Source organism: Neisseria sp. N95_16 (assembly GCF_002551535.2).
Taxonomy (GTDB): Bacteria; Pseudomonadota; Gammaproteobacteria; order Burkholderiales; family Neisseriaceae; genus Neisseria; species Neisseria brasiliensis.
The window spans coordinates 1-53720 of record NZ_PDBT02000004.1 but is presented as its reverse complement, the minus strand read 5'-3'; the positions used below and the strand labels follow the sequence as shown (position 1 = coordinate 53720).

General features: G+C 48.6%; 51 protein-coding genes and 2 pseudogenes. 19 read left to right on the top strand and 34 right to left on the bottom strand.

From position 1 onward, the window contains the following. Positions 1-182: 182 nt before the first annotated feature. The 5 genes from CRG49_RS01450 to CRG49_RS01430 all read right to left on the bottom strand — a co-directional run bounded on the left by CRG49_RS01450 (position 183) and on the right by CRG49_RS01430 (position 6497). Positions 183-2507: a DNA translocase FtsK gene (locus tag CRG49_RS01450; RefSeq protein WP_369832010.1), complete on the bottom strand. Its 2325-nt coding sequence runs from the start codon at positions 2505-2507 to the stop codon at positions 183-185. A gap of 256 nt (positions 2508-2763) precedes the next feature. Beyond that, the gene (locus CRG49_RS01445; protein ID WP_095503416.1) at positions 2764-4128 is read right to left on the bottom strand and encodes a sodium-dependent transporter; all 1365 of its coding nucleotides are present in this window, start codon (positions 4126-4128) and stop codon (positions 2764-2766) included. A gap of 307 nt (positions 4129-4435) precedes the next feature. Continuing rightward, on the bottom strand, positions 4436-4633 hold the full coding sequence (locus CRG49_RS01440; RefSeq protein ID WP_095503371.1) for a CsbD family protein: 198 nt from the start codon (positions 4631-4633) through the stop codon (positions 4436-4438). Positions 4634-5149: 516 nt separating this feature from the next. After that, the gene (locus CRG49_RS01435; protein WP_095503372.1) at positions 5150-5875 is read right to left on the bottom strand and encodes a 16S rRNA pseudouridine(516) synthase; all 726 of its coding nucleotides are present in this window, start codon (positions 5873-5875) and stop codon (positions 5150-5152) included. A gap of 145 nt (positions 5876-6020) precedes the next feature. After that, positions 6021-6497, bottom strand: coding sequence for a hypothetical protein (locus CRG49_RS01430; protein WP_095503373.1), 477 nt, complete (start codon positions 6495-6497; stop codon positions 6021-6023). Positions 6498-6833: 336 nt separating this feature from the next. On the opposite strand from CRG49_RS01430, the gene dnaQ reads away from it, so the two are divergent. The 9 genes and pseudogenes from dnaQ to hemE all read left to right on the top strand — a co-directional run bounded on the left by dnaQ (position 6834) and on the right by hemE (position 15076). Next, entirely contained in the window at positions 6834-7559 is a 726-nt protein-coding gene (dnaQ, locus tag CRG49_RS01425; RefSeq protein WP_095503374.1) for a DNA polymerase III subunit epsilon, read from the top strand. Next, entirely contained in the window at positions 7556-8233 is a 678-nt protein-coding gene (ispD, locus tag CRG49_RS01420; protein ID WP_095503375.1) for a 2-C-methyl-D-erythritol 4-phosphate cytidylyltransferase, read from the top strand. The genes dnaQ and ispD overlap by 4 nt, the downstream gene beginning before the upstream one ends. 73 nt (positions 8234-8306) lie before the next feature. Then, positions 8307-8795 carry a 2-C-methyl-D-erythritol 2,4-cyclodiphosphate synthase gene (ispF, locus tag CRG49_RS01415; protein WP_095503376.1) on the top strand — a complete coding sequence of 163 codons (489 nt, stop codon included), beginning with the start codon at positions 8307-8309 and terminating at the stop codon, positions 8793-8795. 96 nt (positions 8796-8891) lie between these two features. Continuing rightward, positions 8892-9563: a ribose-5-phosphate isomerase RpiA gene (rpiA, locus tag CRG49_RS01410; protein ID WP_095503377.1), complete on the top strand. Its 672-nt coding sequence runs from the start codon at positions 8892-8894 to the stop codon at positions 9561-9563. A gap of 68 nt (positions 9564-9631) precedes the next feature. Next, positions 9632-10300 (top strand): thermonuclease family protein, encoded by a 669-nt coding sequence (locus CRG49_RS01405; RefSeq protein ID WP_095503378.1) that lies wholly within the window; start codon positions 9632-9634, stop codon positions 10298-10300. A gap of 136 nt (positions 10301-10436) precedes the next feature. Beyond that, positions 10437-11156 (top strand): annotated as a pseudogene (locus CRG49_RS13455) (uroporphyrinogen-III synthase); the annotation flags it as partial. A 177-nt stretch (positions 11157-11333) separates the two neighbouring features. Next, positions 11334-12632: a uroporphyrinogen-III C-methyltransferase gene (locus tag CRG49_RS13450; RefSeq protein WP_229437032.1), complete on the top strand. Its 1299-nt coding sequence runs from the start codon at positions 11334-11336 to the stop codon at positions 12630-12632. Beyond that, the gene (locus tag CRG49_RS01395; RefSeq protein WP_095503380.1) at positions 12629-13852 is read left to right on the top strand and encodes a heme biosynthesis HemY N-terminal domain-containing protein; all 1224 of its coding nucleotides are present in this window, start codon (positions 12629-12631) and stop codon (positions 13850-13852) included. Before CRG49_RS13450 ends, CRG49_RS01395 begins: the two co-directional genes overlap by 4 nt. Positions 13853-14014: 162 nt before the next feature. Continuing rightward, positions 14015-15076, top strand: coding sequence for a uroporphyrinogen decarboxylase (gene hemE, locus CRG49_RS01390; RefSeq protein ID WP_095503381.1), 1062 nt, complete (start codon positions 14015-14017; stop codon positions 15074-15076). Positions 15077-15137: 61 nt separating this feature from the next. Here the strand turns inward: hemE and ptrA are convergent, their stop codons facing one another. Beyond that, entirely contained in the window at positions 15138-18080 is a 2943-nt protein-coding gene (ptrA, locus tag CRG49_RS01385) for a pitrilysin (RefSeq protein ID WP_095503417.1), read from the bottom strand. A gap of 221 nt (positions 18081-18301) precedes the next feature. Here ptrA and cls point away from each other — a divergent pair, with 221 nt between their 5' ends. After that, positions 18302-19795, top strand: coding sequence for a cardiolipin synthase (gene cls / locus CRG49_RS01380; protein WP_095503418.1), 1494 nt, complete (start codon positions 18302-18304; stop codon positions 19793-19795). A gap of 67 nt (positions 19796-19862) precedes the next feature. Here the strand turns inward: cls and CRG49_RS01375 are convergent, their stop codons facing one another. The 15 genes from CRG49_RS01375 to iscR form a co-directional block, all read right to left on the bottom strand. Beyond that, positions 19863-20837: a class 1 fructose-bisphosphatase gene (locus CRG49_RS01375; protein WP_095503382.1), complete on the bottom strand. Its 975-nt coding sequence runs from the start codon at positions 20835-20837 to the stop codon at positions 19863-19865. A gap of 61 nt (positions 20838-20898) precedes the next feature. Beyond that, positions 20899-21288, bottom strand: a complete 390-nt coding sequence (locus tag CRG49_RS01370; RefSeq protein WP_095503383.1) for a hypothetical protein — start codon at positions 21286-21288, stop codon at positions 20899-20901. Between the two features lie 105 nt (positions 21289-21393). Beyond that, positions 21394-21594 (bottom strand): hypothetical protein, encoded by a 201-nt coding sequence (locus tag CRG49_RS01365; protein ID WP_095503384.1) that lies wholly within the window; start codon positions 21592-21594, stop codon positions 21394-21396. A 143-nt stretch (positions 21595-21737) separates the two neighbouring features. After that, positions 21738-22583, bottom strand: a complete 846-nt coding sequence (locus CRG49_RS01360) for a 23S rRNA (adenine(2030)-N(6))-methyltransferase RlmJ (protein WP_095503385.1) — start codon at positions 22581-22583, stop codon at positions 21738-21740. 112 nt (positions 22584-22695) lie between these two features. Then, complete coding sequence (locus CRG49_RS01355; protein ID WP_095503386.1) at positions 22696-23532, bottom strand: neutral zinc metallopeptidase; 837 nt, start codon at positions 23530-23532, stop codon at positions 22696-22698. A 175-nt stretch (positions 23533-23707) separates the two neighbouring features. Continuing rightward, entirely contained in the window at positions 23708-24217 is a 510-nt protein-coding gene (locus CRG49_RS01350) for a peptidylprolyl isomerase (protein WP_095503387.1), read from the bottom strand. 112 nt (positions 24218-24329) lie between these two features. Then, the gene (locus CRG49_RS01345) at positions 24330-25745 is read right to left on the bottom strand and encodes a DASS family sodium-coupled anion symporter (RefSeq protein WP_095503388.1); all 1416 of its coding nucleotides are present in this window, start codon (positions 25743-25745) and stop codon (positions 24330-24332) included. Positions 25746-26159: 414 nt separating this feature from the next. Further along, positions 26160-27164, bottom strand: a complete 1005-nt coding sequence (gene hemB, locus CRG49_RS01340; RefSeq protein ID WP_095503389.1) for a porphobilinogen synthase — start codon at positions 27162-27164, stop codon at positions 26160-26162. Positions 27165-27386: 222 nt separating this feature from the next. Next, a complete protein-coding gene (locus CRG49_RS01335; protein WP_095503390.1) occupies positions 27387-28103 on the bottom strand; it encodes a hypothetical protein in 717 nt (238 codons plus the stop codon). 102 nt (positions 28104-28205) lie between these two features. Continuing rightward, positions 28206-28706, bottom strand: a complete 501-nt coding sequence (gene hscB, locus CRG49_RS01330; protein WP_095503419.1) for a Fe-S protein assembly co-chaperone HscB — start codon at positions 28704-28706, stop codon at positions 28206-28208. Between the two features lie 20 nt (positions 28707-28726). After that, complete coding sequence (locus CRG49_RS01325) at positions 28727-29137, bottom strand: hypothetical protein (protein WP_095503391.1); 411 nt, start codon at positions 29135-29137, stop codon at positions 28727-28729. Between the two features lie 112 nt (positions 29138-29249). After that, a complete protein-coding gene (gene iscA, locus CRG49_RS01320) occupies positions 29250-29570 on the bottom strand; it encodes an iron-sulfur cluster assembly protein IscA (protein ID WP_095503392.1) in 321 nt (106 codons plus the stop codon). A gap of 68 nt (positions 29571-29638) precedes the next feature. After that, positions 29639-30022, bottom strand: a complete 384-nt coding sequence (iscU, locus tag CRG49_RS01315; RefSeq protein WP_095503393.1) for a Fe-S cluster assembly scaffold IscU — start codon at positions 30020-30022, stop codon at positions 29639-29641. A gap of 107 nt (positions 30023-30129) precedes the next feature. After that, positions 30130-31344 (bottom strand): IscS subfamily cysteine desulfurase, encoded by a 1215-nt coding sequence (locus CRG49_RS01310; RefSeq protein WP_095503394.1) that lies wholly within the window; start codon positions 31342-31344, stop codon positions 30130-30132. 32 nt (positions 31345-31376) lie between these two features. Next, a complete protein-coding gene (gene iscR, locus CRG49_RS01305) occupies positions 31377-31823 on the bottom strand; it encodes a Fe-S cluster assembly transcriptional regulator IscR (protein WP_095503395.1) in 447 nt (148 codons plus the stop codon). Between the two features lie 362 nt (positions 31824-32185). On the opposite strand from iscR, the gene CRG49_RS01295 reads away from it, so the two are divergent. The 4 genes from CRG49_RS01295 (at position 32186) to pflA (ending at position 38163) form a co-directional block, all read left to right on the top strand. Further along, positions 32186-33340, top strand: a complete 1155-nt coding sequence (locus tag CRG49_RS01295; RefSeq protein WP_095503397.1) for an ATP phosphoribosyltransferase regulatory subunit — start codon at positions 32186-32188, stop codon at positions 33338-33340. A 23-nt stretch (positions 33341-33363) separates the two neighbouring features. Beyond that, positions 33364-34662, top strand: coding sequence for an adenylosuccinate synthase (locus CRG49_RS01290; RefSeq protein ID WP_095503398.1), 1299 nt, complete (start codon positions 33364-33366; stop codon positions 34660-34662). Positions 34663-34927: 265 nt separating this feature from the next. Then, positions 34928-37213 carry a formate C-acetyltransferase gene (gene pflB, locus CRG49_RS01285; protein WP_095503399.1) on the top strand — a complete coding sequence of 762 codons (2286 nt, stop codon included), beginning with the start codon at positions 34928-34930 and terminating at the stop codon, positions 37211-37213. A 107-nt stretch (positions 37214-37320) separates the two neighbouring features. Next, positions 37321-38163, top strand: a complete 843-nt coding sequence (gene pflA / locus CRG49_RS01280) for a pyruvate formate lyase 1-activating protein (protein ID WP_369832009.1) — start codon at positions 37321-37323, stop codon at positions 38161-38163. A 70-nt stretch (positions 38164-38233) separates the two neighbouring features. On the opposite strand, the gene CRG49_RS01275 is transcribed toward pflA, so the two are convergent. Next, entirely contained in the window at positions 38234-38890 is a 657-nt protein-coding gene (locus tag CRG49_RS01275) for a response regulator transcription factor (protein ID WP_095503400.1), read from the bottom strand. Next, positions 38887-40773 (bottom strand): histidine kinase, encoded by a 1887-nt coding sequence (locus CRG49_RS01270; protein ID WP_095503421.1) that lies wholly within the window; start codon positions 40771-40773, stop codon positions 38887-38889. Before CRG49_RS01270 ends, CRG49_RS01275 begins: the two co-directional genes overlap by 4 nt. Before the next feature lie 204 nt (positions 40774-40977). Between CRG49_RS01270 and CRG49_RS01265 the strand changes: the two genes are divergently transcribed. Genes CRG49_RS01265 through glp form a run of 4 tightly spaced genes read left to right on the top strand, consistent with a single transcriptional unit; the run spans position 40978 to position 43466 of the window. Beyond that, positions 40978-41226: a MoaD/ThiS family protein gene (locus CRG49_RS01265; protein ID WP_095503401.1), complete on the top strand. Its 249-nt coding sequence runs from the start codon at positions 40978-40980 to the stop codon at positions 41224-41226. A gap of 1 nt (position 41227) precedes the next feature. Beyond that, positions 41228-41692: a molybdenum cofactor biosynthesis protein MoaE gene (locus CRG49_RS01260; RefSeq protein ID WP_095503402.1), complete on the top strand. Its 465-nt coding sequence runs from the start codon at positions 41228-41230 to the stop codon at positions 41690-41692. Beyond that, entirely contained in the window at positions 41689-42267 is a 579-nt protein-coding gene (gene mobA, locus CRG49_RS01255) for a molybdenum cofactor guanylyltransferase MobA (RefSeq protein ID WP_095503403.1), read from the top strand. The genes CRG49_RS01260 and mobA overlap by 4 nt, the downstream gene beginning before the upstream one ends. After that, positions 42267-43466 carry a gephyrin-like molybdotransferase Glp gene (glp, locus tag CRG49_RS01250; protein ID WP_095503404.1) on the top strand — a complete coding sequence of 400 codons (1200 nt, stop codon included), beginning with the start codon at positions 42267-42269 and terminating at the stop codon, positions 43464-43466. The genes mobA and glp overlap by 1 nt, the downstream gene beginning before the upstream one ends. Before the next feature lie 48 nt (positions 43467-43514). Here the strand turns inward: glp and CRG49_RS01245 are convergent, their stop codons facing one another. From CRG49_RS01245 to leuC, 10 genes are all read right to left on the bottom strand, one after another. After that, positions 43515-44081: a peptidylprolyl isomerase gene (locus tag CRG49_RS01245; RefSeq protein WP_095503405.1), complete on the bottom strand. Its 567-nt coding sequence runs from the start codon at positions 44079-44081 to the stop codon at positions 43515-43517. 146 nt (positions 44082-44227) lie between these two features. Further along, entirely contained in the window at positions 44228-44791 is a 564-nt protein-coding gene (locus CRG49_RS01240; RefSeq protein ID WP_095503406.1) for a YceI family protein, read from the bottom strand. 190 nt (positions 44792-44981) lie between these two features. Beyond that, complete coding sequence (gene leuB, locus CRG49_RS01235) at positions 44982-46052, bottom strand: 3-isopropylmalate dehydrogenase (RefSeq protein ID WP_095503407.1); 1071 nt, start codon at positions 46050-46052, stop codon at positions 44982-44984. Between the two features lie 64 nt (positions 46053-46116). Beyond that, positions 46117-46422: a hypothetical protein gene (locus CRG49_RS01230; protein WP_095503408.1), complete on the bottom strand. Its 306-nt coding sequence runs from the start codon at positions 46420-46422 to the stop codon at positions 46117-46119. A gap of 37 nt (positions 46423-46459) precedes the next feature. Beyond that, on the bottom strand, positions 46460-46924 hold the full coding sequence (locus tag CRG49_RS01225) for a YhcH/YjgK/YiaL family protein (protein ID WP_095503409.1): 465 nt from the start codon (positions 46922-46924) through the stop codon (positions 46460-46462). Between the two features lie 49 nt (positions 46925-46973). Further along, positions 46974-47774, bottom strand: coding sequence for a cation transporter (locus tag CRG49_RS01220; protein ID WP_095503410.1), 801 nt, complete (start codon positions 47772-47774; stop codon positions 46974-46976). A gap of 139 nt (positions 47775-47913) precedes the next feature. Further along, positions 47914-48552, bottom strand: a complete 639-nt coding sequence (leuD, locus tag CRG49_RS01215; protein ID WP_095503411.1) for a 3-isopropylmalate dehydratase small subunit — start codon at positions 48550-48552, stop codon at positions 47914-47916. 80 nt (positions 48553-48632) lie between these two features. Next, positions 48633-48770 carry an entericidin A/B family lipoprotein gene (locus CRG49_RS01210; RefSeq protein ID WP_095503412.1) on the bottom strand — a complete coding sequence of 46 codons (138 nt, stop codon included), beginning with the start codon at positions 48768-48770 and terminating at the stop codon, positions 48633-48635. A 34-nt stretch (positions 48771-48804) separates the two neighbouring features. After that, positions 48805-48942 (bottom strand): entericidin A/B family lipoprotein, encoded by a 138-nt coding sequence (locus CRG49_RS01205; RefSeq protein WP_095503413.1) that lies wholly within the window; start codon positions 48940-48942, stop codon positions 48805-48807. Between the two features lie 134 nt (positions 48943-49076). Continuing rightward, positions 49077-50483 carry a 3-isopropylmalate dehydratase large subunit gene (leuC, locus tag CRG49_RS01200; RefSeq protein WP_095503414.1) on the bottom strand — a complete coding sequence of 469 codons (1407 nt, stop codon included), beginning with the start codon at positions 50481-50483 and terminating at the stop codon, positions 49077-49079. 334 nt (positions 50484-50817) lie between these two features. Between leuC and gyrA the strand changes: the two genes are divergently transcribed. Continuing rightward, complete coding sequence (gene gyrA / locus CRG49_RS01195) at positions 50818-53604, top strand: DNA gyrase subunit A (RefSeq protein ID WP_095503415.1); 2787 nt, start codon at positions 50818-50820, stop codon at positions 53602-53604. Positions 53605-53642: 38 nt separating this feature from the next. On the opposite strand, the pseudogene CRG49_RS13800 reads toward gyrA, so the two are convergent. After that, positions 53643-53720 (bottom strand): annotated as a pseudogene (locus CRG49_RS13800) (IS481 family transposase); the annotation flags it as partial.

Sequence of the window (53720 nt, the reverse complement as noted above, 5' to 3'; positions counted from 1 at the left end):
CGGTTCTCGCCATTGTTTGTGTTTGCCTATATTTCGTTGGAATATAGGGTTAAAATAGGGCTCTTTTGGGCTTATTCAAATTAGGGACACGCCCTAATACGCTGATTTATTTTTTATCCTTGTATATCTAAAAAGGCCGTCTGAAAACTAAAATTTTCAGACGGCCTTTGCCATGTTTAAAATCAAAGCTGGTCTTTTTGCGCCAAAATGCGGCGGCTGCCGCTGATGTCGGCAGGGGTGACCACTCCTGCGTTTTCCAATGCTTCCATCAAATTAGCCGCACGGTTGTAGCCGATGCGTAATTGGCGTTGCAAAGCGGAAATTGAGGTTTTTTTGCTGTCTAACACAAATGCAACGGCTTGGTCGAATAATTCGTCGCTGTCGGCATTTGGGTTGACGATGTTTGTGGTTTCCAAAGCTGCTTCACCGCTGAGCAAGCCTTCGATGTAGCGGGTTGGGGCTTGTTCTTTGACATGGGCAACGACTTTATGCACTTCATCATCCGAGACAAACGCACCTTGCACGCGGGTTGGCTCGGCGCTGCCCGGTTGCAGGAATAAAGAGTCACCGTATTTCAGCAATTCGTCTGCGCCCATTTGGTCGAGAATGGTGCGGCTGTCGATTTTACTTTGCACGGTAAAGGCCATGCGCGTCGGGATGTTGGCTTTGATTAAACCGGTTACCACATCGACACTCGGGCGTTGTGTGGCAACAATCATGTGAATGCCAGCGGCACGCGCTTTTTGCGCCAAGCGGGCGATTTGCTGCTCGACGGCTTTGCGTTCGGTCATCATCAAATCGGCCAATTCATCAATCACCAACACAATCAGCGGCAGTTTTTCCAATGGCTCGGGGTCATCAGGATTTAAGCTGAAAGGGTTCAGCAACGGCTTGCCTGCTGCTTTGGCATCTTCGACTTTCTTATTGAAGCCGTCTAAATTGCGCACGCCGGCATGGGAAAGCAGGCGGTAGCGTTTTTCCATTTCGGCCACACACCAGTTCAGCGCCTGACCGGCTTCACGCATATCGGTGACCACCGGGCAGAGCAGGTGCGGGATGCCGTCGTAAATGCTCAATTCCAGCATTTTGGGGTCAATCATGATGAAGCGCACTTCATCCGGCGTGGCTTTATACAGCATGGACATAATCATGCCGTTGACGCCGACGGATTTGCCCGAACCGGTCATACCGGCTACCAATAAATGGGGCATTTTGGCCAAATCGCCGACTACCGGATTGCCGGAAATGTCTTTGCCCAAGGCGACAGTCAGCTTCGATTTCGCTTCGTTAAACACTTCTGAAGACAAGATTTCACTCAACATCACGTCTTGGCGGTGTTCGTTTGGCAATTCAATGCCCATGGTGTTTTTACCGGCAATGGTTTCCACCACGCGCACGGCCTGCACCGACATCGAACGCGCCAAGTCTTTGGCCAAACCAACAATCTGGCTGCCTTTCACGCCTTGCGCCGGTTCAATTTCAAAACGGGTAATCACAGGGCCTGCGGTGGCCGACACTACTTGCACGCCAATGCCAAATTCGGCCAGCTTGGATTCGATGCGTTCGGCAGTTTGCTGCAACACATCGGGATCAACGGCTACCGGTTCACCTTCAGGTATGCGCAGCAAATTCATGCTCGGTTTGTGGTATTCGCCCACGGCTTGCGGCTCTTTATGGTCGTCAAACAAAGACGTTTGAATTTTAGGCGGCGGCGCTACGGATACGGTCACGGCTTTGCGGTTGCTGCTGCTGCCTTCGATTTTCTGCATAGGCTCAGCAGTGATGGTCTTGGCTTCTTTCAATAGGCGGCGAGCCGGTTTGGTGTCGCGCAAATCGGTGGTGTCGTCGGCTTTTTGCTGCTTTTTATCGGCGATTTTTTGTTTGAGGTTTTGCAGGTTTTTTTCGGCATTGTGGCCGGTTTTAGCCAATACTTCCAGCCACGAAACTTGCGCCAGCAGTGAAATAGCCAACAGTAACACAACAAACATAATCAACAGGCTGCCGGATTTGCCCAGCAGCCAACCCAATCCCGAACCGGCAAACGCACCGATTAAACCACCGGCACCCACGGGCAGCGAGTCATTCAATGCGGCATCGAATGCGAAGTGCTCCAAAATCGGGCTGCACACCAGCAGCAAAAATAAGGCCAAAGCCGCTACGCCGTGATTGTAGGGTTTATGGTTTTCTTGCTTTTGCAGCGGACGGAAGTTTTTATAGAGAAACATACCCGAGGCGATAATCCACCACCAAAACGACAGGCCGAATAGGTAATAGCCAATGTCTGATACATACGCGCCGAACAAGCCGCCGAAGTTTTGCACTTTGCTGGTGTTGGCCACGCTGCGCGACCACGCCGGATCGCTCATGTCAAAGCTCAATAAAGAAATCGCCAGATAAATGGTCATCACCAAGCCGAACAGCCACATGGTGTCGTTGATGAGGTTCACTACATGCTCGGGGCGGGCTTTTTTTTCTTCGTCTTTTTGTAAGGCTTTGGCTGCTTTCAGGCTTTCCGACAACTTATTGGGCTGGGCAGCAGCTTGTGCTTTGGCTGAGCGGCGCACAGCAGGCTTGGCGGCTTCCGTTTTGGCTTTGACTTTGGGAGGTGTTTTCGTAGATTTTGTGGCCATAGAATTCTGTTGCAGAGGCCGTCTGAAACGGCGTCTAAAAGTAATGTGCGTAATGTCGAATTATACAATAAACCGCTGTCGTAATATACACAAAGGCCGTCTGAAATGTTTCAGACGGCCTAAATGATTGGTCTTAAATCAGGTTGCTGATAAAAATCAGTAGAATCACCAACGGCACCAAATATTTGACATAGTTGAACCAAATATTCACAGTGGTGTCGTTGCCTTGATGACGCAATTCGTCTTTCGCTTCATCTTTCATCATAAAGCCGACAAACAATGCCGAGCCCAAAGCCGTGAGCATAAACAGAATATTGCCGCTGATGAAATCGAAAGCATCAAAAATATTGCGGCCGAAAATTGAAATATCCCGCCAAGGGCCATAAGCTAAAATCGATGGAATATTGCCCAATACATAAATACCGCCCAATACAATGGTAATCGCTGCAGCACGACGGATTTTGGTTTTTTCCTGTAGCGCCGTAATCAACACTTCGTAAATGGTTAAAGAAGTGGTGAGCGCGGCAATCAGCAGCAGCGAGAAGAAAATCACCGCAAACACAGAGCCTGCCCACATATTGGAAAACACGATCGGCAGGCTTTGAAACACCAATGTCGGGCCGGAATTTGGCGCTACACCAAAGCTGAAGAGTGAAGGAAAAATCATAAAGCCCGCCAATACTGCAATCAAGGTATTGGTAACGGCGGTGATGACGGCCGTCTGAACCAGATTTTCGTTTTTATCCAAATAGCTCGACAAGGTAATCATCACGCCGAAGCCTAAACTCAAGGCGAAAAATACTTGTCCGAGCACGAAGACAAACAATTGCGCCGTGATTTTGCTGAAATCGGGTTTCAGATAAAACGTGATGCCTTCCATCGCGCCGGGTAGGGTAACGTTGCGCACCACCATCGCAATCAGGAATAAAAACAGCAGCGGCATTAAGTATTTGGCTGCTTTTTCAATGCCGCCAATCACGCCTTTGACCAAAATAAAATAGTTCGCCAACACAAACAGCAGGGTGTAAAGCGCAATCGACCATGGGCTATTTTCAATATGTTCGCTAAAAAATGCTTTGGTGACTTCTCCGTGAATCGGTTGCGACACATCCAAGCCGCCATCGATTAAGTTCATGATATAGCTGATAACCCAGCCGCCAAGCACCATATAATAAGCCATGATGCCGAATGCGCCGAGTAAGCCCATCCAGCCGACAAGTTTCCAGATTTTTGGTACCGGTTTGCCGTTGAGTTCGCCGCCAAAGGCATCCAGCGCGTTGACGCCTTTACGCCGACCAATCACGTTTTCCACCAAAATCATCGGAATACCGATCACAATCATGGCAATACAAAATAAAAACACATACGCGCCGCCACCGTTTTCACCGACTAAATAGGGGAAACGCCAAGTAGCGCCGAAGCCGACCGTCGCGCCGGCAACAGTCAGAATATAGGTCAATCGGTTTGACCAGGTTTGACGGGGTTGGGAAGAATTCATATTAATATATTCATAACAAGCAAAACTAAACGGCAATATTATACGCCTGATAAAGTATGCAATTTAGCTGAATATCAAAAAGTCTGATAGCGAATAATGCTGGAAAAGATAATTTTTATAGTGAAAAATAGTCATAATTAAGGCCGTCTGAAAGCAAAACAGGCGAAAAGACTGGTTTGAGATTGGGTTAACGATTCAGATTTGAGAGAGAGCTTGTGCTGTTACTGCGCAAACCTGTAGATAATCAAAACGAAAAAACCTGCCATAGGCAGGTTTTTTAATGTTCATCTAGAAAATAGATGTCGGATTAGCGGTCGTTAACCCAATCGTCCAATTCTTTTTCAACTTGTTCTTTGGTGTAGCCGTAACGCTCTTGAATGCGTCCTGCCAACTGATCGCGTTGGCCTTCTACGACTGCCCAATCATCATCGGTTAATTGGCCCCATTTCACTTTGGCTTTACCTTTTAATTGATCCCATTTACCTTCTACTTGATCCCAGTTCATACCAGTTCCTTTCGTTATGTTTTAAGGGGTACACACTTTGTGTCTTGTGTGAAACCATCGTAACCAAACGCGCTTGGCTGTGCAAGTAGGGAAATCACTGCCTTTACAATTAAATATTTTATCTCATTGTTTTCTAGAAAAATATTTAAAATGAATGAAATAGCATTTACTTAAACAATTAAATTTTAAAGAAAACAGACAAAATCATGGTTTGGTAAAACTTGAATGACGATTTAGATAGCAGGCTAAATTGGCTAGAGTAGTAAAATAAATTAATCAAAAGCTATTTGTTAATTGATGATAAATTTGGGATAAAAAAAAACCATCTATACTAAGGGGAAAAGTATAGATGGCCAAACACATTACGGGGAAAACGTCTTACTCACTTACTTACTTCTCTCGAAGCAAGTGTTACTCAGACAGGCGAATTATATAATAGTTCAGCGATATTTGTGTTAAGTTTTGTTAATTATAAAAGATGCTAAATAATTAATTGATTTTATTGAATTTAAAAATTCAAAATGTGTAATGATTTTTTGCAAAAACACAATTCAATAATCCATTTTGGATAAATTTCCATTCGCCCGCGGCTAAATTTTGCGTGTCCCAATCGCCGAATTTATCGCGATGTAGCTGTGCGACCCGGTTGCCGGCAGCGGCCACCATGCGTTTGACTTGGTGGTATTTGCCTTCGGTAATCGTCATGATCAGCGTGTTGGCATCTTCCAAATAAGCTTCGGCTGCGCGAACGGTTTCGTTGTCGTCATGTAATAGCACGCCGTTTTTCAAGGTTTCGCACAAGCTGTCATCAGCGGCGTGTTTGAGTGTCACGCGGTAAATTTTCGCCACTTTATGCTTGGGTGAGGTCACGCGGTGGTTGAACTGGCCGTCGTTGGTAATCAGCAAAACGCCTGTGGTGTCGGCATCCAAGCGGCCAACTGCCTGCATATCGATATTGCGCATGTGGTCGGGAAACAGGCTGAATACACTCGGGTATTGCTGCGGTTTGTGCGAGGTTTCGTAATTGGCAGGTTTGTTGAGCAGAATATAGAAGTGGGGCATGGGTACGACCACCACGTCATCGCCGTCAATGCTGAGCGTGTTGACATCGGCAGGTTCGATGGTGCTTTTGGCGTTGTTCCAAATGTCGCCGTTAATCACGACGCAATCGTTGTCGATCAGCCATTGGCATTGCTTGCGGCTACCGAGGCCTTGTGATTGCAGGTATTTGAGAAGTTGCATAATAGTATAGGGAATCAAGGTTCAGACGGCCTATTGTACTGTAATTTAGGCCGTCTGAAAGGTCTCAGGATTTGGACAGCAAAAAAAATCGCCCCTTTAAAATAATTAAGGGGCGCAAAAGGAACACAAACCACTACCAAAACTGTTACAGGGCAAATTCTCCTAATTTATGTGTTGCCGGATAAAGTGCTTTCATCAAATCATGCGGTGAGAGCGATAAATCTTTGCTGCCTGTGGTCAGGCGGCCTTGTTGCGGGGTAAGCTCCAATAGGCAGGTGGGGGCTGCTTGGATATGCTTACCTTTGCTGCGTTCCAAGCGACGCTGTAGGGCGCTGCTGACGCGCTGGTATAAATTGTCTTTCTGTTTCACTTCGCGGGTGTGGGCAACCCAACTTAACCGCGCTTGTGAAACTTCGTCTTCAATCAGCAAAATACCGGTATCAGATGGATTTTCAGACGGCATACACGGTAATCCAACATAATATCGACCATCTAAAGTCACATACACTGCGTCGTGTATTTCACAATCGCCGCAGCCTTGTGTGGCCAAAAGCGAGCGGATGGTGTGTTGGTGCAGTCTCAGAATGTCGAGAGAGACTTGCTTAAAAATACTTTCTGGCATGTGCTTCTCCTTTCTTTCTGTGTGTTGCGTTGTGTGTTTCGATGAGTTGAATTATACGGATTTCTCTCTAATTTGCAAATGATAATTGTTATTATTTTTTAATAATGAGATAAGATTTTGATTTTTATTAAAATTAATTTGAGATAAATTTTCAAAGCTTGAGTGATTTAGTAGGGAAATAGTAAAAATCAGCTTTTGCGGCATATTTTAATTGTTGTCTAAAAGTTTTCAGACGGCCTGAGTATTTGGGTGAATGAAAATCCGACTAAACTTTTGCAAACTATACTTTCACGCATTGATTTAGTATGATTCGGGCAACGAAAAAAGGACAGCCTCATGAGCAAACGCCAGATTATATTCGATACCGAGACCACCGGTTTTCTTGACGACCCGACCAACCGCATGATTGAGTTTGCCGGTGTTGAGATGATCAACCGTCAATTGACCGGCAATTATCTGCATCTTTATATCCATCCCGAACGCGATATTCCGGAAGACGCAGTTAAAGTGCATGGTTTGACATTGGAAGTGTTGGAAGAAAAAAACGCGCCGGTTTTTGCGGCGGTGGGGAATCAAATCGCCGATTTTATCCGCGATGCCGAAATCATTGCCCACAATGCGCCGTTTGATGAAGGCTTTTTAAACCGCGAATTTTCCAAAATCGGTTTGCCCAATGTGCGCGAGCTCGGCTGCCAAGTGACCGACACCTTGGCAATGGCACGTGAAATGTTCCCCGGCCAGAAAAACAGCTTGGATGTATTGTGTAACCGTTTTTCCGTCGACCGCAGTAAGCGTGTGTTGCACGGCGCATTGATCGACTGCGAATTATTGGCCGATGTGTATCTGGCCATGACCCGCCAGCAGTTTGACTTGATGGGCGGCGCAAATGAAGAAAGCGGCGAGGGGCAAGCGCAGGTGAATCTGGTGCAAACCACACGCAATGGCCGCCTGAAAGTGGTGCGTGCCGATGAAAGCGAATTGGCCGAGCATGAACAATATTTAGATGCGCTGGGCGATGAATGCGTTTGGCGCAAACCGGCAACGGTGGAGCAGCAGGCATGAAACGCAATATCGCTTTGATTCCGGCCGCCGGTATCGGCGCACGTTTTGGCGCGGGCAAGCCCAAGCAATATGTGGAAATCAACGGCAAAACCGTGTTGCAACACACTGTCGATATTTTCGAGCAGCATGAGCAAATTGATTTTATTGCCGTTATCGTGTCGCCGGAAGACCATATTTTTCAGACGGCCTCGGATAAAGTTGGCATATTTAAGGTGGGCGGTGAAACGCGTGCCGAAACCGTGCGCAACGGTGTGGAAGTTTTATTAAAACAAGGTTTGGCAGCGGAAACCGACAATATTTTGGTGCACGATGCCGCACGTTGCTGCCTGCCTGCCGAAGCCTTGAGCCGCTTGATTGAAGCAGCAGCCAATGTCGAACAAGGCGGGATTCTGGCGGTGCCGGTGGCGGACACTTTGAAACGCGCGGGTGAAGACAGCCAAATCACGGCAACCGTTTCGCGCGCCGGATTATGGCAGGCGCAAACGCCGCAGCTTTTTCAGACGGCCTTATTGCACCGCGCTTTGTCTGCCGATGATTTAAGCAGCGTGACCGATGAAGCATCGGCGGTGGAAATGCTGGGCGTGCAGCCGTTGCTGGTGTTGGGCGACACGCGCAATTTAAAGCTGACCTTACCGCAAGATGAATTTATTGTGCGTTTATTGCTCGCTAATTGAATATAAGGCCGTCTGAAATAATTTTTTTCAGATGGCCTGAAACATGAAACCAATACACAATAGGAAAGAAAACATGAATATCCGTATCGGACAAGGTTATGACGTTCACCAACTGGTCGAGGGGCGCGATTTGATTCTCGGCGGCGTGAAGATTCCGTTTGAAAAAGGCTTACTCGGCCATTCCGATGCCGATGCTTTGTTGCACGCGATTACCGATGCGGTATTGGGGGCAGCGGCGTTGGGTGACATCGGGAAGCTGTTTCCTGATACGGCGGCGGAAAACAAAGATGCCGACAGCCGCTTTTTGCTGCGTGAAGCCTATAAAGCGGTGCAGGCGCAGGGTTGGCAAGTAGTGAATGTGGACAGCACCATTATCGCCCAGCAGCCGAAACTACGCCCGCACATCGATGCCATGCGCGCGAATATTGCCGAAGATTTGGGCATTGATATGGCCTGTGTCAACGTGAAGGGTAAAACCAACGAAAAGCTCGGCTATCTCGGCCGCATGGAAGCGATTGAAGCGCAGGCGGCGGTGTTGTTAGCGCGTATCGGCAGCGAATAATCTGTCATGACGGCTTGCCGTCTCGATGTTAAAATTAAAGTGAGCAGTTTGTAAAAGGCTCAACATTCATCCACCATCATTTATAAGGGAGCAATCATGGCGACACAAGACGAATTGAAGCGAATTGCAGCGGAAAAAGCGGTTGAATTTGTGCCGGAAAACGAATACATCGGCATCGGCACCGGTTCGACCATCAATCTCTTTATCGAAGCTTTGGGTAAGAGCGGTAAAAAAATCAAAGGCGCGGTATCGACTTCGAAAAAATCCAGCGAATTGTTGGCGCAATACGGCATTCCCGAATTGTCGCTCAATGATGTGCATCATTTGGCGGTGTATATCGATGGTGCCGACGAAGTGAACCACATGCTGCAAATGATTAAAGGCGGCGGTGCGGCGCATTTGAACGAAAAAATCGTGGCCAGCGCGGCGGATAAATTTATCTGTATTGCCGATGAGAGTAAATACGTTTCACGCTTGGGTAAATTCCCGCTGCCGGTGGAAGTGATTCCGAATGCCCGTTCATTGGTATCGCGCAAACTGTTGGCCATGGGCGGCCAGCCTGAATTGCGTCTTGGTGTGACCACTTTTCACGGCAACCAAATCGTGGATGTGCATGGTTTGAATATCGACCGCCCGGTAACGCGTGAAGACGAAATCAACCAAATCGTCGGCGTGGTGGAAAACGGCATTTTCGGCCGCAATGCCGCAGATGTGTTGGTATTGGGTACGGCGGAAGGTGCTAAAGTGATTTATCCGGGTCAGGATTAAACCCGAATCTTCAGGCCGTCTGAAAAGTGTCAATTTTCAGACGGCCTTGATAATTATGGAATAACAAGATGTTGAAATGGTTGGCCATTTTGGCCGCAGTGGCCGGTGGCTTGGGGTATAGCAGCGATAAAATCGACTGGTTGAAAGTCGGTGGCGAAGTTGTCGAGCGTGTCAGACAGGTTAGCAATTGGAAAAGTGTGCTGCCCGATTTGTATGAATTGGCCGGCATCGAGAAAGCAGACAAGCAGAAGCAAAGCCAACAGAAAAATTACACCGGCCGCATCACACGCATTTCCGATGGCGACACCATCCACGTCACCGATGCCAACGGTCGCAAACACAAAATCCGCATGGCGCATATCGATGCGCCGGAAATGAACCAAGCCTACGGCACCCGTTCGCGCGACCAATTAAAAGCGGTGGCGGATAATGCCAAAGTCAAAGTGAAAGTGTTCGAGCTGGACCGCTACGGGCGCGAAGTGGCGCAAGTGTTTAAAGGCAATACCGATTTGAACCTGATGATGGTGCGCGAAGGTGCGGCGTGGCATTATGAATACTATGCCAAGAAGCAGCAAAACAAGCTGGCCTTTGCCGAATACGCCGCCGCGCAAAAACAAGCCAAGCGCGACCGCAAAGGCTTGTGGCGGGCAAAAAATCCGCAAGCGCCGTGGGATTTTCGCAAGCAGCAAAATGCTGAGAAAAATCAAAGCACCAATACCAAATGGTTTGGCTGGTAGTTTTCAGACGGCCTTTTCATTTGATTTTAAACAGGCCGTCTGAACACCAACACTTGCGAAATCGGCAATAAATCGGTATGTTGGATTTGATTCTTTTCCCACGATTCCCCCAGATTCTAAGAAAGGCCGTCTGAATATGTCCACCTTATTAATCGTGCGCCCCGAGGCGCGGGCGCAACAAGACATTGCCGTATGCCGTCAATTGGGTTGGGATGCGGTTGCGTTCAACCCCATCGAAATCGAACCCGATGAAACCGCTTTGGCTGGCTTGGCGGAAGTGTTCCAACAATGCGACGCTGTGTTTTGGGTTAGCCCTACCGCCATTGAAATTGCCGCGCCGCATGTTGATTTTTCAGACGGCATGAAAGTGCAAATTACCGTTGGTGAAGCCAGCCGCCGAACCTTAAGCCGTTTTACCCAGCACGAAATTTTCAGCCCGACCGACGGCAACGACAGCGAAGCCGTGTTGCGGCTGCCGATTTGGCAAAACCTGCCGCAAAATGCCAAAATTTTGGTGATTCGTGGGCATGGCGGACGCGATTTTCTCATCGAAAATTTGCGCAAACAAGGCTTTGGTGTGGCAGTGGCCGAGGTGTATTTCAGACGTCCTAAAGAATTGAATTGGCAAGATTTCCCTGAAGAAAATGTGCAAGCGGCATACATCACTTCTGCCGAAAGCGTAAAAGCCTTGTTCGAACAAGTGCCGCCGGCATTGGCGCAACGCTTCAAAACCTTGCTATACTTGACCCATCACGAGCGCGTGGCCGATGCTTTACGGCAGGCTGGCGCGCAAAATATCCAATTGGTCGCCGCACTCGATGCCGCGGCTTTATCCCATGTCTCAAACGGAGCCGATATGAGCCAAACCGAAGACAAACAACCCGAAATCAATCAAAACAACGACGAGCGCGTGATTGCGGTCAATGCAGAAGGCAAAGCCATGCCGTCTAAAAAAGCCAAGTCAGAAAGCGTACCGGCCGAACCGAAGCCGACCGCCGCAGAGGTGGCCGAATCTCGAAATACAGGAAACACTATGTCAGACAATAAAAATACACCGAAAAACGAGTCATCTTCCCAAACTCCTGCGCCGGTGGTGATTCAGCAATCATCCGGCAAAGGTTTGGCTGTTGGTGCGCTGGTGCTGGCTTTACTGGGCTTGGGTGCGAGCGGTTTCTTGTTTGTTCAAGGTCAGAATGTGTTGAGAAATCAAGAGTTGGCCTTTACCCAAAAAATCGACAAAGCCGCGTTGGGCGAATCTGAAAATGCTTCTTTGCTGAAAGACAACATCAGCCGCCAAACCACCATTCAAGCCGAAATTGAGCGTTTGGCCAATGCGCAAAAAGCCAACAGCGACCAAATCGAGTTAAACCAAAAAGCCTATCAGGAATTGGTAAAAGGCCGCGTCAACTGGTTGGTGGACGAATCAGAAAGCATGTTGAATCTGGCCGCGCAGCAATTGATGCTGTCGGGTAATGTGCCGGGTGCGGTGGGCGTGTTGGAACATGTCAACAGCCGTTTGAGTCGTTTCGACCAGCCTGAATTATTGCCGATTAAGCAAGCCATCAGCAGCGATTTGGCTGAATTGAAAAACCGACCTTACGTCGATGTTTCCGGTACCGCTTTGCGTATCGACCGCTTAGAAACTGCTGTGGCCGGTTTGCCGTTGGTGGTGGATGGCACGCTGAAACCGGGCGCGGCAGAGCAGGTTCAAGAAAATCCGCAGCTTTCATGGTGGGAAAACGCCTGGGAAAAATCACTCGGTGCATTGAAAGGCTTGGTGGAAGTGCGCAATTTGGAGAGCAACGATTCGATGTTGTTGTCGCCGGAGCAGATTTATTTCGTGCGTGAAAACTTACGCCTGCGCCTTTTGGATGCCCGCACCGCCTTGCTGCAACACAACGGTGAAGTGTATCAAAGCGATTTGAACAATGTCGAAGCCGCGGTGAAACAGTATTTCGACAATAAATCACCGGCCACCCAATCATGGCTGAAAGAATTGGCCGAATTGAAAGCCTTGGATATCCGCATGACCAGCGGTGACGCACTGAAAAACAGCTTGGCTGCCGTACGCGCTTATCAAGACGGCAGCCGTGTGCAAGCTGCAGTAGCCGCGGCACCAGTGGAAACCGAAGCAGCCGAGCCGAAAGCCGCTTCCGAAGCTGCTGAAGCGCAAGCATCCGCACCGGCGCCGGCTTCCGCTGCGACTATGCCTGAAGCGCCTGCGTTGCCGTCTGAAAACAAAGCATCGCAGCCGCAAACACCGGCTGCACCTGCTGCCAAACCTGAAGCCGCTCAAGAAACACCGGCGCAAGCGAAAGGGGAACAGGCATGAAAAGCGTCATTTGGATTGTGATTTTATTTGCCGTTGCCGTAGGTTTGGCACTTGCCTCGGGTATTTACACCGGTAACGTGTATGTAGTGGTTGAGCAAACCATGCTGCGCATCAATCTGCATGCCTTTATTCTGGGCTTGATTGCGGTGGTTGTGGTGTTGTATTTGTTGGTGAAATTCTTGGCCAGCGTGTTGAATGTGCCGAGCCGCTTGCAACGCTTCGGCGTAGCGCGCAAAGGCAATCAAGCTGTGCATGCTTTGAATAGCGCAGGTTTGGCGTTTTTTGAAGGCCGCTTTGAAAAAGCCGAACTGGAAGCGGCCAAAGTATTGACCAACAAAGAAGCGGGCGACAACCGTACCTTGGCTTTGATGTTGGGCGCACACGCTGCCGACCAGATGGATAATTTAGACTTGCGCGACCGCTATTTGAAAGACATCGAATTGCTGCCGAAAAAACAGCAATTGTCGCGCTACTTGCTGCTGGCCGAATCTGCTTTGAGCCGCCGCGATTATCCGGCTGCTGAAGAAAACCTGAATGCCGCCGCACAAATCAACCCAAACCTGACCCGCTTGGTGCGCTTGCAATTGCGTTATGCGTTTGACCATGGTAATGCGTTGGAAGTGTTGAATAAAGCGGAAAAACTGGTGAGAGCCGGTGCGATTAACGATTATGAAGCCGAGCAATACCAAACTTGGGCATACCGTCGGCTGTTGGCACTGGCTTCCGACCAAAACGGCTTGAAAGCCTGCTTGAAACGCATTCCGGATAATTTGAAAGCCGGTGAAATGTGTATCGAAATTGCGCAGAAATACGAGCGTTTGGGCTTGTATGAGCAAGCGGTGAAATGGGTCAACCAATATTATCCGCAAACGCAGCAAGTCGAATTGCTAGAACCGTTTGTTGAAAGCGTGCGCTATTTGAGTGACCGCGAGCAACAAAAAGCCATCGATACCGCCGATTCTTGGTTGAAGGCACGCCCGGATAATGCGCAATTGCTGATGTATTTGGGTCAATTGGCTTACAGTAAGCAGCTGTGGGGCAAGGCGCAAGGCTATTTGGAAGCCAGCTTGGCCATTAAACCGAGCTTGAGCGCGCATTTGACGCTGGCGCGTGTGTTCGATGAAACCAACCAATCGCAAAAAGCCGATGCCCAGCGCAAACTGGTGTTGGAAAGCGTGGTGGGAGAGGAAGAACCGGTTGCCTTGATGACCAAAGCTTAAGCGCATTCACGTAAAGGCCGTCTGAAACGTTTCCATGCGTGTGAAACCTGTTCAGACGGCCTTTTTATGTTTACAATACGTTCATCATGCGCGGTGACACAAGACGCGTATTTCATTGATCCCGGCCGCCTGTTCAGACGGCCTTATATTTAGAAAGCTGTCATGATTCCATTGCAAAACGATACTTTTCTCCGTGCTCTTTTAAAGCAACCTGTTGAATACACACCGATTTGGATGATGCGTCAAGCCGGACGCTATCTGCCGGAATATAAAGCTACGCGCGCGCAGGCGGGCAGCTTTTTGGATTTGTGTAAAAACACCGAGCTGGCCACCGAAGTGACTATTCAGCCTTTGGAGCGTTTTGATTTGGACGCGGCGATTTTGTTTTCCGACATTCTGACCGTGCCGGATGCCATGGGTTTGGGGCTGTATTTTGCCGAAGGCGAAGGGCCAAAATTTGAGCGCCCGTTACAGCACGAAGCCGACATCGCTAAATTGGAAGTGCCGGATATGGCCAAATTGCAATATGTGTTTGACGCGGTTACTTCCATCCGCACTGCCTTAAACGGCCGCGTTCCGTTGATTGGCTTCTCCGGCAGCCCGTTCACGCTGGCTTGCTATATGGTCGAAGGCGGCAGCAGCAAGGAATTTCGCACCATTAAAACCATGATGTATTCGCGCCCTGATTTGCTGCACAAAATTTTGACCACCAATGCTCAAGCAGTGACGGCTTATCTGAATGCGCAAATCGAGGCCGGTGCGCAGGCGGTGCAGATTTTTGATACTTGGGGCGGCGTGTTGAGCGATGCTGCGTTTGAAGAATTCAGCCTAAAATACATGCAGCAGATTGTCGCAGGATTAAAACGCGAAAGCGAAGGCCGCCAAGTGCCGGTGATTGTGTTCGCCAAAGGCGGCGGCTTGTGGTTGGAAAAAATGGCGGCTATCGGTGCCGATGCGCTGGGCTTGGATTGGACTTGCAACATCGGCGAAGCGCGCCGCCGTGTAGGTGATAAAGTGGCACTGCAAGGCAACTTTGATCCATTTGCTTTGTTCGGCACTCCGGAAAGCATCCGCACTGAAGTGGCGCGTATTCTCGGCGATTATGGCCAAGGCAGCGGCCATGTGTTTAATCTCGGTCACGGCATCAATCAGTATGCCAATCCGGAACACGCAAAAATCTTGGTCGATACCGTGCATGAGTTATCACGCCAATATCACAAATAATTGAAGCTTAGAAAAGGCCGTCTGAATTTCAGACGGCCTTTTTATTTTATGGAACACAATTTTAATATTCTTTGATTTCAAATTCCTTCTGTAATTTGGCAATGCTGTTTACCTTTTCGTAGCCTTCAAATTGCGCAGCATCGCCATTTTTTGCTTTGCTGCCGAGCGCTTGTGAAGCGAAGACGAAACCTTCCCGTTCTATCACGGCTTTGCGGTAGAAATCGAGTAAGTCTTGTTTGGTGAGCTTTTCTGTTAACGCCATAATTTTTTGGCGGGTGTCAAATTCATAATTGCCATAGAGAAAGTCGCTGGAATATCGTCCGGCTTCCTGACTCAGCGATTCGGGTTTATGACGCAAGTGGATCAACATATTGTTGCGCTGGCGTGCTACGTCTTCTTCACTCAAGTCTTGCAGCTTTTGCCAGCTTTCATTAAAGAAACGCTGGTTGTGGTGCATGATTTCGGCCGGTGTCGCATCGGCACTTTGCACGGAAAACTGCAAACCTGCTGTTTTACCGATGGTATAAACGCCTTGGCTGACACTATAGCCAAGCTGCTTGTCGGTGCGTAAATCATCGAAATACCAGCGGCTCAAGAGGCGCGTGAGCAAGGAAGCGCGCACGCGGCCTTCCAATCGCTCGTAGCCTTTGGGCATGTAGATGATGCTCAAAGCGTTGTCTTCATGCGGCACGTTGACAATGTGGTTGAGTTTGCGCTCGGATTGGCTCACATCGGGATAGCGCATGCGATAGACATCATGATTGGCGTTCGGCACGATTTTTTGTACGTCGCGCACCAATTTTTTTACTTGTTTGTCGGAAAAATTGCCGAATGAGAAGACACGCAGCCCATTGATGTTGTTGAGAATCCGCTCTCGCACAAGGGCAACATCTTGCAGATTCACTTCTTTGGCGCTGGCATAAAGATCGTCCCAATCGAAGGTAGGGTAGCGCTCAAAATCATGGAACACTGATACCGCTTGCGCCAAACTGCCGGCTTTTTTCTGCGCTTCCAAGCCGTCCAGCAAACGCTTGCGTGCTTGTTCGAGCTGGTCGGCGTTAAGCGGGGTTTGGGTGAAATTCTTCAGATAATCGGTGGTGAGTTTGCCTAAATGCTGGGCATAGCCGCCGCTGTTGAGCACAAAACCGGTTTCCGTCGGTGTAATGCCCACTGACATACCGGCAATTTGTGATTGATAGCTCAGCTGGCTTTGCGCCAAATCGTTCATGTAGCCGTAGGCCAACGCCGCTACGCCGAGCTTAAGATCGGGCTGATTGGGCATGATGGTGAACATCATGGTAGTGGTAACTTCGGGATTCTCGCCAAAATGCTGCGAAGGCATGTGGAAAACTTTTAAGCCTTTTTGATTGTGCAGCACTTTGGGGTGGCTGCGTTTCACGCCTTGGGCATTGGCTGAAAAATCATCGGCAAAATAAGGATTGCGCTGGGGCAAAACCAATTTCGGATTGCCGCTGAAATCCAGCCATTTTGCTTTTTGCTGCGCTGTGAACGGACGAATATCATACACCGCACCAAAATAAGGCGTGGTGTGTTGCGATGGATTGAGGCCGTCTGAAACTTCTATCATGCGCATGTTGTCGGGTGTCATGCCATTGAGTTTTTCCATGACAGCGGCTTTGTCCAAACCATCAGCAACAAAACCGGCATCAATCATATTGGCCAGCGGATAGCGTAACATGGTTTCTGCCAATGCAGAGGCATAACCCACGCTTTTTGGCACATCCGTGGTTTGGAAGGATTGCTTCAGGCTTTCGCGGATTTCCTGATAGTAGGCATCGTCGATACCGGATTGTTTGATGAGCTTAATCTGCTGGAAAATCATCGACACAATATGATCACGCTGTTGCCAGCCTTTTTCGGTTAAGGCCAAGGTCAAGACAAACGCGCTTTCGTTGCCGCCATTGTTGTCTGCGGGTAACGCAATCAGGCCACTGTCGGATAGGCCGTTTTTAATCAGATAGTCGCTGAGTGTGCCGGCGGTGTTGTTGGTAAAGAGATAAGCCAGATAAGCGCCGGTTTTCGCGCGGAACAAATGCTCTTCGTTTTTCGGATAGCTAAACGACAGCGCGATGGATTTTGACGGCTGAAGCGGCTTGTATTGCAGTAAAACGGCTTTATCCTGCGCCCGATAAAGCGGCACATCGATTTTCGGTTCAACCACTTGTTTATTCGGCATTTTTCCCAAGGTATCGGCGGCGAGTTTGGCCAGCTGCTCAATTGGCTGCTTGGAATATAAAACGGCCTTAAAAAGATTGGCAGAATAGTATTGGCGATGGAATTTCAGCAATTCGTCGTGCAATTTGCTGCCGGGTTTGTCACGCAGGCTTTCGCGGTTGCCATGCATAAATTTGGCATTTGGATGCGCAGGATTGACCGTGTTGGCACCAATGCTGGCCAGCAACGCCGTATCGCTGGCCTTGGCGCGCACCAATTCGGCATTCACGGCGTTCAGCTCTTTTTTAGAATATTCAGGCGACAAAATCGGAAACGCCAAAGCATCAGCCATGCGTGCGACGGCTTCATTGAAAGCATCATGGTTGACATGGAAATGGTAGGCAGTGCGCATGAAGTTGGTGGATGCATTGGTGCGGCCGCCGTTTTTTTGTAGGAATGTCATCAAGCCATCGACATCAGGATAGCGCTTGGAGCCCATAAAAATCATATGTTCCAAATAGTGCGCCATGCCTTGCTGGGTGATCGGGTCGTCTTTTGAACCAATGGGCAAGGCCGCAGCCATGATGGATTTGTTGGCGTTGGGATCAGAAATCAGCAATACCGTCATGCCGTTGGCCAACTCGACTGCGTGATATTCGGCTTTGTCTTTTGGCGCTTTGTGGATGGTTTCATCGATAAAACGGTAAGGCGCGGCTATTGTGGCAGAGGCCGTCTGAACATTTTCTGCGGCGGCATAGGGCAGGGAAATGCTTAAAAGTGCGGTGAAAACGGCGGTGTAAACAGTACAGAATCCAAAAAATCGGCTCATCATCGCTCCTGCATGTTGGCTGTGTCTTCAGACGGCCTTTAATATATTATGCTGTCTGAATAAGGTTTTATGGTGGAATGGGTAAGTTTAGTAGCAGTATAACAAAACTTAACAAATTTGATAAGCTTTCTCAATAATATATTTTCAGACGGTATTCCGTTGGCAGTTGCTGCATGGGTTTGGCGTATAATTCGCTTATTCTGATTTTCTTAATTTGCAGCATGACTTTTTTAAAAGACATTACTTGGACGGAGATTTTCGTCGTCATCCACACCACCGCAGCCTTGATTTGTATGCTGCGTGTGCTCTACAAACAAAAAAACATCGGCTCGACCTTTGCCTGGCTGAGTATTTTGTTTTTGTTTCCCGTGTTTGGCACCATTGCTTATATTTTAATCGGCGAGCCGCGCTTAGGCACGGCGCGTGCTAAACGTAGCGGCGAAATGAACCGCTTTTATGGCGAGTTTGCCGACAAATACTTGCATGATGTGCATCTCGACATCAGCGGTAAAATGAAACCGCATCTGCACGGCATCAGCCAAGTGGCGGCGCATACCACCGGCTTAGGCGCGACGCAAAGCAATGCCATGACCTTGCTTTCCACCACCGACACCATCATCGACACCATGATTGCCGACATCGAACAAGCAGAAACATCAGTGATGATGGCGTTTTACATTATTGATGCGCAGGGGCGGATTGAAAAATTATTGGAAGCGCTGATGAACGCGGCGCAGCGTGGTGTTGATTGCGCGATTTTAGCCGATGGCGTGGGCAGTCGTGATTTTTTAAACAGCTATTGGGTCGGGCGTTTACGTCAGGCCGGTGTGGAAATCGAATGCGCCTTACCGGTGGGCTTGCTCAAAACTTTGTTCACCCGCACCGATTTGCGCAATCACCGCAAAATTTTGGTGGTGGACAGCAAAATCGGCTACACCGGCAGCTTCAATTTGGTTGACCCTAGCTATTTCAAACAAGATTCCGGCGTGGGCGAGTGGATTGATGTGATGATGCGCTGCACCGGGCCGATGGTGTTGGAAATGGCGGCGGTGTTTTTTGCCGATTTGGCGGTGGAAGATGATGAAAACTTGCAAGGCATTCAGCAATATTTGAAGCAGCATGAAGACCGCATTCCGCAAATGCTGCCTGAGAAAATGAAGCAGGGCAATGTCATCGCGCAAGTGATTCCGTCTGCCCCTGAGCAGAGTAGCCATGTGATTTACGAAACCATCGTCAGCGCGATTTATGCCGCCACTTATCAAATCACCATCACCACGCCGTATTTTGTGCCGGACGAACCATTGCTGCTGGCGTTGACTTCTGCCGCCAAACGCGGTGTGGACGTGACGCTGATTGTACCCGCCAAGGTCGATTCGACCATGGTACATTATGCTTCACGCGCTTATTATCCGATGCTGCTCGAATCGGGCGTGAAACTGGCTTTGTTCGACGGCGGTTTGCTGCATGCCAAAACCATGACGATTGACGACGATTACGCGCTGTTTGGCACGGTCAACATGGATATGCGCAGTTTCTTCCTGAATCTGGAAATCAGCTTGGCGATTTACAACCACGGTATGACGCAGAAAATTTATGATTTGCAGCAAAGCTATCTGACCGACAGTCAATATATTTCCGCCGATGAATGGCAGCAACGCTCTAAATGGTGGATTTTGGTGGAAAACGTGGTGCGTTTGATGAGTCCATTGCTTTAATATTAAAGGCCGTCTGAAATTTCAGACGGCCTTTTTTCTAGTGATTTAAATAAAATCGGTTTAACTATCAAGCTTTATGCAATTCATTAACGCGTTCTACTTCTTCGCGGCTGCCCATGATGACTGACACACGTTGATGCAGGCCGGTTGGCTGGATGCTGAGAATGTCTTCCAATGCATTGCTGGCCATGCCGCCGCTTTGGGCGAAGACCAGGCTCAACGGGTTGGCTTCATACATCAAGCGCAGTTTGCCCGGTTTGCTCGGGTCGCGTTTGTCTTGCGGATACATAAACACGCCGCCACGCATTAAGATGCGGTGGATTTCCGCGACCATGCTGGCCACCCAGCGCATATTGTAGTTTTTGCCGCGCACACCGGTCTCACCGGCCAAAAGTTCTTCAATATATTGCTGCATAGGCGCGAACCAGTGGCGTTGGTTCGACATATTGATGGCAAATTCTTTGGTGGCTGCCGGAATCTGCGGATTTTCTTGGGTCAACACAAATTCGTTTTGCTCATTCAGGGTGAACACGAATACGCCGTGTTTCAAGGTAAACACCAATTGCGTTTGCGGGCCGTATAACACATAGCCGCTGCCGACTTGGTCTTGGCCTTTTTGCAGGAAAGATTCGGTGTTCAACGTGCCTTCAGGTTTGGCCAAAATCGAGAAAATGGTGCCAACGGAAATGTTCACATCGATATTGGACGAACCATCAAGCGGGTCGAACAAGACCAAATAGCCGCCGTTTTCGTTGCAAGCGACAAAGGTGTCTTCTTCTTCGCTCGCCAAACCGGCGACATTTGGGTTGCTTTTTAATACATCAATCAACACATCATTGGCAATAACATCGAGTTTTTTCTGGTCTTCGCCTTGCACGTTGCCTGTTCCGGCCATGCCCAATACACCGGCCAATGCGCCCAAGCGGACTTTATCGCTGATGTCTTCACAGGCAGAAACAACGGATTGCAACACGCTGCCCAATTCGGTAGGCACGTTGTTTTGTTGCAGGTGTTGTGGTAAAAATTGCGCTAAAGTAGTCATGTCACACTCTTTTCTTCAATAAAAGTCATGGAATTTTGATTTCAGACGGCCTACCCCAGTTTTATTGCGCTGGCGTAATTTCCGAGGCCACGGCTGATGCCGCTTCAGGCTGGCTGATGCTTTCTTCCGCACACGCCATGGCAGCGCTGCTGAGTTTGTCGGTGAGTTCGGGGCTGATTTTACCGGCGAGCATATCGGTTAAGTCTTGCGTGGAAACGCTGTCGAACATTTTACCGGCCGTGCAGTCGCAGATTTGGCGAACTTTTTCTGCCGATACGAATTGTTGGTCTTGCGGAACCCGGTTGACGCATTGCTCGGAAACCACGGTGATAAAGCCATTGCGCATTTGCTCGTTGACGGCTTGGGAAATGGGATCGTTTTCCGCGCCGCTGCATGAGCTTAACAAGAATGGGGTAAGGGATAACGCAAGCAAATAAAGGCGTGGGCGCATGATATAGGGCCGTCTGAAAAGATGTAGTTAATTGTAATGGAAAATGCAGGTGTAGGCTATCTTTAGCAGAAATCAGCGGCATACTTTGGGCTGCCGAAAAGGGATTTAATTGTTTTTAGATCTAAGATCTTTTAAAAATTCAACTATCAAGCCGGGTAATGTCAGGGCAACGATGATTAAGGTGGTGGTTGGATAAAAATTGTAGGCAATAGCGGCAATCAAACCGAAAACTGCAAAGAAAACCATCCAGGCAAGAATGAAAATCATAGAAATCATATCTCTTATATAAGCCAATAATGCTTTCATTTCAGCCTCTTTATTTCAATCGGTTATTACAAATGAATTTACGTAATGTTATCAGATTTGACAATGTCTACAAGGATAGTGGCCAGTATGAATATAATCTTTAGGCCGTCTGAATCGTTCAGACGGCCTAAAGATGATAGGATTTATTTAATTTGATAATCCAACACAAAGTTCACCCCTTGGTCTTGCGCCAAAATATCGGTGAGTGCGGGCAGGTTGTTTTGCAGTTGTTCGGCCAAAAGGTAAGGAGGATTGATGATAAACATGCCGCTGCCGTGCATGCCGAAGCCGTCGGCGCGTGGCGTGTGGACGTGTAATTCGGCGTGCAGGTAATTTTGCGGCGACAGCTTTTGCAATTGCTCCGGCAATTTGCGGCTTTCTTCGCGGCTTAAGCATGGATACCACACCATGTAGCAGCCGGATTCGAAGCGTTTTTGTGCTTCTTTCAATGTCTGCACTACACGCTGGTAATCCTGTTTTTCTTCATACGGCGGATCAATCAGCACCACGGCGCGGCGAGTAGGTGGCGGCAGCAGGGCAATCAAACCTTGGTAGCCGTCGCTTTGGCTGATGATGCCACGGCGGCCTAAGCGGGCTTCACGCATATTGTTTTGCAGATGTTGAAAATCACTCGGATGCAGTTCAAATAATCGCAGCTTGTCGCTGTCGCGCGTGAGGACTTGTGCCAGCCAAGGCGAGCCGCAATAAAGGTTGGTTTGCGGTAGGATTTGTTTCAGACGGCCTGTGAACTCCGCCAGCTCGTTGGGCAGGTTTTGCGCTTGGTTGAGCAGGGCAATGCCTTGTTTGTATTCCCCGACTTTTTGTGCTTCGCTGCTGCCCAAGTCGTATAAACCGGCGCCGCTGTGGGTGTCGATATACCAATAGGGTTTGTCTTTGCGGTTGAAATATTCTAAGGCGAGAAACAGGGTGAAATGTTTGAGCATATCGGCATGGTTGCCGGCATGAAAGGCGTGGCGGTAGCTGAGCATAATGGCCGTCTGAAAAATGAATAAGGGAAAAGATTATAGCAAACTTGGTGTAGCAGATTTCAATAAAAAGCCGTCTGAATAATTAATTCAGACGGCTTTTTTAAACTCAAAATCAATTGGTGGCGAAAGTATTGCATTGGTTGATGTCACTGCTGTCGATACCGCGTTTCAACCATGCCATGCGCTCGGCAGATGAGCCGTGGGTGAAGCTGTCGTGCACGACATAACCTTGCGATTTTTTCTGCAGGCGATCGTCGCCCACAGATTCGGCGGCCAGCATGGCTTCTTGCACGTCATTGGTGTCGAGCAGGTTTTGGTTGATGGAATCGCGCGCCCAAATGCCGGCAAAGCAGTCGGCCTGCAATTCAAGTTTCACTGATAAGGCATTGGCTTGGGTTTTGCTTGCACCGCGTTGCGCTTGGGTCACTTGTGGCAAAATGCCCAACAGGTTTTGCACATGGTGGCCGACTTCATGGGCAATCACGTAGGCAAAGGCAGCATCGCCGGATGTACCCAGTTTGGTGCGCATGTCTTCATAAAACGACAAATCCAAGTAAACGGTTTGGTCGCCCGGACAATAGAAAGGCCCCATGGCTGCCTGACCGGTGCCGCAGGCGGTGGAGGTGCCGCCGGTGTAGAGCACCATTTTGGCCGGACGGTATTGCTGGCCGTGTTGAGCGAAAATCTTGCTCCAAGTTTGTTCGGTATCGGCCAATACCACGCGCGAGAGCTCGTTTAATTGGCTTTCCAATTTGTTATCGAGCGTGGATTGCTGGCTCATGCCCACGCTTGGGGTGCCGACCAAGCCGGATAAATCGACACCGTAATAAGCGCCGACCAGCAACACGATGATGCCGATAATGCCGGGCGTTTTACCGCCACCACCGCCGCTACTTCTGCCGCGGCGGTCTTCTACATTTGAGCTTTGTCTGCGTCCTTGCCATTTCATGTGTCGATTCCTTGTGATGTCATGGTTTTGCTGCTTATTATACGTGACAATGGAAAATTCTGTTAGCGTGAAAATGAGCGGATGATATTTAAATTTAATGCACTATTATGTACTTTTAAACAGATGATAAAAATGCCGTCTGAAAAAAGTTCAGACGGCATAAATCAATCAATGATTAAACTGCTTCGGCTTTGGTGATGATCACTGCTTCAGTCGGCACATCATCGTGGTAGCTGTGGCGTTTGGTGGCCACACCTTCAATTGCGTCCACAACATCAAAGCCTTCAACCACTTTACCGAATACGGCATAACCCCATTCTTGCACCACATTGCGACCGTGCATTTCTTTTGAACGGTGGTTCAAGAATGCGTTGTCGGCAGTGTTGATGAAAAATTGCGCGCTGGCCGAGTGTGGGTCGGAAGTGCGTGCCATGGCAATGGTGTATTTATCGTTAGATAAGCCGTTGCCTGCTTCGTTTTGAATCGGCTCGTGGGTGTTTTTTTCGCTCATGTTTTCATCCATGCCGCCACCTTGAATCATAAAGCCTTTAATCACGCGGTGGAAAATCACGCCGTCGTAAAAGCCTTCTTTAACGTATTGTTCGAAGTTGGCCGCGGTCACCGGTGCTTTGTCAAAATCCAATTCGATTTTGATGTCGCCTTTGTTGGTGTGCAGAATAATCATGGGATTCCTTTCGTTAAACATCTTTTGCAAAATGGAGTGTACCAGAGAAAATTCAAGGCCGTCTGAAAGAATTATTTTCAGACGGCCTTGAATCAAAGTATTAAATCATTGCTTACATCAACATAAAGTATGCCCAGAAAGCCACTAAGAATACACACATGATGTTGAGCAAGATGCCGACATTCATCATTTCTTTCTGACGAATCATGCCGGTGCCGAACACAATCGCATTTGGTGGTGTGGCCACCGGCAGCATAAATGCACACGATGCACCAATACCAATGACGAATACCAATACTTCTTCAGGCAAGCCCATTTGTGCGGCGATGGTGGCAAAAATTGGCACCAACAGCGCGGCAGAAGCGGTGTTACTGGTAAATTCAGTCAGGAAGATGATGAACGCCGCCACCACCAAAATCACCAGCAATGGATGCGCGCCTGAGAAAGTGGTGGCCACTTGTTGACCCAAAGCCAGCGATGCACCGGATTGTTGCAGCAATGCGCTCAAGCTGATACCACCACCGAAGAGCATCAATACGCCCCAGTCGGTGTTGCGGGCAACTTCTTTCCATTGCGCCACACCAAACACCACCACGGCAATCGCGGCCATCAAAGCAATCACGGTATCCGGATTGGCGATGCCGAATGCGGCTTTGATTTTCGAGCTGAAAATCCACGCGCAGGCGGTTACCAAGAAAATCATCAAGGCGATGACGCGGTGTAAGGTCCACGGAATCACTTCGGCTTTAACTTCAACACGATCGTTTAAATTCGGCTTCAGAATGATAAACAAAGCCAGCAACATCAGCGGCAAAATCAGCAGCATCATCGGCAGACCAAGTTTCATCCATTCGACAAAGTCTAAATCCAATGCTTTGGCAGCAATCATGTTCGGCGGGGAGCCGACTACGGTACCCAAGCCACCGATGCTGGCGCAATAAGCGATACCCAGCAGCACGAAAACGAAGGTTTTGCGGTCTTTTTCTTTATCCAAGTGATCCATCATACCCATGGCCAACGGCAGCATCATCGCGGCGGTGGCGGTGTTGCTGATCCACATGGATAAGAACGCGGTTACACCAAACATCATCAAGACGGCGGCTTTCATGTTGCCGCGAGAGAGCATCAGCAGGCTGACGGCAATTTTTCGGTCAAGACGCTGCATGTGCATGGCCGTTGCCAAGGCAAAACCACCGAAGAAAATATAGATGGTCGGGTCGGCAAAACCGGCCATGGCTTTTTTGATATCCATTTCCGGAAACGCCAAAATCGCACCGGCCACCGGTACCATCAGTGCGGTAATGGTGATGTGTACCGCTTCGGTAAACCACAAAATTGCCACGAAAAGCAATAAAGCCAAACCTTTGTTGGCATTGGTTTCGTAAGGCAGAATGTGGTAAATGCCGTAGCAGAGCACAGCGGCCACCAGCGTGATAATCAGGCCTTTAAAGTCTGTAATCGGCTTTTGTGCACTGAGCAGCTCGACGTTTTCCGCGTGTTCGGATTTGTCTTTTGCATGTAAATCCATACTGCGTTCCTTTGTTGAGAGTGAATTGAAAAAGACAGAATTTTGGAAAGATTATTTTATTATCAAGAACTTAATTTTATTGCGTGGGTTCGAAATAATAGTAATAATTGAATAGAAGTATATTTGTAATTGAAGATAGTGTAAATATAATGTAAAGCATTTTTAGCGATAATTTCAGTGCCTACATTTTTTATCAAATTTAAACAATGGTTTAATTTATTTTTGAGAAGTGTTTTTGAAATAAAACAGTCATGAATAAGGTTGGAATGTTAAAAATAAGATTGAATCAGTTAAACCGCGTTGGGTGATTAAATCGTTAGCAATGCTAATGATGTCAAAAGGCCGTCTGAAACATCAAACAGCGTTTGTGTTTGATGTTTCAGACGGCCTAAATAATCAAATGAAATATACGGCTTATTTAGCACGCAGCATTTTTGCCGCTTCAATGGCGTAGTAAGTCAGAATACCGTCAGCACCGGCGCGCTTGAAAGCGAGCAAACTTTCCAAGATCACTTTCTCGCCATCCAGCCAACCATTTTGAATCGCCGCTTGCAACATGGCATATTCACCGGATACTTGGTAAGCGTAAGTTGGCACGCCGAATTTATCTTTGACGCGGCGGACGACATCCAGATAAGGCATGCCCGGTTTCACCATCACCATATCCGCACCTTCTTGAAGATCCAAAGCAACTTCTTGCAAAGCTTCGTTGGTGTTGGCCGGATCCATTTGGTAGGTTTTTTTATCGGCTTTACCTAAATTGCCCGAGCTGCCCACGGCATCGCGGAAGGGGCCGTAAAAGGCAGAAGCGTATTTGGCAGAGTAGGCCATAATGCGGGTGTGGATATGGCCGGCATCTTCCAAGGCTTCACGAATCGCTAAAATGCGCCCATCCATCATGTCGGAAGGTGCCACCACTTGTGCACCAGCATCGGCATGGCACAAAGCTTGTTTGACCAATACTTCGATGGTTTCATCGTTCATCACATAACCATCGGCATCGGTTAAACCGTCTTGGCCGTGGATGGTGTAAGGGTCGAGCGCGACATCAGTCATGATGCCCAATTCAGGAAATTTTTCACGCAAGGTGCGCACCACAGTCGGCACCAAGCCTTCCGGATTGTAAGCTTCTTCGGCCAATTCGGTTTTGTTTTGTGTCACGACAGGAAACAGAGCCAACATCGGAATGCCCAAATTTAAGGCTTCTTCTGCGGTGAACAATAATTTATCCAAGCTTTGACGCTTCACACCCGGCATAGAAGGCACATTTTCTTCCGCGCCTTCGCCTTCCAATACGAAGACCGGATAAATCAAATCATCAGCCGTCAAAGTATGCTCGCGCATCAGGCGGCGGGAGAAATCATCTTTGCGCATACGGCGCATACGGGTTGCAGAAACAAAGCGAGATGGGAAATTCATGTTTTAACCTTTCTGTGAAAACGCTGTTGCCGAGGAACGATAAGGTTTCAGACGGCCTTCACTAGTTCAACAGCTTGAGACTTGTGTGATGTTTGGCAGCATGCAAAAGCCCAATTTCGGATACGGCATTAGTGTACGCCGATTTGTCGGTCGGCAGAAGTGCAGTCGCTGAAAAATTACGGGAGCCTTTGAAGGCTCCCGCTGAATATGTGAAGATTTTGATTAATCTTGAACCTTGCTGATGGCCTGCACTGATTTGCTGATGTCACGCAATGTGCCAGAAGAATATTCGAGCTGCTCTTTTGCATTCATGCCATCTGAATTTAAGGATGCCAAGTTGGCAAGAGCTTTTTTATATTCTATTGTGCTCAATTTATTTTGACTGATACGCCAAACTTTTCGTCCTTTGGATCTGGTTTGATTGGCTGTCCACAAACCGACTTTGTGATAATGGAGTAAAACATCATGCGCCAGTGTTTTCATATCGGCAGCCGGCTTATCGCTACCAATATTGCGGCCGATGATGTTGTTGCGCAGATCGACAGCTTGGTCGGCAGCCAGACGACTGTAATAATCGGTTTTGCCCTCGCGTACATCGGTGTCGTTCAGGTAGGCATTACCGATACGTTCAGCTATGTCACTGTCAAATTGTGAGGCGATGGCTGCCTGCCACAAAGTATGGCGGACGGCATTGACTTGTGTGCCACGGCCATCACCGTTGGCTTGGTTATCCAAACCGGTGCGTTGCGATAGACGGGCAGCATTGCTGGTGATATTGGTAGATTTTTTATCTTCAACGCCAATAGCTTGTGCAGCAACGGGGTGACTAATAAAAAATTGGGCGATTTTGCTGCGGCGGCTTTGGTCATCTCGGTAACTTTGGCAGCCGGCCAGCAATAAGCCGCTCAAGGTCAGAATGAGTAATTTAGTATGTGTCATGGTAAAAATGATATTGTCTTGATATTGCTTTCAGTATTTAACATAAAAATACGTCAAATCGCAAAAAAAATTTCAGACGGCCTCATTTTGCCTATCAGCGGGTTATAAAGCGGCGGCGATTTCGCTGCGCAGTTTATTCAAGAAACGGCAGTGGCGAACCAGTTGGGCGGCGTTGTCGTAATCTTCTTTGGCGAATGCGCTGTTGAGTGCGGCAAACAGTGATTGTTGTTCGTTGAGAATTTCTTCATCTAAAGCGGCAATCGCTGCTTGGTCTTGTGCCATTTGGGCATCCATCAAGGTTTCGCGCCATTCCATTTGCTGCATCAAAAATTCCGGTGAGAAAGCTGTGTGTTCCGGTGCATCAGCTTCAATATTTTGTGCTTTTAATAAATAGGAAGCACGGTCGATCGGATTTTTTAAGGTTTGGTAAGCTTCGTTGATGGTAGCCGACATCATTACGGCTTGTTTTTGCTCGAAAGTAGAAGCGGCAGCGAATTTGTCGGGATGAAAACGCGCTGCTAAATCGCGATAGGTTTGTTCGAGCTTTTGTTCATCAAGATCGAATTGGGCTGGCAGTTGGAATAGGTTGAAATATTGGCTCATGATGAAAATCATACAGCCGGTCAGTGCGGCTGCTTTCTGTGTAAAAAGTGGAACAAGCGGAAAGGTTTTTTCTCAGCAGTAATATCGGCAGCCAATTGTTGCAGCTCGGCTGCATAGGTGCTTTCTGGCTGGGCATTTTTTGCCATTTTGAGAATGCTGCGCTTGGCTGCTCGCGCAACTGATGGCTGCGAATCGCGGCACAATTGAGCCAAGATATGCACACCTTCTGACGACGGGATTTGTTGTAAAACCGCAATCAGATTTGTGCGCCAAAACTCGGGCTGATTTGGCAGATTTTGCACTAAGGCTTGCCAGTCGTGGCTTTGAAAGCTGCGCAGGCAATCTTCGGCTTCCAATGAGCCGCAATCTTCCCAATAATCGTGTGAATAATGCTGGCTTTGTAAAAGTATTTGATTTAATTCGATAAACATAACGCTATACCCGTAATATAAATATTGTTTTTTAATATTTAATGAGTATAGCGCAAGTAATGCTGAATAAATACTTTAATTTGAACAATGGTTTCGACAGTAATCTTATAACTTACACGTGGAAGCTCTCACCGCAACCGCAAGAATCTTTCACATTCGGGTTTTCAAATTTGAAACCTTCCTGCAAACCTTCTTTGGTGTAATCGACTTGTGTGCCGTCTAAGTAAACCAGACTTTTTGGATCGACGAATACTTTGGCGCCAAAGGCTTCAAAAACAGTATCCATTGCATCGGCTTCATCGACAAATTCAAGATTATAAGCCATGCCCGAGCAGCCGCTGGTCTTCACGCCCAAGCGTACGCCTAAGCCTTTGCCGCGTTTTTCCAAATAGCCGTTGATGTGTTTGGCTGCATTTTCGGTCAGCGTAATCATATTCTTTCCTTTATTGAACTGAATGTTTCAGACGACCTAAAAATAGGCATAGGCCGTCTGAACAATGATTAAACTTCTTTTTTCTTACGGTAGTCGGCAACCGCTGCTTTCACCGCATCTTCGGCCAAAATTGAGCAGTGGACTTTTACCGGTGGCAATTCCAATTCTTCGGCGATGTCGCTGTTTTTAATTGCCAAAGCGTCGTCCAAGCTCTTGCCTTTCACCCATTCGGTAATCAGGCTAGAAGAGGCGATGGCAGAGCCACAGCCGTAGGTTTTGAATTTGGCATCTTCAATAATGCCTTCATCGTTAACTTTGATTTGCAGGCGCATTACATCGCCACAAGCTGGTGCACCGACCATGCCGGTGCCGACGGTATCATCGCCTTTGTCGAAAGTGCCGACGTTGCGTGGGTTTTCGTAATGATCAATTACTTTATCGCTGTATGCCATGATGTGGGTTCCTTATCTTTTGCTGTGATTGTTCTTAAGGCCGTCTGAACCGGATAATCAAAGTTGATTCATAACGTGTTTCAGACGGCATGTTGGGTTGAATACGATTAATGTGCGGCCCATTCGATGGTATTCAAGTCGATACCGTCCAAATGCATTTCCCACAGTGGCGATAATTCGCGCAGTTTGTCAATTTTTGATTTAATCAACTCAGCAGCGTAAGCCACTTCTTCTTCGGTGGTCATGCGGCCGAAGGTAATGCGCAGGGAAGAGTGCGCCAATTCGTCGTTGCGGCCCAGTGCGCGTAATACATAAGAAGGCTCCAATGAAGCGGAAGTACACGCCGAACCGCTGGATACGGCCAATTCTTTCACAGCCATAATCAAGCTTTCGCCTTCGACGAAGTTGAAGCTGACATTCAGGTTGTTTGGTACGCGGTGTTCCAAATCGCCGTTGATGTACACTTCTTCAATGCCTTCAATGCCTTTCAAGAACACGTCGCGCAATTTCAGGTAATGGGCGGTGTCTTGTTCCAATTCTTCTTTCGCCAAGCGGAGGGCTTCGCCCATGCCGACGATTTGGTGGGTTGCCAAGGTGCCGCTGCGGAAACCGCGCTCATGGCCGCCACCGTGCATTTGTGCTTCTAAGCGTACGCGTGGTTTGCGGCGCACATACAAAGCACCAATACCTTTAGGGCCGTAAACTTTGTGGCCGGACATAGACAGTAAATCCACTTTAGCTGCTTCAACATCAACCGGAATTTTACCGCAGGCTTGGGCAGCATCAACGTGGAAAATGATTTTGCGTTCGCGGCAGATTTCGCCGATGGCAGGAATATCTTGCACCACGCCGATTTCGTTGTTGACCCACATTACGGAAACCAAAATGGTGTCTTCACGGATGGCGGCTTTCAACACTTCCAAATCTACCAAGCCGTTTTCCTGTACATCCAGATAAGTCACTTCAAAGCCTTGGCGTTCCAATTCGCGCATGGTGTCGAGCACGGCTTTGTGCTCGGTTTTCACGGTGATTAAGTGTTTGCCTTTACTTTTGTAGAAGTGCGCCGCGCCTTTAATGGCCAAGTTGTTGGATTCGGTGGCGCCGCTGGTAAACACGACTTCTTTCGGATCGGCGTGAATCAAAGCTGCGATGTTGGCGCGTGCTTCTTCAACCGCTTCTTCAGCAGTCCAGCCAAAGCTGTGGCTGTTGGAAGCTGGGTTGCCGAATAATTCGGTTAAATAAGGAATCATTTTTTCGGCAACGCGTTTGTCAACCGGTGTGGTCGCAGCATAGTCTAAATATACAGGGGTGTTAACAGACATGGTTTGCTCTTTCTTTTTATATATCGGGTAGTTTAATGGATGTGTGTAAACGTGACGACTTTGCCGTCGTTTTCAGTATGCTTTTTCTCAATAATGCTTTGCAGGGTGATGCTGCTCAAATAATTGTTGATGGTCGTATTGAGATTTTCCCATAAATCGTGCGTCAGGCAAGGGACACCGTGGTGGCAGTTGGCTTTGCTGCTGCATTGGGTCGCGTCGAGCTTGTCTTCAGCCGCTTCGATAATTTGGGCAATATTGATTTCAGAGGCAGGGGCAGCCAGAATATAACCGCCGCCCGGGCCGCGCAAGCTTTCCACCAATTGCGCACGACGCAACTTGCTGAAAAGCTGTTCGAGATAAGAGAGGGAAATGCTTTGCCGCTCGCTGATGGCGCTGAGCTTGACGGCGCCGGTTTGTGCGTTCATCGCCAAGTCGATCATGGCCGTCACGGCAAAGCGGCCTTTAGTGGTTAGTCTCATGGTATGTGCCTGTGTGTGGCTTTTTTTATCATAGGTCAATTTTCTAATATCTGAGTAGTTTAGTCAAGTATGTGGCAAGGCTTGGCGATTGTTTGTTTTAATCGTGACATTAATTTCTTTCAAGTCGTAATAGACGTTGAGAATATGGATAGGCCGTCTGAACATTTCAGACGGCCTTGTAAGATTGAAAAGCAACTGCACAAATGTAATTTTTGTGTTAAAGTCTGATTTTAATAACTCGATGGTTTGCGCCATCATCAGGGGCTGTTTAAATTTAAAATCAGGATACACGGGAAGGCCGTATAGGCCGTCTGATTTTAAGCTTAAGCAGCCTTACTTATGTTTACAAAAGGTACACAATCATGCAATCTTGGCAATTACCCGAGCATGTTGCTGATGTTTTGCCGACAAATGCCCGCCAATTGGAAAGCGCACGCGAGCAATTGTTGGCTTTATTCCGCGTGCACGGTTATGAATTGGTGCAGCCGCCGCTGATGGAATACAGCAATTCGCTGCTTACCCACATCGATGCGGGCTTGTCGCTGAAAACCATCCGCGTGGCCGACCAAATCAGCGGCCGCCAATTGGGTATCCGCGCGGACATTACCCCGCAAGTAGCACGTATCGATGCGCATTTGCTTTCTGCCAATAACGGCATTAACCGTTTGTGTTACGCCGGTTCGGTATTGCATGCGCGTCCTGACGGTTTTCTGAAAACGCGTGAGCCTTTGCAGGTCGGGGCGGAGCTTTACGGCTTTACTGATATCGCTGCTGATATTGAAGTCGTTGACTTGATGCTCAAAAGCATGAAAATCGCCGATTTGGGTGAGTTGCTATTGTCTTTGGGGCATGTTGGCGTGTTTCGTGCTTTGGCGCAGGCAGCGCAACTAAATGAAGAGCAAGCTGCGCAATTATTGGCTTTAATGCAGGATAAAGATGCCCAAGCCGTAGCCAATGAAGTGAAAGCATGGAAACTAGACGGCATGTGGGCAAAAGCGTTTACTTTGTTGCCAAGCTTATATGGTGGCCGTGAAGTATTAACTGAAGCACGTGCTAAATTGCCGGATTTGTTTGCTGTTGGTCAGGCTTTAGATGAATTGCAAGCGATTTGCGATGCCTTCCCTGAGCAAAATGTGCACATCGACTTATCGGAATTGCGTGTTGATAATTACCACACCGGTTTGCTGTATGCTGCTTATGGCTCGAAAAGCCATGATGCTGTCGCGCGTGGTGGCCGTTATGATGGATTGGGCGAATATTTTGGGCGTTCGCGTCCGGCCACCGGATTCAGTTTCGACTTACGCAGCTTTATCGGTCGCTTGCCAAAAATCGATCGCCAATCGGTGGTGATGGTGGCGCAAAAAGATGTGCTCAATGCCAAACAGGCGATTGAAGATTTGCGTGAACAAGGTCAGTGTGTGATTGTTGATTACGGCATGGAACACAATGGCTCAAAAGATATTGCAGGCCGTCTGAAAGAAATCGACGGTGAGTGGAAAATCATTGAAATTAATTAATTTTTAGATCAGGATTTTGATTTATGGCTAAGAATGTTGTCGTAATCGGCGCGCAATGGGGCGACGAAGGTAAAGGTAAGATTGTTGACTGGTTGGCAGAAGAAACCACTGGCGTGGTGCGTTTTCAAGGCGGCCACAATGCAGGCCACACTTTGGTGGTAGGCGGTAAAAAAACCATTTTGCGCCTGATTCCAAGCGGTATTTTGCATGAGCAACTGGATTGCTTCATCGGCTCGGGTGTGGTGGTTTCGCCGGAAGCATTGCTGGGTGAAATTGATGAATTGAACGCCGCCGGTGTGAAAAACGTAGAAGGCCGTCTGAAAATTGCGCCGACTGCTCCTTTGATTCTGCCTTACCACATTGCCTTGGATCAGGCGCGTGAAGCGTCTCGCGGCAAAGGCAAAATCGGCACCACCGGCCGCGGTATTGGCCCTGCCTATGAAGACAAAGTGGCTCGTCGCGCGATTCGTGTGGGCGATTTGCTGAATCTGGACAAAATTCCTGAAAAGTTAGAAGCGATTTTGGCTTACTATAATGTTCAGTTGCAACATTTGCATGGTGCTGAGCCGGTAAAAGCGGAAGACGTGATGGCGGTGATTGAAAAAGTGGCGCCGCGCATTGTACCGATGATTACCGATGTATCACGCGTGTTGAACGATAAATCACAAGCCGGTGAAAAATTGCTATTTGAAGGTGCGCAAGGTACCTTGCTTGACATCGACTACGGTACTTATCCGTTTGTGACCTCGTCTAACTGCTTGGCCGGTGCGGCCTCTGCCGGTGCCGGTGTGGGTCCGCAGATGTTGGATTATGTGTTGGGCATCGTGAAAGCGTACACCACACGCGTGGGCTCGGGTCCGTTCCCAACGGAATTGTTCTGCGAAGTGGGTGCGGGTTTGGCCGAACGTGGTCATGAGTTTGGCTCGGTTACCGGCCGTGCACGCCGTTGCGGTTGGTTTGACGCCGCCGCTTTGAAACGCTCGATTCAGGTAAACGGTATTTCCGGTATGTGTATCACCAAATTGGACGTGATGGACGGTATCGAAGAAATCAAGATTTGCATCGGCTACGAATTGCCGGATGGAAGCAAAACCGACATCCTGCCTTGCGGCTCCGATACTGTGGAATTGTGCAAACCGATTTTTGAAACCATGCCAGGCTGGACGGAATCCACTTTTGGCGTGAAAGAATACGATGCCTTGCCGGAGAATGCCAAAGCCTATCTGAAGCGCATTGAAGAAATCTGCGGCGCGCCGGTGGCGATTGTTTCGACTGGCCCTGATCGTGAAGAGACCATTGTGCTGCATCATCCGTTTGCATAACGAGGCCGTCTGAAATTCAGCCCTTAAAATCGACAAGATTTTAAGGGCTGAATTATTTTATTCTACGCCGATTTTTAGAAAATTTCAGGGTAATCTAAATGTAGTTTTAAGTAGCTATAATCGGACTTGATATAAATCAACTCGGGCTAGATAAGTAGTTTTATTTCATGTTTATTCCTATCTCTTTAGGGCAAAAAGTGCTATTCTTAATATATAAATTATCTAGTTCACTTTGCTTTTACTTTATTTAAAATAGGAGTTTGATATGTCTGCTGATGTACAAGAACGCCCATTAGGTTGGGAAGGCTTTGTAGGCGGCGACTGGGAAACCAGCGTAGATGTTCGTGACTTTATTCAGAAAAACTACACACCTTACGAAGGCGATGCCAGCTTCTTAGCGCCGGCTACTGAAGCCACAACTAAATTGTGGGCAGAAGTGATGGAAGGCATCAAAGTTGAAAACCGTACCCACGAGCCTTATAAAATTGATGCGCAAGTGGTTTCCGGTATTACCAGCCATGCGCCGGGTTATATCGACAAAGATTTGGAAACCATCGTTGGCCTGCAAACTGATGAGCCTTTGAAACGTGCCATCATGCCGTTTGGCGGTCTGAAAATGGTGAAAGATGCGTGTAAGGTCTATAACGTTGATTTGAATCCTGAAGTCGAAGAAATCTTCACCAAATACCGTAAAACACACAACCAAGGTGTGTTTGACGTATATACCCCTGATATCCGCCGTTGCCGCAAATCAGGCGTGATTACCGGTTTGCCTGATGCCTATGGTCGCGGCCGTATCATTGGCGACTACCGCCGTGTGGCTTTGTACGGTATTGATTTCTTGATGAAAGACAAACTGAATCAATACAACTCATTGCAAGCAGATTTGGAAAACGGCGTGAATTTGGAGGAAGTAATCCGCCGCCGCGAAGAAATCAACGACCAATACAATGCCTTGGCGCAAATGAAAGAAATGGCAGCGTCTTATGGCTACGATATTTCTAAACCGGCGACCAATGCGCAAGAAGCGATTCAGTGGACTTACTTCGCTTACTTGGCTGCCGTGAAATCGCAAAACGGTGCCGCCATGTCGTTTGGTCGTGTATCCTCATTCTTGGATATCTACATCGAGCGCGATTTGCAAAAAGGCTTGATTACCGAGAGCCAAGCGCAAGAATTCATTGACCATTTGGTGATGAAACTGCGTATGGTACGCTTCCTGCGTACCCCTGAATACGATCAATTGTTCTCAGGCGACCCGATTTGGGCAACCGAATCGATTGGCGGTATGGGCTTAGACGGCCGCACCTTAGTGACCCGAAGCAACTTCCGCGTATTGCATACCCTTTACAATATGGGTCCTTCACCAGAGCCAAACATCACTATTTTGTGGTCTGAGCAATTGCCGCAAGGCTTTAAGGAATTCTGCGCCAAAGTTTCGATTGACACTTCATCAGTTCAATACGAAAACGATGATTTGATGCGCCCTGATTTCAACAGCGATGACTACGCGATTGCCTGCTGTGTGAGCCCGATGATTATCGGTAAACAAATGCAGTTCTTCGGTGCGCGTGCTAACTTGGCCAAAACCTTGTTGTACGCAATCAACGGCGGTGTGGACGAAAAATCGAAAGAGCAGGTAGGTCCTAAATCTGACCCGATTCTGGATGAAGTATTGGATTTTGACACCGTATTTGCCCGCATGGATCAATTCATGGATTGGTTGGCAACTCAATATGTCACCGCCTTAAACATCATCCACTACATGCACGACAAATACTCATACGAAGCCGCGCTGATGGCCTTGCATGACCGCGACATCATCCGCACCATGGCTTGCGGCATTGCCGGTTTGTCTGTGGCAGCCGACTCGCTGTCTGCCATCAAATATGCTAAAGTGAAACCGATTCGCGATGAAAACGGCGTTGCGGTTGACTTTGAAATCGAAGGCGAATATCCGCAATTCGGTAACAATGACGACCGTGTTGACGAAATCGCTTGTGATTTGGTAGAGCGCTTCATGCGTAAAGTGGCTACCCACAAAACCTATCGCGATGCGATTCCGACTCAATCCGTGTTGACCATTACTTCCAACGTGGTTTATGGTAAGAAAACCGGTAACACCCCGGACGGCCGTCGCGCTGGTGCGCCTTTCGGCCCGGGCGCCAACCCTATGCACGGCCGCGATGTGAACGGTGCGGTTGCTTCGTTGACTTCAGTAGCGAAACTGCCGTTTGAATTTGCCAAAGACGGTATTTCTTATACCTTCTCGATTGTGCCGGGCGCCTTAGGTAAAGACGAACGCTCACGCGAACGCAATTTGGCCGGTTTGATGGATGGTTATTTCCACCACGAAGCCGGTGAATTGGAAGGAGGCCAACACCTGAACGTCAACGTGTTGAACCGTGAAACCTTGCAAGATGCGATGGAAAATCCGGATAAATATCCGCAATTGACCATCCGCGTATCCGGCTATGCCGTGCGTTTCAACTCATTAACCCGCGAGCAACAGCAAGACGTGATTACCCGTACCTTCACGGAAACCATGTAATCTGAGTGTGGGTTGTGAACACAATGCCGGGTGATGAGTCCGGCATTGTGTTTATTCGTTGAAGCGTATGTTTTCAGATGGCCAACGTCTTCATGTATTCGGACAAGATTATGCAAACATTCACCATTACCCCCGAACAGCAAGCCAAAGACATCAAACCGCGTATCCGCGCCAAAGCCGATAGCGCTGCAGGGCATCGCCATTATCAGGGCAAAGGCATTGTGCATTCTATCGAATCGTGCGGCACGGTCGACGGCCCCGGCTTGCGTTATGTTTTGTTCCTGCAAGGCTGCCTGATGCGCTGCCTGTATTGCCATAACCGCGATACATGGGATTTGCATACCGACAAAGCCCAAGAATTAACGGTTGAACAGGTGATGAAACAGGTGATGTCTTACCGCCATTACCTGCGCGCAACCGGCGGCGGAGTAACGGCCACCGGCGGTGAGCCGCTGCTGCAATATGAATTCGTGCGCGATTGGTTTACCGCCTGCCGCGAACAGGAAATCCATACTTGCTTGGATACCAACGGCTATGCTTTGCACTACGATTCGATTTTGGACGGTTTGCTGGATCACACCAATTTGGTGATGCTGGATTTGAAACAGATTGATCCCGACATTCATAAAGTATTGGTCGGCATTCCCAATACCAAAACCTTAAACTTCGCCCACTATCTGGCCGAACGCAAACAGCCTACACGCGTGCGTTATGTGATTGTGCCGGGCTACACCGATGACGAACGCTCAGCTAATCTGTTGGGTGAGTTCATCGGTGGTATGGATAACATCGAAACCGTTGAGCTGTTGCCGTATCACGAATTGGGTGCGCACAAATGGGCGTTGTGCGGCGATGAATACAAATTAACCGGCGTGCATCCGCCACCGAAAGAGACCGTATTGAAAATTAAGGAAATATTGGAAGGCTACGGTAAAAATATTATTTACTGATTGCTTGTTTCTTGGTTAATAAAAGGCCGTCTGAAATACTAAATATTTCAGACGGCCTTTACTATTAACGTTAAATCCCTTCAGGCTGCGGCACTTTATGTTGCACCGCATAAACCGCAGCCTGTACGCGGCTGCTTAAATTGAGTTTACGCAAAATATTTTGCACATGAACCTTAATCGTCGATTCAGCCAAATCCAAATGGCGGGCGATAACCTTGTTGCTGTGGCCGGCGGCAAGATAGCCCAAGATTTCTAACTCGCGTGGGGTGAGGGCGGACAAAGCCACGTCGGTACGCGGTGCGGCTGGGGAAATCAGGGATTGCACCAAGCGCGAGGTCATTTCCGGTGAGAATACATTGTCGCCGTCAACTGCTTTGCGGATGCTGTCGAGCAGGAAATCGGCGTTGATGTTTTTCAACAAGAAACCGCGCGCGCCGATGCGCATACATTCGGTCAAATCATCGCTGTCTTCGGAAACGGTAAGCATAATCACGGTCTGGTTGGGATTGGCACTCAAAATCTGCGCCAAGGCTTCGCGGCCGTTCATGACCGGCATATCCAAGTCGAGCAACACAATATCGGGCTTTTGCTGCTCAACCAATTTCACACCCGACAGGCCGTCTGAAGCTTCGCCGATGACTTCAAAATCGTTTTGGCGGGAAAGCAGCGCTTTGATGCCACTGCGAAACAAGGTGTGGTCGTCAATCAAGATAATTTGAATACTCATGATGCGGTTCTCTTATGTTGCGGTAACACTAAGGTTACGGTGGTTCCTTTGTGGGGTTGCGAGGCGACATCCAACACGGCGTCGATGCGGCGGGCGCGTTCTTGCATAATGCCGAGTCCAACGTGTTCGCCAGATAAGCTGTCGATGGTGTCGGTGTCGAATCCTATGCCGTTGTCACTGATTTTTAGGGTGAAATCTTGACGGTTAATCAGGCTCACATCCACTTTATCGGCTTGCGCGTGTTTGCGGATATTCGACAGGCTTTCCTGCAAAATAAAGATGATTTGCAGCTGCTCGTCATGGTTGAGCCAGCCGCCTTCTTCAATCCAGGTGGTGTTTACTTCAATTTGCGTTTGCTGCTCGAATCGTGCCAGTAGCGTCGATACCGCTTCGGGGAAATCTTTGTTGCTAAGCTTGGTGCGGAAATTCAGCAGCAATTCGCGCACATCGTCGTAGCATTCCTGCACGCCGTCTTTGATGAAGCGGATGTTTTCATCCACTTGCTCTTTCTGTTCGGCATTGTACGCGCTTTCAAGCATTTGCACCTGTAAATTTAAAAAGGTCAGCGTTTGCGCAATGCTGTCGTGCAAGCCTTGGGCGATTAAGTTGCGCTCCTGTAAAACGGCCAGCAAGCGGCGCTCTTGGGCAAAGCGGCTGTTGGCAATCGACACGCCCAATTGGCTGCTTAAAGTTTGCAGCAATTCTTGGTCGCTTTGGCTTAAGGTGTGGCCGTCTGAAAAATACAGTGTGAATAAGCCCAGCTCTTCTTCTTTATAAGTAATCGGGAACACGGCCATCTGCTCGAAGCGCGGATGCTCGATGGCAATCAGACGGCCTTTGTGTTCGCTGTTGAGATAATGCAGCGGCAGGTTTTCGATTGAGTCGGAAAAGCCGCTATCTAAATCGGCATAAGGCTCGGCTTGCGAATCTTCCGGTAAACCTAAGCTGGCAACCAAATCAGAGCGTTTGTGTTCGGCATCAAATAAATGCACGCTGCCGGCAATGGCGGCGACGGCGGGCAAGGTGCGGCCTAAAAATTCGGTGGCGGCGGTTTTCGGTTGGTGGATTTGGTGCAAATCGCGCGTGGTTTGGTAGAGCAGCGCCAAATCACGGTTTTGCCGCTCAAGGTCTTCCGTTTGGCGTGCCACTTGGCCTTCCAAGTCGGTATAAAGTGTCTTCAGGCTCGTGCTCATCTGATTGAAGCCTTTATTTACTTGGGCAAACTCGCGGATATAGTCGGTGTTGATTTCCGTGCCGAATTCACCGCGCCCGATGGCACGCACGCCCGCACTCAAGGCTTCCAATGGGCGGATAATCCACGCATAGTGCAAGCTGATCATGAAACCGGCCGCAACAAAAATCATTAGAATTAAGGCCATCTGAAAGCGGCGCAGCCATTGGGTGTTTTCTTCGTTGGCATTTTCCAAAGCCTGCACGAATAAATCCAAATTACCGGCAAAGCGGTATAAATCCTGATTGTCGGGCAATTGATTGGCTTCTAAAGACGGGCGGATTTTGTGCTGCCAATCGTCCATCAGGCTGGTTTGAATCAGGGTGGAATTCATGGCATTGCCGGAACGAGAAGGCAAGAGCGGCTTGATCACATCGCTTTCGCTGACCTTCAGCAAAGTGTGTTCAAACGCTTGAATCTGTTGACGCACATGTTCGGCAGGTTCTTTTTCGTGTACCAAATGCGTCAAGCGGTAGGTCTGCATACGCAGGCTGCCGGCATGGTTGATGGCTGTGCCGGCACCTTCCAGCCGCCATGATAAAATCAAGGTGAATACGACTGAAAACAAGGCTGAGCTGACCCACAATACGGTCAGAAATTTGAGCCGCGCCGAAAGGCTGGGGCCGTCTGAAAATTGGGCTAATCTGTTCATGATGATGGCAATTAAATGATGCCCTAAAAATAGCATTGTTTGGTCTAAATCACAATAATGCAAAGAAATGTATTTATCGGCTAGAATTTCATGCGGATTCGTGTAAAATCCAGTTATGATAAAATTCAATTTATATGAACATTTTGCAGGCTTGATGGTAAAAGCTTTTCAGACGGCCTGCAAAACCACTCTTGAAAATTTCGCATGATTACCATTTTATATTTCGGTGTTTTAAAACAAAAATTACAAACCGCCCAAGAGCAAATCGAATGGCAGGGCGGTAATGGTCGTGATTTGCTGGCCTTGTTGCACGCGCGTGGCGACGACTGGGCAGAAGCCTTGGCTGTTGGCAATATTTTCCGTTTGGTGGTGGATAAAAAAATCAGCACATGGGAAACCGATATTCCCGATGCTGCTGAAGTCGGCTTGCTGCCGCCGGTAACAGGGGGCTGATATGCAGGTTGATATCCGCATCCAAACACAGGATTTTCAGTTGCAGCAAGAATACGACTTATTGCTCATGCAAGGCCGTAATATTGGCGCGGTGGTCGGCTTTGTCGGCTTGGTGCGCGACCGTGATACCGATACGCCTTTGCAAAGCCTGTTTCTCGAGCACTTTCCCGAAGTGACTGAAAACGAAATCGCCCGTATTGTTCAGACGGCCGCCGAACGCTGGCCGCTGACCGCCTGCACCATCATTCACCGTGTGGGTGAATTGCGTGCCGATGAACAAATCGTGCTGGTGTTGGCGGCTTCCGAGCATCGCAAAGCAGCGTTTGCCGCCGCCGAATTCATCATGGATTATTTAAAAACAGAAGCGCCGTTTTGGAAAAAAGAAACCTTTTCAGACGGCATCGAACGTTGGGTAGAAGCCAAACAGAGCGACCAAGCGGCCGCGCAGCAATGGAACACACCATGAAAACGTACGCGCTTATTCTCGCAGGCGGACAAGGCAGCCGCATGGGCGGTGTGGATAAAGGCTTGGTCGAATGGAAAGGTAAGCCTTTGATTGACCATGTGATTGGGCGGATTGCGCCGCAGGTCGATCACATCGCCATCAGCGCCAACCGCAATTTGGAAGAATACGCCCGCCGCAGCCCGCATGTGTTTGCCGATGTGCGTCAATGGCATCATTTGGGCCCTCTGGCAGCTTTGTGCACGGCGGCCAATGATTTGCAGCTGGCCAAAGCCGATTGGCTCTTAATTGTGTCGTGCGATATGCCCAAGCTGCCCGAAGATTTGGTGGCGCGTTTTTTAGCGGTGGCCAAGCGCACGCCTTTATGCAATGCGTTTTATGTGGAAACGCCCGAGCGCCAGCAATATAGCATTATGTTTATCCGCCCGCAGATTTTGCAAAGCGCCGTGCCGTATCTTTATGCCGGTATGCGCACCATACGCGGCTGGCTGCAACAGCAACGCGCGCGCGCAGTGAATTTTGATTCGGATAAATGTTTCGTGAATTACAACACGCCTGAAGATTTGAAAGAAGCATGATGATTGATTTTGAAGTAGCACTTGCGGCTTTGTTGGAACAACACCCATGTCGTCTGAAAACGGTTACGCTGCCTTTAGCTCAAGCGGCCAACCGCGTTTTGGCGCAAAGTCTGCACGCCAAATATCCAAGCCCGATGTTTGACAACAGCGCGATGGATGGCTATGCAGTATGCGACAACGAAGGCAGCTTGCGCGAATTTCGTATTACCGACCGCATTCAAGCCGGTGAAACGGCAGTAAATCCGTTGGCTCAAGGCGAAGCGGTACGCATTTTTACCGGCGCACCATTGCCGTCGAACACCACTGCTGTGGTGATGCAGGAGCAAACCGAAACCGACGGCGAGCGCTTGCTGGTCAATGCCGACATTCAAGCCGGACAAAACATGCGCCTGAAAGCCGAAGAAATCGAAGTCGGCCAAGAATTATTGGCACAAGGCACGGTATTAAACATGGCCGCTTTAGGCTTGGCCGCTTCGCAAGGCTATGCTGAATTGACTGTGTATGAGCCTTTGAAAGTACAGGTATTTTCTACCGGTAACGAGTTGGTCGAACCTGGCCAAGCGCTTTCAGACGGCCAAATCTACGATGCCAACCGCTATCAATTGCTGGCTTGGTTGCAACAATTAGGCTTGCAGGTGAGCGACGGTGGCATTTTGCCCGATGACTTGGCGCAAACTGAAGCAGCCTTAGCCGCAGCTGCCGAGCAATTCGATGTGGTGATTACCAGCGGTGGCGCATCTGTGGGTGAGGCAGATTATTTGAAGCAGGCGATTGAGCACATCGGCTCGCTGACCATGCACACTTTGGCCATCAAGCCGGGCAAACCGTTTGCATGGGGACACATTGGCGAATGCAAGATCTTTATCTTACCGGGCAATCCTGTGGCCACATTTGCCACATCTAATATGCTGTTGTTGCCGGTATTAAACAAACTGGTCGGCAAGCAGGCAAAACATTGGCATTTGCCGAAAGTTACGGCCAAAGCCGCCTTTCAAACCAAAAAAGCCATCAAGCGCCGCGAGTTTTTACGCGTGGTGTTAGAAAATGGTGAAGCTGGCGAGACGGTGGTGAAACTATTGCCGAACCAAGGCAGCGCGATGTTGAGCACTTGTACGGCTGCTGATGCTTTGTGTGAAGTGCCGGCAGGGCAAACGGTAAGTGAAGGCGATGGTGTCAGCGTTTATTTGTTGCCGAATTAATGGCTTATGATTGAGAAAGGCCGTCTGAATTTCAGACGGCCTTTTGTGTTATTTGATGATGCTGACTTTTTGAATCACTACCGGTTTCACCGGTACATTTTGGTGAAAACCACGGGTAGCGGTTTGCACTTTGCTGATTTTGTTCACCACGTCCATGCCGGAAGTGACTTTGCCGAAAACCGCATAGCCATAACCTTGTGGTGTGGCGCTTTTGAAGTTGAGAAAATCATTGTTGGCGGTATTGATGAAAAATTGGCTGGTGGCCGAATTCGGATTGGCAGTGCGCGCCATGGCGATGGTGCCGACGGTGTTTTTCAGGCCGTTGTTGGCTTCGTTTGCAATCGCTTTATCGGTGGCTTTTTGCGCCATGTTTTCCGTAAAACCGCCACCTTGAATCATGAAATTGTCAATCACGCGGTGGAAGATGGTGTTGTTGTAAAAGCCTTTTTCGGCATAGTTGACGAAATTGGCGACTGTTTTCGGTGCTTTGGCCTCATCAAGCGACAATTCGATTTTGCCCATATTGGTTTCAATCACGGCGCGGGTTTCGGCTTGGGCGGCAAAAGCTGCGCTCAACATCAGCGCGCCTAAGGTCAATTTTGTTACAGTGTTCATGTGCGTTTCCTATATTATTCGCATGCATTCAGGATAAATTTTGAATGCGCTATTATCGGCTTTTTCTGTGTGAAAAATAGACAAGAAAACGTAAAAGGCCGTCTGAAACTTTACCTTTCAGACGGCCTTTTCGCTGCTTAAACGTATTATTGTTTCACAGCTTCGATTTGGATATCCAATTTCACTTTTTTGGCCATGCCGCTGTCAACCAAATAATTCATGCCCCATTTGGTGCGGTCGATGGTGGTTGAGAAGTCGCCGCCGCACACTTCGGCTTTGGCCATCGGGCTGTCGTAGCAGTTGAATTTTTCGGCTTTCAGTTTCACAGGGTGGGTTTTGCCCAACAAGGTCAGGTTGCCGTCAACAGAAGTCAGCTTTTTGCCAACGTAGTTAAATTTGGTAGAAACAAAGCGCATTTCCGGGAATTTTTCGGCATTGAATAAATCCGGTGATTTCAGGTGGCCGGTAAAGCGCTCAGAACCGGTTTGCAAAGTATTCACCGGAATGGTGATGTCGATTTTGCCTTGGCGTTTGGCCTTATCGAAATCAACAGTACCGCTCAAGCCGTAGAAGCCGCCTACGTTGGTGCTGGTGTTGAAGTGGTCGATGGCAAAGCGGGCATTGGTGTGGGCTTCGTCAACTTTGTAAGTTGCGGCAGAAGCAGAAGCGGCTACGACAGCAGCCAATACGGTAAAAATCATTTTCTTCATATCGATATCCTTTGTGAGAGCGAATGGGAATGAATACATCAAATATTACGAAAATATCTTAACATAGTTAATGCAAATAAACGTTTCCTGATGGTTAATTCTCTATTTGATTAATGTTGATGATGGTAGAGAATATGAAACGGAAACATTAAAAAATGCGTGGTAGCTACCACGCATTCTTCAGACGGCCTTACAGTGCAGCCAATACGGCATCGCCCATTTCCGAGCAAGAAACCAGCTTGGTGCCTTCTTCGAAAATATCGCCGGTGCGGAAGCCTTGTTTCAACACGGTTTGCACGGCTTGTTCGATTTGTTGCGCGCGTGCTTCGTCGTTCAGGCTGTAGCGTACCAACATCGCCAACGACAAAATAGTCGCCAGCGGATTGGATTTGTTTTGGCCTGCGATGTCTGGTGCGGAACCGTGAGAAGGCTCATACAGACCTTTGTTGTTTTCATTCAGGGAAGCTGAAGGCAGCATCCCGATAGAGCCGGTGAGCATGGATGCTTCATCGCTCAAGATATCGCCGAAAATATTACCGGTGGCAATCACGTCGAATTGTTTCGGCGCGCGCACCAACTGCATGGCGGCGTTATCGACATACATATGGCTCAATTCCACATCGGGATATTCTTTGCCGATTTCTTCAAAAATTTCGCGCCACAATTCTGTGGTTTCCAATACGTTGGCTTTGCCCACAGAGCAGACTTTTTTATTGCGTTTTTGCGCTGCTTGGAAGGCAACATGGGCGATGCGGCGGATTTCGCTTTCGCTGTATTTCATGGTGTTGAAACCTTCGCGCTCGCCGTTTTCTAAGGTGCGGATGCCGCGTGGTTCGCCGAAATAAATGTCGCCGGTGAGTTCACGCACAATCAGAATATCTAAGCCGGCCACGACTTCAGGTTTCAAGGTAGAAGCATTGGCCAATTCAGGATACAAAATGGCAGGGCGTAGGTTGGCGAATAAATTCAGGTCTTTACGAATGGCCAACAAGCCGCGTTCCGGACGCAGCGGACGATCGAGATTGTCGTATTGCGGACCGCCTACCGAACCCAGCAACACCGCATCTGCTTTGCGACACAGGTTTTGCGTGAATTCTGGGTAAGGCTGGCCGTATTGGTCGTAGGCTTCACCGCCTAAAGGCGCGTATTCGTAAGCCACATCCAGACCTTGCTCGATCAGTTTGTCTAATACGCGCACGGCTTGGCCGATGATTTCAGGGCCGATGCCGTCGCCGCGAAGAATGGCGATTTGTTTGGTCATTGTTGATTTCCTTTATGAATAAAAGAGTGAAAAATGGGGAAGGGTTATCGTGTGCTGCCGTGATTTACTCGATGGTGAAATTGTCGTAAGTCATGGCATACATCAAGCCGGATTGTTCGCTTTTGAATTCTTCAAATGCTGCGCGATACCAGCGCGGATCATTGGCTTCGTAACCGGTGAAATCATATACGCGCACATCAAAAAAATCGCGTTCATACCAAGGCTCAATGCCGTAAATGGCAATGTTTTTGGCTTCGGCGCGGTTGAGCACGGTTTCAAAATCTTGCTCGGAAACATAAATAATGCTTTCGGCATCGAAGCCGTCATTTAAGTTTTCTAAGCCTTCAAACAGATATTCTCTGGTTTTCATGATTTTAATAAGAAGTAAGTTTCAGACGGCCTATTGATTAAGATTCGCGGGTTTCCAATGTGCGGATTTTAAACACGGCTTTGCGAATCGTAGGGGCATCGCCGACCAGCGGTGCATGACCGTCGTTGGGGAAAAACAGCACAAATTCACCTGGTTCGATATCCAGCCAAGTTTCGGGTGCGCAATCAAAAAATTCAATGTCTTTTTCTTCTTGATAGCCCAAACCATTTTTCAGACGGCCTCGGTCTATCCAGCCATATGTTTCCACGCCGCTGATGGGTACTTGAATGTCGATGTGTTTGATGTGGGCTTCCGGCTGGGCGGCTTCGCGTGTGCGCATGGCTTCGTTGCCGACAAATAGGCGGATATTGGGATTGTCGCAGGGGTATTGCCCGTCTGGCAGTTGACTGAAGTCCAGCGTTTGCAGCAATGCAATGGCATCGGCAAAGTCGGGGTGCAGGGCGGCATAGCGTTGGGCGTTGGCGATGGTGTCGGTAATCATGGTGTAATCAATGTTGAATGTGAATGAAGGGTTTCAGACGGCCTTTTCATTATTGCTTGGCAAGCTGCAAGATTTTAATCGCGCCGCGTGCTACTAAGCCAAACACAATCAGCCCGATAATCAGGTCGGGATAAGCCGAATGTGTCAGTAAGGTCAGGATACCGGCTGCAATCACGCCCAGATTCACAATCACATCGTTAGACGTAAAAATCATGCTGGCCTGCATATGCGCCTCGCGGCTTTTGTTTTTTTGCAGCAGGTAAAGGCAGAGGGCGTTTCCGGCTAATGCCAGCAGAGAAACGCCAATCATCAAGCTGACATCCGGCATACCTTCCCAGCCGAAAAAGCGGCGAACCACTTCGCTGAATCCCAAAATGGCTAAGACAAGTTGCAAATAGCCGGCAGCGCGTGCGGTTAGTTTCTTACGCGCGGCAGTGGTGCCAACGGCAAGCAAAGCCATGCTGTACACCAAGCTATCGGCCAGCATGTCCAAGCTGTCGGCCAATAAGCCCATCGAACCGGCCAACCAACCGCTGACAGATTCAAACACAAAAAAGAACAGGTCAATCGCCAAGACTTGCCACAATAAGGTGCGTTCTTTATGGTCTTGAGCGTTGTCGGCCAATGGGTCAGTGTTTAATTCGGTGCTTTCCAAGCGGCTGTCGAAATTCAGCGGTGCAAGTGCCTGCAAGATTTCATCAGCGCTGCCGTGGTGGTAGGCAGTCATGCGGCGGTTGGAAATGTCAAACTCAAGCGCATGAATGCCTTCGATAGCGCCCAGCTTCATCCGAATCATTTGCTCTTCTGAAGGGCAATCCATTTTCGTGATATGGAAAATACTTTTCTGCATAAGGCAAACCCGTTTCAGACGGCCTATATGGATTGGAATAAAGGAGCTAGGTGAATTTCAGACAGCATGGTATCTACGCATTTGTCCGCAGGTCGGGTAAACACAGTTTGTATGTGTTTACCCGACTTGTTTGGATTTTTTAGTGATACAACCAAGGTTGCGCGGCTTTGCGTTTTTCTTCAAAGGCTTTGATTTCATCTGCGTGTTGCAGCGTCAAGCCGATTTCGTCTAAGCCGTTGAGTAGGCAGTGTTTGCGGTGTTCGGTGATGTCGAAAGTGAACACATCGCCGCTTGGCGTGGTCACAGTTTGTGCTTCCAAATCGATATTTAGTGAATAGCCTTCTTGTGCTTCGACTTCTTTAAACAATTGGTCGACTTGCTCTTCAGTCAAGACGATCGGCAATAAGCCGTTTTTGTAACAATTGTTGAAGAAAATGTCGGCGAACGAAGGGGCGATGACGGCGCGGAAACCGTAGTCGTCTAATGCCCATGGTGCGTGTTCGCGTGATGAGCCGCAGCCAAAATTTTTGCGGGTCAGCAAAACTTGTGCGCCTTGATAGCGGGGCTGATTGAGGGAAAAGTCGGGATTAAGCGGGCGTTTGCTGTTGTCCATGCCCGGTTCGCCGTGGTCAAGATAGCGCCATTCGTCAAAGGCATTAGGACCGAAGCCGCTGCGTTTGATGGATTTTAAGAATTGTTTTGGGATGATGGCATCAGTATCGACGTTGCTGCGGTCAAGCGGGGCAACGAGGGCGGTAATTTTGGTAAATGCTTTCATGGTCTGTACTTTTTCGTTTATTTAAGATTATAAAATGCCCCGATTCACGGGGCATTTACGCTTATTTATTAAGCTGATGATTAGTAGCTTTTTACTTCTTCTGCGGTATTGCTAACTGCGTTACCGGCAGCTTTCACATCTTTGCCCGCACCTGAAATGGTGTTGCAAGCAGACAGCAAAGTCATGGCAGTCAAAGCGATCAATGCAAATTTTTTCATATTGAATTTCCTATTGTAGAAGTTGAGCTAATGATTAGTAGCTTTTTACAGATTCAGCAGAGTTGCTGACTGCATTGCCGGCTGCTTTTACATCTTTGCCTGCACCTGAAATGGTGTTACAAGCAGACAAAAGTGTCATGGCGGTCAAAGCGATCAGGGCAAATTTTTTCATATGAAGCTCCTTATGGTTTGAAAAGTACAGCCTGGTTTGCTGTACTTCTTATAATATCCACCATCTTTCTAGATAGCAATAGTTAATGTGAATATATAAATATTTAAATATCAACGTGCTATTGTCAGATAGTTTCACAGGCAGCGCACATCCACAAATCGGCCGTTCACCGCAGCTGCAGCAGCCATGGCCGGGCTGACCAAATGGGTACGGCCGCCGTTGCCTTGTCGGCCTTCAAAGTTGCGGTTGGAGGTAGAAGCGCAGCGCTGTTGCGGCTCTAAACGGTCGGCATTCATGGCCAAACACATTGAGCAACCCGGTTCACGCCATTCAAAGCCGGCATCGATAAAGATTTTGTCCAAACCTTCTTCTTCGGCTTGTGCTTTTACCAAGCCTGAACCTGGCACAATCAACACGCGCTGAACGTTCTCAGCTTTTTTGCGGCCTTTGGCCACGGCAGCGGCTTCGCGCAAGTCTTCGATGCGGCTGTTGGTGCAAGAACCGATGAATACGATGTCCACCGGAATTTCGTTTAACGGCGTATCGGCTTCCAAGCCCATGTATTCCAAAGCGCGTTCCATGCCGCTGCGTTTGACCGGGTCGGTTTCGTTGGCCGGATTCGGCACTTTACCGTTGATGTCGAGCACCATTTCCGGTGAAGTGCCCCAAGTGACTTGAGGCTCGATGTCTTCAGCTTTGAAACGGAATACTTTGTCGAATTGGGCACCTTCATCAGAAACCAATGTGCGCCAGTATTCAACGGCTTTATCCCATGCTTCACCTTTCGGTGCGAATGGTTTGTCTTTAACGTAATCAATGGTGGTTTGGTCAACCGATACCATACCTGAGCGCGCACCGGCTTCAATAGCCATGTTGCACAAAGTCATGCGGCCTTCCATTGACAGGCTATGAATGGCTTCACCGTCGAATTCGATGGCATAGCCCGTGCCGCCGGCGGTACCGATTTGGCCAATGATATATAAGGCCACGTCTTTGGCGGTCACGCCCGGTTTCAGACGGCCTGATACGTCAATCAGCATGGATTTAGATTTTTTGGCAGTAATACACTGGGTGGCCATGGTGTGTTCGACTTCGGATGTGCCGATGCCGTGTGCCAATGCACCGAATGCGCCGTGGGTAGAAGTGTGCGAGTCGCCGCATACCACAGTCATACCAGGCAGGGTGGCGCCTTGTTCAGGTCCCATTACATGCACAATGCCTTGGCCTTTGTCCATAAACGGAAAGTAAGCCAATGCACCAAATTCTTTGATGTTTTTATCTAAGGTATCGACTTGCAACTTAGAAATCGGGTCTTGAATGCCTTTGTCCCAGTCGCCGGTCGGGGTGTTGTGGTCGGCGGTGGAAACCACGCTGTCGATGCGCCACAATTTGCGGCCGGCTATTTTCAAGCCTTCAAAGGCTTGCGGGCTGGTGACTTCGTGTACCAGATGGCGGTCGATATAAAGCAGAACAGTGCCGTCTTCTTCTTCGCGGACGACGTGGCTGTTCCAAAGTTTGTCGTAGAGGGTTTGTGCGCTCATGGTGTGTTCTTTTATCAATGGGTAGTGGTGAATAGTATGTGGGGAATATTAGACTTATTAACTTAGAAAAGCAACTGATTTTGTCTAATTTTTATCTATGAAATAAAATTTCGCCAAATTTTTAGAAAATTTTAGACAATTTGTACAATTTTATTTTTGAATTTGGCTATTTTGTTACATTTATGCCTTTGTTTTTGCCTTGAGTGAAATAGGCCGTCTGAACGCATTTTGGATTCAGACGGCCTGTTGTCAAAATGATTGCTTGCGGTTAGGTGATGATGCAGTTTTGTGGTAAAATCACGCGTAATTATTGCTATAAGAAATGCTAGGAATCATGACAGACGCAACAGTCCGCAACGACCATAAGTTTGCACTCGAAACCATCCCGGTAAGCCTTGAAGATGAAATGCGCAAAAGCTACCTTGATTACGCCATGAGCGTGATTGTGGGGCGCGCGCTGCCAGATGTGCGCGATGGCTTGAAGCCGGTTCACCGCCGTGTGCTTTATGCCATGCACGAATTGAAAAACAACTGGAATGCTTCTTACAAGAAATCTGCCCGTATTGTCGGCGACGTGATCGGTAAATACCATCCACACGGTGACAGCGCAGTTTACGATACCATTGTGCGTATGGCGCAGGATTTCTCTATGCGCTATATGTTGGTTGACGGTCAGGGTAACTTTGGTTCGGTTGACGGTGATGGTGCGGCAGCCATGCGTTATACCGAAATCCGTATGGCAAAAATCGCTCATGAAATGCTGGCCGATATTGAAGAAGAAACGGTGAATTTCGGCCCAAACTACGACGGCAGCGAGCATGAACCGCTGGTGTTGCCGACCCGTTTTCCGGCTTTGCTGGTAAACGGTTCTTCAGGTATTGCTGTGGGTATGGCAACCAATATTCCGCCGCATAACCTGACCGATACGATTAACGCCTGTCTGCAATTGTTGGACGAGCCTGAAACCGACATCGATACTTTAATCGACATCATCAAAGCCCCAGACTTCCCTACTGGTGCCACCATTTACGGCATGAGCGGTGTGCGCGAAGGTTATAAAACCGGCCGCGGCCGTGTGGTGATGCGCGGTAAAACGCACATCGAACCGATTGGTAAAAATGGCGAGCGCGAAGCGATTGTGATTGATGAGATTCCGTATCAAGTCAACAAAGCCAAATTGGTTGAAAAAATCGGCGATTTGGTGCGCGAAAAAACTTTGGAAGGCATTTCTGATCTGCGCGACGAATCGGATAAATCCGGTATGCGCGTGGTGATTGAGTTAAAACGCAACGAAAATTCAGAAGTCGTTTTAAATCAACTGTATAAATTAACCCAGCTGCAAGACAGCTTCGGCATCAATATGGTGGCTTTGGTCGATGGCCAGCCGCGTTTGCTGAATCTGAAGCAAATCTTAAGCGAGTTTATCCGCCACCGCCGTGAAGTGGTGACCCGCCGCACTTTGTTCCGCTTGAAAAAAGCGCGTCATGAAGGCCACATTGCAGAAGGTAAAGCGGTAGCTTTGTCGAATATCGACGAGATGATTCAATTAATTAAAGAATCAGCCGATGCACCGGAAGCCAAAGAAAAATTATTGGCGCGTGCATGGCGCAGCGGTTTGGTGGAAGACATGCTCAGCCGCACTGATTTGGATTTGCGCATGGCGCGTCCGGAAGGTTTGCCAGAAAACTTGGGCTTGCAAGGTCAAGGCTATTATCTGAGCGAATTGCAGGCCGATGCCATTTTACGCATGAGCTTGCGCAACCTGACCGGCTTGGATCAAGAAGAAATTGTCGCCGACTATAAAGCGATTATGGCAAAAATCATTGATTTCTTGGATATTTTGGCCACGCCTGAACGCATCACCCAAATTATCCGCGAAGAATTGGAAGATACCCGCGCCAATTTTGGTGACGAGCGTCGCAGCGAAATCAATCCATTTGGTGGTGATATTGCCGATGAAGACTTGATTCCGCAGCGTGAAATGGTAGTTACTTTGACTCATGGCGGCTACATCAAAACCCAGCCGACCACCGATTATCAGGCGCAACGTCGCGGCGGGCGCGGCAAGCAGGCGGCAGCCACCAAAGAAGAAGATTTCATCGAGTCTTTATTTGTGGCCAATACGCACGACTATTTGATGTGTTTCACCAATTTCGGCAAATGCCACTGGATTAAAGTGTACAAACTGCCGGAAGGCGGACGCAACAGCCGCGGCCGCCCGATTAACAACGTGATTCAGTTGGAAGAAGGCGAAAAAGTCAGCGCGATTTTGGCCGTGCGCGAATTCCCTGAAGACCAATATGTATTCTTCGCCACCGCACAAGGCATGGTGAAAAAAGTACAATTGTCGGCGTTTAAAAACGTGCGCAGTCAAGGTATTAAAGCCATTGCCTTGAAAGAGGGCGATTACTTAGTCGGCGCAGCGCAAACCAGCGGTGCGGACGACATCATGCTGTTCTCCAATTTGGGTAAAGCCATCCGCTTTAATGAATATTGGGAACGCAGCGGCGGCGATGAAAGTGAAGATGCGGACATCGATAATGAAAATGACGTTTCAGACGGCCTCGATGATGAAGCAGTAGAGGCTGACAACGAAAACGCCCTGCCAAGCGGCAAACACGGCGTGCGACCTTCCGGTCGTGGCAGTGGCGGTTTGCGCGGTATGCGTTTACCGGCCGACGGTAAGATTGTCAGCCTGATTACTTTCTCACCTGAATGCGAACAAAGCGCGCTGCAAGTGTTGACGGCCACCGCCAACGGCTACGGTAAACGCACGCCGATTGCTGATTACAGCCGTAAAAATAAAGGCGGCCAAGGCAATATCGCCATCAACACCGGCGAGCGTAACGGCGATTTGGTGGCGGCCACTTTGGTGGAGGAATGCGACGATTTGATGCTGATTACCAGCGGCGGCGTGTTGATTCGTACTAAAGTCGAGCAAATCCGTGAAACCGGTCGCGCCGCAGCAGGTGTGCGCCTGATTAATTTGGACGAAGGCGAAACCTTGGTAAGCTTGGAGCGTGTGGCGGAAGAGCCGGAAGTAGAAGCGGCTGAAGAAGGCGAGGAGCTGGATAACGTTGCTGCGCCAATCGAAGGTGAAAACGATTCAAGCGAAGCATGATAAAACATTAAATTAAATGTAGGAAATCATCGCGTTGTTTACACCACAGGTTGAGAAAAATAAGCCTGCAAGACCTCAAACGGCGTATCGCCGTTCAAACTGCGGTGCGGCTTCAC

Excerpts from the sequence above, each read along its gene's own strand:
- CRG49_RS01395 (WP_095503380.1), top strand. The coding sequence starts at position 12,629 with ATGAAAAGCGTCATTTGGATTGTGATTTTATTTGCCGTTGCCGTAGGT.
- CRG49_RS01355 (WP_095503386.1), bottom strand. The coding sequence starts at position 23,532 with ATGAAATGGCAAGGACGCAGACAAAGCTCAAATGTAGAAGACCGCCGC.
- CRG49_RS01225 (WP_095503409.1), bottom strand. The coding sequence starts at position 46,924 with ATGATTACCGACACCATCGCCAACGCCCAACGCTATGCCGCCCTGCAC.
- CRG49_RS01230 (WP_095503408.1), bottom strand. The coding sequence starts at position 46,422 with ATGAAAACCAGAGAATATCTGTTTGAAGGCTTAGAAAACTTAAATGAC.
- gyrA (WP_095503415.1), top strand. The coding sequence starts at position 50,818 with ATGACAGACGCAACAGTCCGCAACGACCATAAGTTTGCACTCGAAACC.
- CRG49_RS01220 (WP_095503410.1), bottom strand. The coding sequence starts at position 47,774 with ATGCAGAAAAGTATTTTCCATATCACGAAAATGGATTGCCCTTCAGAA.
- CRG49_RS01440 (WP_095503371.1), bottom strand. The coding sequence starts at position 4,633 with ATGAACTGGGATCAAGTAGAAGGTAAATGGGATCAATTAAAAGGTAAA.
- CRG49_RS01370 (WP_095503383.1), bottom strand. The coding sequence starts at position 21,288 with ATGCGCCCACGCCTTTATTTGCTTGCGTTATCCCTTACCCCATTCTTG.
- CRG49_RS01240 (WP_095503406.1), bottom strand. The coding sequence starts at position 44,791 with ATGAAGAAAATGATTTTTACCGTATTGGCTGCTGTCGTAGCCGCTTCT.
- CRG49_RS01335 (WP_095503390.1), bottom strand. The coding sequence starts at position 28,103 with ATGACACATACTAAATTACTCATTCTGACCTTGAGCGGCTTATTGCTG.
- pflB (WP_095503399.1), top strand. The coding sequence starts at position 34,928 with ATGTCTGCTGATGTACAAGAACGCCCATTAGGTTGGGAAGGCTTTGTA.
- CRG49_RS01275 (WP_095503400.1), bottom strand. The coding sequence starts at position 38,890 with ATGAGTATTCAAATTATCTTGATTGACGACCACACCTTGTTTCGCAGT.
- CRG49_RS01345 (WP_095503388.1), bottom strand. The coding sequence starts at position 25,745 with ATGGATTTACATGCAAAAGACAAATCCGAACACGCGGAAAACGTCGAG.
- CRG49_RS01205 (WP_095503413.1), bottom strand. The coding sequence starts at position 48,942 with ATGAAAAAATTTGCCCTGATCGCTTTGACCGCCATGACACTTTTGTCT.
- ptrA (WP_095503417.1), bottom strand. The coding sequence starts at position 18,080 with ATGAGCCGATTTTTTGGATTCTGTACTGTTTACACCGCCGTTTTCACC.
- iscU (WP_095503393.1), bottom strand. The coding sequence starts at position 30,022 with ATGGCATACAGCGATAAAGTAATTGATCATTACGAAAACCCACGCAAC.
- CRG49_RS01445 (WP_095503416.1), bottom strand. The coding sequence starts at position 4,128 with ATGAATTCTTCCCAACCCCGTCAAACCTGGTCAAACCGATTGACCTAT.
- CRG49_RS01310 (WP_095503394.1), bottom strand. The coding sequence starts at position 31,344 with ATGTCTGTTAACACCCCTGTATATTTAGACTATGCTGCGACCACACCG.
- hemB (WP_095503389.1), bottom strand. The coding sequence starts at position 27,164 with ATGAATTTCCCATCTCGCTTTGTTTCTGCAACCCGTATGCGCCGTATG.
- CRG49_RS01265 (WP_095503401.1), top strand. The coding sequence starts at position 40,978 with ATGATTACCATTTTATATTTCGGTGTTTTAAAACAAAAATTACAAACC.
- CRG49_RS01360 (WP_095503385.1), bottom strand. The coding sequence starts at position 22,583 with ATGCTCAGCTACCGCCACGCCTTTCATGCCGGCAACCATGCCGATATG.
- CRG49_RS13450 (WP_229437032.1), top strand. The coding sequence starts at position 11,334 with ATGTCAGACAATAAAAATACACCGAAAAACGAGTCATCTTCCCAAACT.
- CRG49_RS01245 (WP_095503405.1), bottom strand. The coding sequence starts at position 44,081 with ATGAACACTGTAACAAAATTGACCTTAGGCGCGCTGATGTTGAGCGCA.
- CRG49_RS01270 (WP_095503421.1), bottom strand. The coding sequence starts at position 40,773 with ATGAACAGATTAGCCCAATTTTCAGACGGCCCCAGCCTTTCGGCGCGG.
- iscR (WP_095503395.1), bottom strand. The coding sequence starts at position 31,823 with ATGAGACTAACCACTAAAGGCCGCTTTGCCGTGACGGCCATGATCGAC.
- rpiA (WP_095503377.1), top strand. The coding sequence starts at position 8,892 with ATGGCGACACAAGACGAATTGAAGCGAATTGCAGCGGAAAAAGCGGTT.
- CRG49_RS01375 (WP_095503382.1), bottom strand. The coding sequence starts at position 20,837 with ATGACTACTTTAGCGCAATTTTTACCACAACACCTGCAACAAAACAAC.
- CRG49_RS01350 (WP_095503387.1), bottom strand. The coding sequence starts at position 24,217 with ATGATTATTCTGCACACCAACAAAGGCGACATCAAAATCGAATTGGAT.
- CRG49_RS01365 (WP_095503384.1), bottom strand. The coding sequence starts at position 21,594 with ATGAAAGCATTATTGGCTTATATAAGAGATATGATTTCTATGATTTTC.
- glp (WP_095503404.1), top strand. The coding sequence starts at position 42,267 with ATGATTGATTTTGAAGTAGCACTTGCGGCTTTGTTGGAACAACACCCA.
- hemE (WP_095503381.1), top strand. The coding sequence starts at position 14,015 with ATGATTCCATTGCAAAACGATACTTTTCTCCGTGCTCTTTTAAAGCAA.
- hscB (WP_095503419.1), bottom strand. The coding sequence starts at position 28,706 with ATGAGCCAATATTTCAACCTATTCCAACTGCCAGCCCAATTCGATCTT.
- CRG49_RS01295 (WP_095503397.1), top strand. The coding sequence starts at position 32,186 with ATGCAATCTTGGCAATTACCCGAGCATGTTGCTGATGTTTTGCCGACA.
- iscA (WP_095503392.1), bottom strand. The coding sequence starts at position 29,570 with ATGATTACGCTGACCGAAAATGCAGCCAAACACATCAACGGCTATTTG.
- CRG49_RS01260 (WP_095503402.1), top strand. The coding sequence starts at position 41,228 with ATGCAGGTTGATATCCGCATCCAAACACAGGATTTTCAGTTGCAGCAA.
- CRG49_RS01210 (WP_095503412.1), bottom strand. The coding sequence starts at position 48,770 with ATGAAAAAATTTGCATTGATCGCTTTGACTGCCATGACTTTGCTGTCT.
- CRG49_RS01325 (WP_095503391.1), bottom strand. The coding sequence starts at position 29,137 with ATGTTTATCGAATTAAATCAAATACTTTTACAAAGCCAGCATTATTCA.
- CRG49_RS01430 (WP_095503373.1), bottom strand. The coding sequence starts at position 6,497 with ATGCCAGAAAGTATTTTTAAGCAAGTCTCTCTCGACATTCTGAGACTG.
- ispF (WP_095503376.1), top strand. The coding sequence starts at position 8,307 with ATGAATATCCGTATCGGACAAGGTTATGACGTTCACCAACTGGTCGAG.
- CRG49_RS01405 (WP_095503378.1), top strand. The coding sequence starts at position 9,632 with ATGTTGAAATGGTTGGCCATTTTGGCCGCAGTGGCCGGTGGCTTGGGG.
- ispD (WP_095503375.1), top strand. The coding sequence starts at position 7,556 with ATGAAACGCAATATCGCTTTGATTCCGGCCGCCGGTATCGGCGCACGT.
- CRG49_RS01435 (WP_095503372.1), bottom strand. The coding sequence starts at position 5,875 with ATGCAACTTCTCAAATACCTGCAATCACAAGGCCTCGGTAGCCGCAAG.
- cls (WP_095503418.1), top strand. The coding sequence starts at position 18,302 with ATGACTTTTTTAAAAGACATTACTTGGACGGAGATTTTCGTCGTCATC.
- mobA (WP_095503403.1), top strand. The coding sequence starts at position 41,689 with ATGAAAACGTACGCGCTTATTCTCGCAGGCGGACAAGGCAGCCGCATG.
- CRG49_RS01290 (WP_095503398.1), top strand. The coding sequence starts at position 33,364 with ATGGCTAAGAATGTTGTCGTAATCGGCGCGCAATGGGGCGACGAAGGT.
- dnaQ (WP_095503374.1), top strand. The coding sequence starts at position 6,834 with ATGAGCAAACGCCAGATTATATTCGATACCGAGACCACCGGTTTTCTT.
- leuD (WP_095503411.1), bottom strand. The coding sequence starts at position 48,552 with ATGAAAGCATTTACCAAAATTACCGCCCTCGTTGCCCCGCTTGACCGC.
- leuC (WP_095503414.1), bottom strand. The coding sequence starts at position 50,483 with ATGAGCGCACAAACCCTCTACGACAAACTTTGGAACAGCCACGTCGTC.
- leuB (WP_095503407.1), bottom strand. The coding sequence starts at position 46,052 with ATGACCAAACAAATCGCCATTCTTCGCGGCGACGGCATCGGCCCTGAA.